Here is a 57,671-nt window from a genome sequence, read left to right as displayed (position 1 = left end):
TTCGAAAAAGAACCAATAACGTTTTGATATTCATCAACGAGTGCCCACACAGATTGATAGGTTTAAATTGTTAAAGAGCGCTAGCGTTTTGTGATTCACATCTCAGTCGCTAGGGGTGCGTACTATACCTGCACCACTTTGAGAGTCAAGGGTTATTTTCAAACTCTTTTTCTCTACCGATTTCGCTGTGTGACTTTCGTCTCACTCCGTGTCGGTGAGGCGGCATTATAGAGAGATTGAGATGGAGCACAAGAGCTTTTTGAAATAAAAGTTTTGTTCGCCTAAAAAGCCACCAGATCCGCATTTTTCGAATAAAAACTAAACATTTGAGACGTATCACAGCAATACATTGGAAAAATGGAAGCCATGAACGTAAGATTCATGTGTCTATTTTGTTAATGGTAGATGCGTCTATTTCGTTTATTAATATGTAGTATTCCGATATGAACTCAAAAAAATCGATGTTGTTAATTGTCGCACTGGCTGTATTAGGCGGCATTGTTTTCTCTCAGGTAGATATATCGCCTGCAATTACCTTTATCCTTGGTGTCTTGGCTTCCGCTTTTGTTGTTAACTTTTCAAGCACCGACTCAAAATCAGATTCAGAACCTAAGGCTTCAACCAAAACACTTTATGTAGGTAATCTTCCATACAAAGCGAACGAATCACATGTACGTGAATTATTCTCAGAGCATGGTGAAGTATTCGCAGTACGTTTAATGAAAGACAAACGTACTGGAAAAAGAAGAGGCTTTGGATTTGTTGTTATGGCAAGTAATGATGTGAATCATGCAATCTCTGCACTTAATGATAAAGATTACATGCAACGAACTTTAAAAGTACGTGTTGCAAATGATCCTAAACATCCTGAAGCGGACGAATCTGAACTGAGCTAAACCCTAACTGCTTTAACATACTATTTAGTGCACTTTCTTTTTTAGGAAGTGCACTACAAAAAACTTCACGCACTCCCCCTTCTTTATTAACACTTTCCAAACCCAACAAATCTTGAACCCGCTTAGCTATCGCTTTACCAGAATCTATCAGCACTACACTTTCACCTAGTACTTGTTGAATCTCTGATTTGATCAGTGGGAAATGGGTGCATCCCAATACAGCTACATCAATTGTGTTTATCATCGGTTGAAGGATTTGCTGTAACTCTTCAAGGCTAATCTCCTCACCTCTGAGTTTATCTTCAGCCATATCCACTAGCCGAGTCGAACCCAACAGCTCTACTCTTTTATTACTCGAGAAATTTTTGATGAGATCGTGTGTGTATTCACGAGTAATCGTCGCGGGAGTTGCAATAAGACCAACCGCTTTATTAGCCAGTAACGAGGCAGGCTTGATTGCCGGGACAACACCGACAATTGGGATAAGGTTATTAGCGCGAAGTGTAGGAAGGACTATCGTACTGGCCGTATTACAAGCTATCACTACAATATCAATAGCGTGACTCACCACAAAACTGGCCACGATACTTTGGACTCGCTGAATGAGAATTTGCTGATCGAGCTCACCATATGGATAAGCCTCGTTATCGAATACATAGATATAGTTGTGATTTGGTAGTAACTGGCTTATCTCTTTATATACAGACAGACCGCCAACCCCAGAATCAAAGACTAATATGTTTTTTTGTATGCTTTCCGACACAACCATTACCTGTAATAAGTTCCGCAGCAATGATACCCCTTCACTTAGTTTTCGCCAATCATCACTCTACATAATGCAAGCTCGGTAGCGTTGATGCACAAAGCGCTCACCTTGATCTACATTTTCTAGTTCTATCTTGAGCTTACCTTTAAAGCATGGCGCTGACGTTACTAAGGTATGGAACTCACCATCTTCTCCACATGGGTCTACGTGACTTGGCAGACTGTCTATTAGTTCAGGCGTGTATTCTTTCCCGCAATAGCTCATGTCTAATGCATCGCTATCAACTGTGACGAGAAAGGTTTCGATTCCTCTATCTATTATTTCTTGAGCCAGCGCTTGGCTACTCTGTCCCAGTAGAGGAAATACACACTCCCAACCCTCAGGTTCTATATAACTTCTTCGGTAATCAGCAATACCATTGCAAAACATGTCGCCGAATGCGACCGCATCAATTGATAAGCCAGACCCTTCCAATGCTGAGACAATCGTACTTTGGTAAATCTCATTGCTCGGGAAAACTTCAGGAAGCTCTATGGTGATAAGTGGCAAACCGATTAATTGCGCCTGCATGGCAACCACATCAATAGGAGTTACCTGGAAAGGGACTTCATCTCCAACATAGGTAGTATAGAGAGCAACAACTTCATACTCGGCACTCTCAAGTAAACGCTCTAGGATTAAGGTAGAGTCTTTGCCTGATGACCAGCTTATGACGACTTTCTTTTTCATTGATATACCCAATAAGAAAAAACCGCCCGAGGGCGGTTTAGGTGTTAAAACTGGTAGGCAACGCTCACGTAATAATTACGCTCTGGTGTTTTATAACCTTTAGCAGTTTCGTACTCTTCATCAAATAAGTTAGCAACTTTACCAGCAACGGTTACATCATTGTCAAAGTGGTAAGACGTTGCAAAGTCAAATAGCGAGTACGCATCAAGCTCTGTCGTATTCGCTAGATCATCATAACGCTTACCTTGATATAGGTAACTCAAGTCGAATCGCCAGTTATTCCATTCATAAGTAGTGTTCCATTTACCACTATGTTTAGCTCTACGAGCAAGTTCGTTACCTGTAGATTTGTCTTCGGTATCAAGATAATCGTAAGATGCTGAGTGATATAATGGTCCAGTATAAAAAGAGCCGACCACTTCGTACCCTTTAATTTCTGCTTCTCCGATGTTTACTTGAGTAAGACCATTGCTTGTGATCATCTTCTCTACATCACTCTTATGAGCAGCTATTCGCAATTCAAGAACTTCAAAGCTAGCTTCTAGTGCTACTTCTGCCGTTTTTGATTCTTCTGGCTGTAGATTTGGATTGCCTGAGTAACATCCCCATGAACTACACTCTAAAGGCCAATATAGCTCATTAAATGTTGGAGCTTTAAATGCAGTACCATACATACCCACTAGACGAACAAACTCAGTAACGTTATATCCAGCACCTAGTTGGTAGGTCGTAAAGTTGCCAAATGAACTGTTATCATCCCAGCGCAGGTTCGCTTCCGCAGACAATTTGCCTACAGATATATCACCACCAGCATAGAACGCGGTATTATCACGACTATCTTTAGTCATTGATGTAGAGTCGTTTTTGACCTTATCTCGATACCAATCAACACCACCAATAACCGCTGAACTATCACTTAGCTTGTACTGGTTATTCCAAGAAACAGAGTTGCGATTTGTTGTAATTGCGCTTGGTGTTGTTCCTTGTCCTGAAGATTCCGCTTCATCTTGGTTACTTCCAAGTGTTATTACACTATTTAGGGAATCGCGCTTGTAATCTCCTACTAGACCCAATGCGTATAACTCACTGTCTGTTTCGTCTACCCCTCCCCAAGGGTTATCAAATTCAACATCGTGTTTTTGATAATAGCCATTCGCTTTCAAGGTCAAGTTTGGCGAAACAAAAATACCGCCATCGATAGTTAAGTATTGAGTGCTATGACCATCTTTATCAGTATCAATAGGGTTAGTACTTGTCGGTTGAATATTATAACCTTCACTCTGCTGATGAGTGGCGGCGATGTTCACCCAACCATTATCATTAGCAACTGACCCTACTGCATTGATATCATATAAACCAAAGCTACCCACACCCGCTTTAACTGAGCCTGTATTATCAGCACTACGTGTAGTTATAATGTTTACCACACCGCTAACAGCATCTGACCCATACACTGCCGCACGAGCACCTCTCAACACTTCAATTCGTTCCACACCATTCAATGGAACTGCAGCTAAGTTGGCGTACCCCAAAGTTGCACTACCAATTCGGATACCATTAACTAAGACAAGAGTATTTTTGGTAGAACGCCCACGTATATATAACTCCTGCCCCTGAGCAAGACCACCTTGGTTAGTAACTTGAACACCGGGTAATCGACGTAATACGTCAGACAACGAAGTCGCTTGAATAGCGTCTATTTCTTGTTTGGTTATAACTTCAACTGGAGCAATTGTGTCGCTGACTTGCTGCTCAAAACGGTTAGCCGTAACCACCATAGTTTCGTCGGCAGATGCTTGTTGGGCGTGTAAATTGGAGATAGGTGAAAGCAGCGATACTACAGCAACCGCTAAAAGGGATTTGTTCATGTTGTGATCCTAAATCGCGTAAAGTCCTACCAAACCACATCTTATGGCTTGGCCGCTGGCAGGTATTCGGACTCAAGAGCACAACCCTTATGGTTACCTAATATTCGACTTCCCACAAAAAGCTATTTGCAGTGTCTTATGAATACTCGTTCTCTTTTACCGCTGCGCGTCAGTTCTGGATTTACACCAGATTCCCTCTTCAGCCATCTATACATCTAAATGACACCAGCTTGCCGAAGATAGTATTGACCTATGAATCATTTGTCTAGTCTAAGATAGTTATAAGCTATAGTTTTCATGGTCGATTTACATTGAATGGCTCTCAACACTGGACAAGCGCCTGTGATTGAATAAAATCTGCGCTCTTGATTTAAAAGCACGACAGCAAAAGGCATAACAATGGCGAATTTAGATGTAAACCCGCAACGCTACCAAGAACAACTGGCAGACAAGACAGAGCGTCTTACTGAAATGTTCTCAGAATATAATGTGCCTGAGCTGGAAGTGTATGAATCTCCAGAACAACACTACCGCATGCGTGCTGAGTTCCGTGTGTGGCATGAAGGTGACGATATGTATTACGTCATGTTCAATCAAGAGACCAAAGAAAAATACCGCGTAGACCAGTTCCCTGCTGCTAGTCGTCTAATCAATGACTTGATGCCTCTATTAACAGATGCAATGAAGGACAACCACTCTCTACGTCACAAGCTATTTCAAGTAGATTTCCTTTCTACGTTGAGTGGTGAGATTTTGGTGTCACTGCTTTACCACCGTCAATTGGGTGAACAGTGGATTCAAGATGCTAAAGCACTTAAGCAGCAATTAAACGATGAAGGTTTTAACCTAAACCTGATTGGTCGTGCGCGTAAGATGAAAATCGTACTGGATCGCGACTATGTAATTGAAAAGCTAGACGTGAATGGTGATAGCTACATCTACCAGCAAGTAGAGAACAGCTTTACTCAACCAAACGGCAAAGTAGCAGAGAAAATGTTGGAATGGGCTGTCGACTGTACTCAAGACAGCAAAGGCGACTTGCTTGAGCTTTACTGTGGCAACGGTAACTTTTCATTAGCACTAGCACAAAACTTCGAGCGTGTACTGGCAACCGAGCTGGCAAAGCCGTCAGTGGAATCTGCACAATACAACATCGCGGCGAACAACATTGAAAATGTTCAGATCATCCGCATGTCTGCAGAAGACTTTACCGTAGCAATGGAAGGTAAGCGTGAATTCCGCCGTCTACAACAAGCAAACATCGATCTTAAGAGCTACAACTGCAACACTATCTTTGTTGATCCACCACGCTCAGGCATGGATGTTGATACTTGTAAGATGGTTCAAGGCTACGAGCGTATCATGTACATCTCTTGTAACCCTGAAACGTTGAAAGAGAACCTAGAGATCTTAAGCGAAACACACGATATCACTCGTTTTGCTCTGTTTGACCAGTTCCCTTACACCCACCACATGGAAGCAGGTGTATTCTTAGAGCGTAAAGCATAAATCTCGCTTTCTCAGCCTAAGACAAACAGCAGATACAAAAAAACGAGCCAATTGGCTCGTTTTTTATTTGTAGATTGGTTTAAGCGGTCTTACCGATAAAGCCTAGCTTCTTACCTACCCAGGCTAAAAGCAGCATCGCGACAATAATCGCAAAGAAGTTTGAACCTGCATCAGGGTGTTGTGCTTTCACGAAAGCCGAGTGGCCAAATGCACCCACGAAGAAACAAGCTAGACCTACTAATGGGATATCTTCAGATACTGGGTTAGTTAAGTATTCTTGGTAAAGCGCTTGTACTGCCAAAACTAAAGCGATAAGCGGGAAAATAGAGAAGCCCACTTCGCTCATTGTTACCCAAGATAACAATGCATCACCACACACACCGGCTACAACAGCAAGTACGAGTGTCTTTCTTTCAGAACCACGGTTTACAGTATTATTTTCATTCGACATTATTCAATCCCGCCTTTTAATCGGTTACGTTCACGTTCTTTACGATACCAAAAAGCTCCTTTGGCCATCATTCGCAATTGCATGATCAAGCGTTCAGCCAATTCATCTCGCTGACGTCGATCTAAATCTAATGCTTCTGCCCCTGAGTTAAAGACTAAGATGACCGAGGCTTCCGCTTGAGTGAAAGCTTCGTCCCTTGTCATGCCAGTCGTTATCAAATATTCGGTTAACTCAGCAGAGAAGTGCTGTATCTCACGAGCTACCGCTGCACGAAACTCAAATGAAGTTCCTGAGCGCTCTCGCAATAACAGTCTGAATACGTTAGGGCTGCTTTCAATGAATTCCATAAAGGTTTCAACCGATGTGCGAATCACACTGCCTTCTTTTACTATGCGCTGCCTAGCTTGACGCATTAACTGGCGCAACAGTAAGCCACCTTCGTCAACCATGGTTAAGCCAAGCTCATCCATGTCTTTAAAGTGACGATAAAAGGAAGTCGGTGCTATTCCAGCCTCACGAGCGACTTCTCTCAAGCTTAGATTGGAAAAACTACGATCAGCGCTGAGTTGGCTAAATGCTGCATCGATTAAGCTGCGACGAGTTTTTTCTTTTTGCTGTGCGCGAATGCCCATTGGTTTCATACTTTATCAATTTCTTCTTTTACAGCCTAAACAGGCATGTCTAATACTCTGTTCAATATAACGCGAATCACTTATTTATATAAGGCACTCTGGTTATATAAGACACTAAACATACCTCTTTGTTCACGTACCGAAGTAAATACGTTCGAAGAAAAAATTTCAATATCCACACTGTCATTTGGAGACATACGACATACCAAATATTATTTTTTCGATAACACTGCGTGATCCCACCGACTCTCTGATGCCCTTTTCATGTACCCAAGAACAGAATCAGTTAAAATCTCGCTAAAGCAATGTTAATCAAATATAACAAGGAAGATATCTATGCCGCACTCCAACCACTTTGATGTAATCGTAATTGGTAGTGGCCCCGGAGGAGAAGGGGCAGCGATGGGATTAACCAAAGCCGGGTTGAACGTTGCAATCATTGAGAAAGAGAGCAGCGTTGGTGGTGGTTGTACTCACTGGGGAACCATTCCTTCCAAAGCACTGCGCCATGCCGTAAGTCGTATTATCGAATTCAACAGCAATCCACTGTTTTGTCAGAACAACAAAAGCATTCACTCTACGTTTTCCAACATTCTGGGTCATGCTAAATCGGTTATCGATAAACAGACTCGATTACGCCAAGGCTTCTACGACCGCAACCAGTGCACGTTGGTATTTGGTACTGCACGTTTTATCGATACCAACACTGTCTCGGTAATGCAAAGCGATGGCACTGAAGAACATTACAGTGCAGACAAATTTGTTATCGCGACAGGCTCTCGCCCTTACCAACCAGATAACGTCGACTTCCTGCATGAACGTATCTACGACAGTGACTCGATTCTTTCTCTTAAACACGACCCGCAACACATCATCATCTATGGTGCTGGCGTTATTGGTTGTGAATATGCGTCGATTTTCCGTGGTTTGGGTGTAAAAACCGATCTTATCAATACTCGTGACCGCCTGTTGTCATTCCTAGACAATGAAACCTCAGATGCGCTTTCTTACCACTTCTGGAACAGCGGCGTCGTGATTCGTAATGATGAGACCTTTGAGAAAATTGAAGGGACTGATGATGGCGTGATCATTCACTTAGAGTCAGGCAAGAAGATGCGTGCTGACTGCTTGCTGTATGCCAATGGTCGAACCGGTAACACTGACAAACTGAACTTAGGTGCGGTTGGCCTAGAAGCGGACTCTCGAGGTCAGGTATCAGTGAATACCAACTACCAAACTAGCGTTGATCACGTTTACGCGGTAGGTGATGTCATTGGCTACCCTAGCCTAGCAAGTGCTGCTTATGACCAAGGTCGATTTGTTGCCCAAGCGATTGTCAAAGGCGAAGCAGAAGGTCACCTAATTGAAGACATTCCAACAGGTATCTACACCATCCCTGAGATTAGCTCTGTAGGTAAAACAGAACAAGAACTTACCGCTGCAAAAGTACCGTATGAAGTAGGACGTTCTTCATTCAAGCACCTAGCTCGCGCTCAAATTGCGGGGAAAGATATTGGTAGCTTGAAGATTCTGTTCCATCGCGAAACCAAAGAGATTTTAGGTATCCACGTGTTTGGTGAGCGTGCAGCTGAAATCATTCATATCGGACAAGCGATTATGGAACAAAAAGGTGAAGCAAATACCATCGAGTACTTTGTAAATACGACCTTTAACTACCCAACCATGGCAGAAGCTTATCGTGTTGCAGCACTCAACGGCCTTAACCGTTTGTTCTAAATAAAGAACCAACGGGAGCATTTGACCACCTATAGGCCAAATACATAAACAGCAAGCCGCGCGCTTGCTGTTTTTATTTAAAGCATTGAATAGTAGGGCATTAATAGTAATTGGATCATGATATTCTAAATACCCCTTTACCTGTGCAGCCTCTATTTTCTGTTCCCTGAACTGAGCTACTTTAGCTAGGCGAGGAATTCTCCCTTCTTCCACTGAGAAACAAACAACACACCCAAGCCAACCCCACGCATCGCCATAAAGCTCAGCATCGCTAGCCACAGTGCATGGTTCTCTAAACCTGATGCTAAGTAGAAAATCGCGAAGAAACTGCAGGTCGCAACAAACATACTATTGCGCATATCCTTGCCCTTGGTTGCTCCAACAAAAATACCATCCAACAAGAAGCACCACATAGACACCAATGGCATTGCGATTAACCAGGGTAAATACACCTCAGCTTGGCTCTTAACGTCAGGAATTGTGGTGATCATATTGATTAAGCTAGAGCCTGCGATTGCGAACGCTATGGTCAGTACTAAACAAATATTGAAGCTCCAGAAGAAAGTACCAATCAATGACTGGTTCAGTTCATCTTTGTCTTTCGCGCCTATCGCCTTACCGACCATCGCTTCCATCGCATAGGCAAAGCCATCCATCCCATAAGAGATGATCATCAAGAAACTCATCAACACTGCATTGGCAGCAACAACATCATCGCCAAAGCTTGCGCCTTGGAAGGTCATAAAAGTGAAAGTCGCTTGTAGACACAATGAACGAAGAAAGATATCGCGATTCAATTTCACGAAACGACTCAAACCTTGGCTGGTTTTCTTAAGCAGAGCCCATGGCGATGGTAACTGTTTCTTCGCCCAGATTCGGTAAACACAAATCAAGCCAAATGTTAGACCGGCATAATCAGCCATTACAGATGCCAATGCTGCACCTTCCACTTGCCACTCTAAACCGATAACAAAAACGATATCCAAAACAATATTGGTGATATTGGTGATGATCACCATCCACATTGGCGCTTTGGCATTTTGAGTCCCGAGCAGCCAACCTAGAATCACAAAATTAGTCAGCGCAGCAGGCGCACTCCAAGCTCGGATTGAGAAGTATTGCTGACCATAGTGCTTAACTTGATCACTGGCGCTACTCAATGAGAAAACTAAATCGGCGACTAGACTGTGTAAAAGTAAAAAGACACCAGCAAACCCTAAAGCCATGGTCACACCTTGCACAAAGACTAGGCCAAGTTGCTTGCCATCATTCGCACCATAAGATTGTGCGGCTAGCCCTGTTGTCGACATACGCAGGAAACCGAGCAACCAAAAGGTCACGCTGATCATTGTGCCGCCCAGCGCCACACCACCTAAATACCAAGAGTACTCTAAGTGGCCGATAACCGCCGCATCGACCAAGCCCAGCAGTGGAACGGTAATATTAGAGAGAACCATCGGGATCGCGAGCAGCAGCACTTTTTTGTGCATCGCCTGATTGGATAGCGTTTGAAAAATAGTTTGGGGATTAAATAGCTTCACGATCACCTCTTAGTTTAGAGGCGATAGTTTAACCTAGTGGGTGGGCTTTCACTATGTTGTGGAATGTTACTTATACCGATTGTGTACTCAGTTACTCGAAATGCAGAATCGCTAAGATTACCACTTAACGAGTACTAACTGCGGCGTTAAGCGCTTTTTGACCTGAGAGATTTTACAAAGAAGTCGCTGCCACAACTTCCAACGATTACATTGCTGTTCTAATGGTGAAAATGACTTAACCCATTGAGCCCATGGTAACCAATTGAGAACACTGTCTATTGGTGAAGACAACCCGTGAGCATACCTTCCTGAACCGAGCTTTTGCCCAAGAGCACTAGAGCTTTTATCTCCAGCTAACACTAAACACGCGTGTGCATGAGTAAAATAACGACTGAGAGACTGAATAAAGTGTGCGGTCTGTTGTTCAGTGCAATCCAGCAGAGCATGTTCACACACCACCATCACTGAGGCTTGTTCTGGAATGTTAAGTTCATCCAACCAAGTTAGGTCATCAACAGAGCCACACTCCAAACGATAGCGTTCATTTTTGTGGAACAGACGTTGGCGCCACACTAGGTTTTCCGTCACATCCAGCTCAACCCAATGGCAGCGTCCATTATCCAAACGGTAGAAACGGGTGTCGAGCCCTGCCCCAACATTGATGATCCAGGCATCTGGGTTGTGAGACAGAAATTGTTGAACTTGAGAGTCGCAAAGTTGAGTCAGTGTTGCGTAGAGAAGTTGTTGCTGATCGAGCTCGCCAGTAAGACATTCAGGTGCGAGTTGGCAACGCTTGCAGGCTTGTGCTGCGATAGGGTCATAAACGAGACCATCATCAGCTAGGCTTTCACGACTACGAAACCAAAGGTGTTGAACGAGATTCGTCGGAACTTGGAATTCTTGATGTGCAGCCCCTTGAACAGAAGAAGCCTTTTGCACAGAGGAGCGCGGCTTAGCTATAAGCGGCTTTATTTGAAGCTTGGTTGGGTTTGGCATCATCATCTTCCTTGTATCTCGACAAAGAAGATGATAATGAATATCAATTACAATAACAAGTTATTGAGAATAAATATCAATAAACTGTTTGTACTTATTACATCCAGTCGGTGTTACGAATAATACCAACCGCAAGTCCTTCAATAGACAAGTGTTGAGATTCTAGATCGACATGGATTGGAGAAAATTCTTCATTTTCAGCGTGTAACAGAACCGTTGAACCTTTACGTTCTAGGCGTTTTACCGTTACATCATCATCGACACGAGCCACGACAACCTGACCATCGCGTACATCTTGTGTTTTATGAACAGCTAATAAATCACCATCCATAATACCGATGTCTTTCATACTTTCGCCATTTACACGAAGTAAGAAGTCAGCTTGTGGTTTAAACATGCCTGGGTCAACTTGGTAATGCATTTCTACATGCTCTTGAGCCAAGATAGGCTCACCAGCGGCAACCTGACCGATTAATGGTAAACCTTGCTCTTCGTTTGCAGCATCTTCAAGCAAAATACGAATACCGCGAGACGCACCCGGGATAATCTCAATCGCTTCTTTACGAGCAAGAGCTTTCAAATGTTCTTCTGCAGCATTAGCAGAACGGAAGCCTAGTTCACGTGCGATTTCTGCACGTGTCGGTGGCATACCGGAATCTTCGATCTTACCTTTGATAAGGTCAAAGACTTGTTGCTGGCGGGGCGTTAACGGCTTCATGATTCACCTGTCTTTTTATACAGTTGACTGTGAGTATATCCAGTAACTGAACAAAAGCAAAGCAATTGGTTGTTTTTAGTTCATTTTTAACGAATTACAAAAACAAGATATCAAGCCACACATAACCGGCTAGTGCTAAACAGATGAAAACCGCCGCTGAACCGACATCTTTTGCCATCCCAGAAAGCTCATGATGTTCACTTCCAATTCGGTCGACTACCGCTTCAATAGCGGTATTGATTAGCTCAACAACCATCACCAGCACAATCACTGAGATCATCAAGATTCGCTCAACTTGGCTTACCTCTAAGTAAAACGCCAACGGAATAAGCACGGCCGCCATGAACACTTCTTGTCGAAATGCCGCCTCGTTTTTAAACGAACTGGTAATGCCTTGCCATGAAAAGCCTGCAGCTTTCACTATACGTTTGAATCCGGTGTTTGATTTTTTGGTCATTTTTAACCCTATACTCAATCAGTCGATGAATGATTTTCCACAAACTTAACGGCAATATGACTATTTCCATTAAAAGGTTAGACCAGTTTCTGGTATTCTTGCATCGATTAAATTTACGCCTAGGCTTATCCCTATTTCACTCATAGGATTTATCCTTTTTATCATAGAAATAGAGATACGCTTCAGCACATTGAAATAACTATTGAGGCAGTGAACCTATATGTCTTCTGGACAATCTTTTTCACGTTCATTAATGAAGCTACCTTTATCCGTATTGGTAAAGGGCACATCAATTCCTTCAAACCCTGTTGAGGATTTGAACATTGATTTGAGCAAACCGATTGTATACGCCTTACCATTTCGCTCAAGTGTAGACATTCTTACATTGCAAAAACATGCACTTGAATTAGGCCTACCTGATCCGTTGAGCAAGCTTGAAATCAACGGCAAATCACTGCAACGCTACGTTTTTATCTCTTCTCGCAAAACTCTGCTGCAAGACGATGATTATGTACCAAGCTCTTCAATTGAAGTTTTCTCTGAATTGCTTTCATTGCACGCTGACGACTCTGAACTCGATGTTCAAGTTATCCCTGCAACCGTGCTATGGGGACGCAAACCTGGTAAAGAGAATAATCAGAAGCCTTATCTACAGGCAATGAACGGCTTAGAGAAATCGAAAGCAGTATTGCTAGCAGGCCGCGACTGTTTGGTTCGTTTCAGCCCAGTGGTTTCTCTACGCTACATGGCTAACTCACATGGCACCGACAGCACCATCGCGCACAAACTGGCACGCGTGGCACGTATTCACTTCTCTCGCCAAAAGCTTGCTGCATCAGGCCCTAACCTGCCAAGCCGCCAAGCTCTGTTTGATCGCCTACTAAAATCAGAAGCGATCAAGAAAGCGATTGAAGACGAAGCACAAGCAAAAAATATCTCGCTCGAGAAAGCGAGCAAAGAAGCTCAAGACATCATGGACGAGATTGCTGCGAACTTCTCGTACTCGCTGATCAAACGTGGTGAGAAGATTCTTGGCTGGCTGTGGAATAAGCTGTACCAAGGCCTACATATCAGTAACGCTTCAACGGTTCGTAAGCTGGCTCAAGATGGTCACGAGATCGTTTATGTCCCTTGTCACCGTAGCCACATGGACTACTTGCTGCTGTCTTATGTGCTTTACCACGAAGGCATGGTGCCTCCGCATATCGCTGCGGGTATCAACCTGAACTTCTTCCCTGCCGGCCCTATTTTCCGTCATGGCGGTGCGTTCTTTATTCGTCGTAGCTTCAAAGGCAACAAGCTGTACTCAACTATTTTCCGTGAATACCTAGCGGAATTGTTCGCTAAAGGTTACTCAGTAGAATACTTCAGTGAAGGTGGTCGTTCTCGTACAGGTCGTCTACTGCAAGCGAAAACGGGCATGCTAGCGATGACAATCCAAGCAATGTTGCGCGGCATGAACCGTCCAGTGACTTTGGTTCCTGTGTACATCGGCTACGAGCACGTGATGGAAGTGGCGACTTATGCGAAAGAACTTCGTGGCAAGCGTAAAGAGAAAGAAAACGCGAGCCTAGTGATTCGTACCATTCGTAAACTGCGTAACTTTGGTAAAGGCTACGTCAACTTCGGTGAGCCGATTCAGCTGAACCAATACCTGAATGAGCACTCACCAGAGTGGACGAAAGACATCGATCCTATGGGAACCAGCAAACCACAATGGATGAACCCGGTGGTTAATGACTTGGCGACCAAAATGATGACGCACATTAACGATGCGGCAGCGACCAATGCCCTGACTCTTTGTGCAACGGCGCTATTAGCTTCAAGACAGCGTGCATTGTCTCGTGATTCTTTGGTTTCACAACTCAATTGCTACCTGTCTCTGCTTAAGAATGTTCCATATTCTGCAACGTTCACTGTGCCAAAAGACAGCGCTGAAGATTTGGTAAAACATGCTGAGTCACTGAACAAGTTCTTGATTGAATCAGACTCAATGGGCGACATTATTTCGCTAGACCGTCACCAGTCAATTCTGATGACCTACTACCGTAATAACATCATTCACTTGTTTGCTCTGCCATCATTAATTGCTCAGATGACTATTCGTCAGCACGGCTTAACGATTGATGCGATTCAAAAGAATGTTGCAGCAATTTACCCTTTCTTGAAGAAAGAGTTGTTCCTAAGCTACGACGAAGATCAGCTTGAAGATGTGGTTTCAAAGATCATTGAAGAACTAGTCGGCCAAGGCATGCTTGTAGTTTCTGATAACGAAGTCACCATCAACCAATCAAACAGCCAAGCACTGATGCTACTAGGTCGTACGATTTCAGAGACACTACAACGTTATTCAATTGCTCTGAACCTATTGGCTGAGAATCCTGATTTGGATAAATCAGACCTTGAGCAGAAGAGCCAAGACATTGCACAGCGACTTGGCCGCCTGCAAGGCATCAATGCACCAGAGTTTTTCGATAAAGGTGTGTTCGCTTCAATGTTCGCAACTCTGAAACAGCAGCAATATCTGGATAACGATGGTAACTGTGATCTAGAAAAGACTCAGCAATTCGCTAAGCTTCTCTACTCAATGCTTTACCCAGAAGTGCGTTTGACAATTCAAGAGAGTATCCACCAAGCGGAGTAACAATCCGTTTTGCGTCGCTTTCATTGCAAGGCGAAACACGATCAAAAAAGGCACCCAATGGGTGCCTTTTTCTTTAGCATTCGTTAACTCGAAAAGCTGATGCTTACCAGAAGGTAATGAACAAACCCACGGTCACTGCCATTCCAACATAGTTGTTGTTGAGAAAAGCTTGAAAGCATAGATCTCGGTCTCGGTGGCGCATCAGATGTTGTTGATACACAAATAAGCTTCCAGCTACCAACAGTGCCCAATAGAAGGTGTCACCTAATTGGTAATGCATGCCTAACGCAATCAGCATCGCTAAGGTGACGAGTTGCAAAGAACCAATAATCAGTTTATCGAAGCGACCAAATAAAATAGCCGTCGATTTAATGCCAATCTTCAGGTCGTCATCTCGGTCAACCATCGCATATTGCGTGTCGTAGGCAATAGTCCACAATGCATTAATCACGAAGATGAACCAGACAACGCTTGGTAGCTCATTGGTTTGCGCAGCCCAAGCCATTGGTATTGCCCAGCTGAACGCCAACCCCAGAAATAGCTGAGGAAGGTGTGTAAACCGCTTCATGAAAGGATAAATAAAAGCTAAACCAACACCGATAAAAGAGAGCTTTATGGTCAGTGGATTCATGGTGAGTACCAACAAAAATGAAACCACGGCTAGCACTAAAAAGAGCAAAATAGCTTCCTTACTGGAAACCAAACCTGAAGGTAATGGACGCTGCTTGGTGCGTTTAACATGACCATCTACTTTACGGTCAGCAAAGTCATTGATCACACAACCAGCTGAACGCATCAACACCACGCCGAGTACGAAAACAACCAAGACATCAAAATCAGGCATACCTTGCGCGGCGATAATCAGAGACCACAAGGTAGGCCAAAGGAGTAACAGAGTACCAATCGGGCGATTCATTCGCGTTAATTGCCAATACGCCTTCGCTTTGGTGGCAAGCATTTACACACTCTCCTTAGAGTAAATGGGTGATGTTGGTAAAAACAGTTCAGCTACAAGCATCGGTTTATGGTTCATCCATAATCGAGAACGACGCGCGAGTAATCGCTCATCACCTGCGATAACCCAACCGACTTGCAGCGCATCTCGCTCCACGTTCTCAGCACTGAAAACGGTCAATCCAAGCGGGACATTACCTTGTTGAGAAAGGTCAGAGTGTTGATGGTCTTCTAATGTGACTCGGGGGATCAAGGTTCGACCTAACACCCACGGTTCATCATCACCCTTTAAAATCACTTTACGCAGTAAGCAATCAAACGATGATAAAAGATGTTCCTCGTCCTGTTGTAGCATTGAGCGTTCTACAACTTGATTATGAAGCAACTCAACAGACAGGTGCTGACAGCACTTACCCAACTTGCGGGAAAGAGAACCTTGCTCCATCAGCCACTCTTTGGTGGTTTCATTAGGAAAATCAAATGTTTCTGTACTTTGCCAATCTACATTCATTAACGAATTAAGATACAGCGATATTGGCTGATTCATACTAGTATTCAATAGGTGACTTTACACGTACAATAAAGCTTCAACTTTCGAACAAAATTAAAGCGTTCTTCGAATTGTAAACGTATTTAGATTTAGACCGCTCATTGTAACAAGACTAATGCGTTTCGAATATCGCGAATAAACTAAAGAAAAGTCACAAATATGCACAAACGTTATGTAGCCCAAATATTTCTTGCGATTACCCTACTCTTTTCAGCATCAAGTTTCGCTGAAGAGGAGTCGGCAGCTAAACTCGCCTACTTCACACTAGAGCCAGACCTGACCACCAATTTTTACACTAAAGGTAAAAAACTGGGCTACATTCAGGTTCGCCTCGACATCATGGTGGCAAATAGTAACGACTTAGCCGCTATTGAGCATCACCAACCACTGATTCGCGATGCAGTGATCGAATTGCTTGGCAAACAAAACGAAGAAACCATAAAGTCTCTATCCGGCCGTGAAGACTTAAGAAAATCCTTAGTTGAGCACCTCAACAAGATTTTGCTTCCAGAGACAGGTAAAACCCTCATTGCTGACTTACTGTTTACCAAATACCTTTATCAGTAATGATGTAAAACGAACCCTAATAAAAAAGCGGCTCATCTGGCCGCTTTTTTGTCTCTATCGTTTGCCTACTCACTAGAAGAGATGAGTTAGCTTCTTGCCGAGCTTGGTGCTTTCATCGCATCGATAAAGCCAATAATCACACCAGCGGCTAGGCCAGCTAAATGCGCAGTATTGGCGATAGCCATAAATGGCTGCATGTATCCAAGTACCAACCACACCAGCATAAAGCCGACAATCTGTCTTGGGATACCTAAACCAAGCTGTGGCGCCTTCGCACCGACAACCCATAAGTAACCAACCAAGGCATACACAACACCAGACAAACCACCGAAGTTCGCCCCCTCAACCCAATACTGCCCAGCACCTGAAAGCGCAGAAGAGACAGCAAAGATCTGAAGTAGCTTGAGGCTGCCTAGTTTCTTCTCAATGTCTCCACCTAGCTGCCACCACCACAAAATATTAAATGCGATGTGCATAACAGAGAAGTGCAGAACGGCATGACTCAGCCAACGCCACAATTGCCATTGCTGTCCATCAACCGCTGGAAAATGCAGGGCATTGAAAATAGCTTGGCCAAAACCGATCTGTTGCAGCGCAAAAATCACCACACACACCAACATCAGGCTTAGTGTCACAGGGCCTGCTTTGGCTTTGATCATGCCCATGAAGCTTGGGGTGTGATAATGAAAGTTGCTCTTTCTGGTCTCTGCCATGTCCCAAGACGCCGCTTGATAGCGCTTATGATTGGGTTCCGACAAGAAACGATTGAGCTCAGCTTCGGTTTCAACCTGAAATTGATCATCAAGAAGCCAAAGAGCAAAACGCCCTTCTCCCTCTGGAGACATCTGAATAGGGATCTGGCGAGAGGCCATATAATCAATAAATGCTTGAGCAAGACGTGGATTGTCTAACACCATCAATCTAATCATTGTTACTTCCTATTCATTCTATGAGGGATGCTTGAAGCGGTTCAGGTAATGAAAGTGATTAACCCGCGATCACTGGAAGTTCAGCACGATGCCAAGCTTCGAAACCACCATCAACACTATATACCTCTTCAAAGCCTTGGTTCACTAAATATTGTGCCGCACCTTGGCTACTGATGCCGTGGTAGCACATCACTAAGATAGGTTGTTCGAACTCAACCTCATCCATAAACGACACCATCGTATCGTTAGTCAGGTGGTAAGCTGTTTTTGAGTGGGCAACCGCAAAAGACTGCGGGTCACGTATATCGACAAGTCGAGCTTCGCCTTGTTCAATGAGGGCTTGAGCGCCTTTGACATCGATATGTTTAAACTGGTCCATGACTTTCTCTTTTTATACTGATTTACTTTGCTGCCATTGTAACCTATCCCAAGGCCAACATTCACATCCACTTAATAAGGTTATCCACTAGCGATCACTTTTACACCATTTGTGGATAAATCTGTGAATTGCGTGAATAAAGTGCCTTTTCAAAAATAGATCCACAACATGTAGTAATGATCCTGATCTAGCTGTGGGTTAACTAAAACATATCCCCACTCAAAAAACCCGCTCAAAGCCTTACTACACCCTGCTTTTAGACAGCTGACGAATAAACTTCTCACAGAGTTATCCACAAAATCACTTTGCAAATTTCGATCGCAAAAGTTGAGAAATCGATCCAAAACAAAAAGGCCGAGATCTCTCGATCTCGGCCTTTTCAAAATTTAGCTATTTGTTAGCTCTACTATTAGAAGGTAGAAACTAGATGCTATTAGAAATCACCAACGGCTTGTTTCAATTTCTTCATCGCATTCTTCTCTAACTGGCGAACACGCTCTGCAGAAATACTGTAGGTATCTGCTAAGTCTTGCAGGGTTGCCTTGTTGTCGTCTAACCAACGTGAGCGAACAATGTGTTGGCTACGCTCGTCTAAGCTTGCTAGTGCTAACCCTAGGCGATTATTAGTATGTGACTCCCAGTTAGCCGCTTCAACCGTTTCAGCAACGTCTGATGCTTTGTCTTCTAGGTAGTAAACTGGAGCAGTATAAGCAGAACCGCCATCGTCATCGTCCATAGGCGCTTCAAACGTCGCATCTTGTGCTGCTAAGCGAGATTCCATCTCACGAACTTCTGAAGGCTCAACACCCAGTTCACGAGCAACCGTCTCAACTTCACCGTTATTAAACCAACCCAAACGCTTTTTAGACTTACGAAGGTTAAAGAACAGTTTACGCTGTGCCTTAGTGGTCGCAATTTTAACGATACGCCAGTTACGTAGAACGTATTCATGGATTTCAGCTTTGATCCAGTGAACAGCAAAAGAGACGAGACGAACACCAACTTCTGGATTGAAGCGCTTAACAGCCTTCATCAAGCCGATGTTACCTTCCTGGACGAGATCAGCCATTGGCAACCCGTAGCCAGAGTAGCCTCTTGCAACGTGCACCACGAATCGTAGGTGGGAAAGGATCAAACCTTTCGCAGCATCGATCTCACCTTTGTAATGTAATCGCTCTGCAAGTCCACGTTCCTCTTCAGGTGTCAGCATTGGGTAGCTGTTCGCTGAGCGGATATAGCTATCTAAACTATCTTGTGTGACTAAAGCCATTTGATACGCTTGGTTTGCCATTCGGTTCCTCATCAATCTCTGATCTGGAGTAATACATCTATTAAAATCCGACAATCTTGAACCTAAAATGAACAGGTTTCAAGGAGGGGGAAGTAATTATGCATAATCAATTCGTCTATACAAGGCAAAAACTGGTTAAGAAGTGCCTATTTTTTGTCTAAATATGACTCTATTCACCTAAACTGGTTCAATTTCTTTTAGGTGACGCTGTGCAGAAAGCTTCGCAGCCACACTACCAAGCAGGGTTCCTACGATCAAAAGCAGTAAAGATTCATCCCAACTCAGGCCAATTAAACGGAAGTGGCTGTCGTATAGCTGAGCCAAGTCATCCACTGCGCTGTTCAGTAATACGGTAATCAATGCCGTCATTACCCAAGCGCTAATCGACCCTAAAACGCCAAACCACATCCCTGCATAAAGGTATGGTCGAAGAATGTAGCTGTCGGTCGCACCAATCAGCTTCATGGTTTGAATCTCTTCTTTATGCGCCAACACATTAAATCGTAGTGTATTGCCGATAATCAGAAATACCGCGCCCAACATCAATACCGTTAAGGTAATCACGATGACAGCCGCTAATGCTTTGATCGCATCTAATCGAGCTAACCAATCTTCGTCTAAGCGAACATCGGTGACTAATTCTTGTTGTTTAACTGTGCCTGCCAGTTCTTTAATTAGGGTATCGCTGTGTACGCTTGGTGTAATCACCAGCACACCTGGCAGTGAATAATCATCTAGGATGGTTAGGGCATCTTCAAAACCAGAATACTGGCTGAGGTCTGCAAGCCCTTGCTGTGGAGAGATGTACTCCACCAGCTCGACTTGATCCCAACTTTCGATTTCATCCTTAAGCACCATTACTCGTGGCTCAGGAACACCATCCTCTACATAAGCACTTATTTGTGACGGGCTAGTGACATCTTGCGCCACTTCACCCACATTTTTACCTAGTAGGTACAAACAAGCTGGCATCGCTAAAGCCATTGAGATCACCGCAAGGGTCAGCAAGTTGCCTAACGGGCGCTGCCACATTTGCGAGAACGATGACTTGGCTTGTTTCCAGTGAACAATAAAGAAGCCGTCGCTTGAGGCGCGGTTCGCTGCTCGATTAGATTGAGGTTTCTTGATGCGCTTATTCGCGGCCATAGTCTTCAACCTCACTCAAAAATCCTTGGTTTAATTCAAGATGGCGGTATTGAGGGCGAGTGTTCACTAACCCGATATCGTGCGTTGCTAGGATGATCGTCACGCCTGCGCGGTTGAACTCTTCAAATAATCGCAACACACGGTTGGATAATTCAGGATCTAGGTTACCGGTAGGCTCATCTGCTAAAAGCAGAGTTGGGCGGTTCACCACGGCGCGAGCAATACCCACACGTTGTTGTTCACCACCAGAAAGTTGACTTGGCAAACAACGGGCTTTATCTAATAAACCGGTTTTGTCCAACGCAGCACTGACTCGGCGTTTTATTTCGTTTTCAGAAATAGATTCAATGCGCATAGGCAGAGCAACGTTATCGAAGATCGAGCGATCCATCAGCAGGCGATGGTCTTGAAAAACAATCCCAATATTACGACGTAAGAAAGGAATGTCTTTGGCTGGGATACGAGTGATATCGTGATCGTTGAACCAGACTCGTCCATCGGTTGGACGCTCTATAGCGCAGATCAACTTCAGCAAGGTACTTTTACCAGCCCCAGAGTGCCCACCCAAAAAAGCCATCTCTCCACGTTTCAGGTGAAAGTCCACTTTTTGGAGCGCTTGTCTTCCACCTCGGTAAGCTTTACTCACTTGCTGAAATTTGATCACCGAAAATTCCTCTTACGATCACTAATATCAAATTTAAAAACGGTAGCAAATTAAGGATAAACCACTTTGCTACTCGCGTTACTCTTCGCGGCTAAATAGTGCTTCAATGAAGTCTTTAGATTCAAATGGGCGCAGGTCATCAATACCTTCACCTACACCAATGTAGCGGATTGGAATCTGGAACTGGTCAGCAATTGAGAAAATCACACCACCTTTCGCCGTACCATCTAACTTAGTCAGTGTAATACCGGTTACTGGAGCCACTTCACTGAATAGTTTCGCTTGGCTGATAGCATTCTGACCCGTACCTGCATCTAGCGTTAGCATGATTTCGTGTGGTGCAGAGTCATCAATCTTCTTCATTACACGAACGATCTTGCGTAGCTCTTCCATCAGGTTGCTCTTATTCTGCAAACGACCCGCTGTATCGGCAATCACAACATCAACGCCACGCGCTTTCGCTGCTTCAATCGCATCGTAGATAACAGACGCACTGTCCGCACCCGTGTGCTGAGCGATAACTGGCACATCGTTACGCTGACCCCAAACCTGAAGCTGTTCAACCGCTGCAGCACGGAAGGTATCACCCGCCGCTAGCATCACTTTCTTGCCTTCATTTTGGAATTGTTTCGCCAACTTACCGATCGTAGTTGTCTTACCCACACCGTTCACACCCACCATTAAGATAACGTAAGGTGTTTTAGTGGTATCCACAACCAGTGGCTGTTCCACTTGGCTTAAGATGTCTGCCATCTCTTCTTTGAGCAGACCATAAAGCGCTTCACCGTCTTTTAGGTCATTGCGAGATGCTTTTTCTGTCAGGTTTTCAATGATCTTAACGGTAGTATTCATACCCACGTCAGCAATCAGAAGTTGCTCTTCTAGCTCTTCAAACAGATCTTCATCGATTTGCTTACCTTTGAATAGACCAAAGAAACCCGCACCGATGTTGGCTTTAGTACGACTTAGGCTGCGCTTAAGGCGAGCAAAGAAGCTTTCTGTCGGCTTCTCTTGTACTTCTTCAACCTTAGCTTGAGGAACAGCCACTTCTTCCTGTTCTGCTTCTGCTTCTGCTTCTGCTTCTGCTTCTGCTTCGACAGGTTGCTGCTCCTGTTGAGTCTCTTCAAGCGCTTGCTTAGATTCTGTTTGCTTAGCAACTTCAGCTTCAGGTGCGACCTGTTCAGCCTCAACTTGTGATTCAACTTCAGTTTGATCTTCAACGTTTTCTACGTTCGCTTCATTCTGAGTTTTTGGGCTTTGTTCTTCTTCACCAAAACCAAGCCACGATAATAATCCGCGCTTCTTTTTTTCCGTCATCAGAGGAGTTTCCTAGATCTACTAATTAGCTGTATTGACTTAATACACGTCGACTCTTTGCTATTGTTATACAATACAAGCTTGTACAAACGAATAGTAAAGAAAAATGACAAAGCAGTGATAAGTTTGCTTTTAGCTTGATACACTTTGTCATTGCAAATTTATTTAATACACAAACCCACTTAAATTGGGCTCGGTATAGTATCACTTTATTAGCGGTCAAAAAATCTATGGTAAGACGTCGCCAGCAAAACACATCACAAAAAAAGCCATCCGGAGGCTTTGTTCGAATTATTAGTGGCTCATGGAGAGGTAGAAAGCTACCAGTTCATGATTTAGAAGGATTACGCCCAACCATTGACCGAGTAAAAGAGACACTCTTTAACTGGGTGGCTCAAGATATCCCACATTCAACTTGCTTGGATGTATTTGCCGGTTCTGGCGGTCTAGGTTTTGAAGCAGCTTCTCGCCAAGCAAAAATGGTGACACTACTCGAAATGAATCAAAAGGCAGCCAAACAGCTTTCTGATAACGCGAAAGAGCTCAAAGCAGACAACATCAATGTCGTGAATACTGATGCTATCTCTTTCCTTAAGAAACCGGGCACTCCTTACGATATGGTTTTCCTTGATCCACCATTTCGTAAAGGCTTATTGGCAGAAACAGTACAACTGCTTGAGAGTAACGGTTGGCTTGCAGACGATGCCATCATTTACGTCGAGACAGAGAAAGAGCTGAAACTCGAAGCTATGCCAGAGAACTGGGAATTGCATCGCGATAAGACTACCGGACAGTCAAGTTACCGACTGTTCAATCGAATCACTGAAGAATAGGAGTTATTGAATGAAGTTCTTGCTTCCACTAGCAAAAGCAGCCATCGCCTTTGTTTGGTTTATCTTAATCGTAAATATTTTCTACCCGTTCCCGGGTAATGCGGCGATTGCGCTTTATATCATGACAGCGTTCTTGTTCTTCATGCACGGCCTGCAGATGCTGATTTTTATCGGTGCTTTCGGCGATAAGATCGAGATGTCACGTTGGGAGAAGTGGTCAATATTGATTTTCGGTGTCTTCGCCTTACTCGATATCCGACGCAAACACATGATGTAATCGAGCTTAAGCTCAGATATAAAACGCTTAGCTACAGAAAACATCATGACAGAAACAGTAAAGACAAAAACGCCGCTCATTTGAGCGGCGTTTTTTTATTCAGCAATGATATTTGTGTTAGCCCATGTAGCCTTTCACACCATCGAGGAACATTTGAGTCGACAGCATAACCAACAACAAGCCCATCAAGCGTTCGATGGCTTTAAGGCCCCTCTCACCTAGCACTCGCAGGAAGAAGCCATTAAACATCAGAATAAAGAAGGTAGCACCCCAAGCCAGCATCACAGCACCTGAAAGCTCTAACATATTGTCAGGGTGCTGTGTCGACAACAGAATCAATGCCGCAATCACTGAAGGGCCAGCAATCATTGGAATCGCCATCGGCACGATAAACGGTTCTTCACCCGCCGCAAGGCCGGTAATACTGCCCGCACTTGGGAAAATCATCTTAATCGCGATGATAAACAGAATAATACCGCCAGAGATACTCAAGGTTTCAGGCTGCACGTGCAGGAAGTTCATGATGCTTTGACCAGCAAACAAGAACAACAGAAGGATAACCAGCGCAAACATCAGTTCACGAACAAGAACAATACGGCGACGCTTCGGATCAATATGCTTAAGGATAGAGAGCACGATTGGTAGATTGCCAAGCGGGTCCATAATAAGAAACAGCATGGTTGCTGCAGATAAAATTTCCATAAGTTTGTCTCGAAAAGCGTAAGTGCGCGGAGTATAGCAGCCTCAACATTGATTTTCGAACGCAGTAATAAAAGGATTAACTTATCTAATTAGAAGGGGATTTTGCGAGAGCAAATAGAAAGGTAGAAAGATAATTTAAAGAGTGAAGCCGAAACGTCGCATCCACTCTTCTTATCTATAAAAGCCAAAAGGCTCTAAAAACCAAGTCACTGGGAATCAGTGGTTACACACACGTTCGCGATTAGTGCAAAGCTTGTCATCAATAACCACGACCTTTTCCATCTTCAGGAAAAACTTCAGCAATCCATCTAAATCCAGGCCGTTCAGCTTACACGTATGAAAACGCGCTTCTGCGCCATAAGTTTGAGCAAGCTCTTGCGTCAACTCTTCACGAGTCAGTGGTTTTTCACTCAGTAGGTTTAAAACGTTGTGTGCATGAATTTCGGTAGTCATAACTCTATCTCATGTTTAATGAACTAGACATAGAGTACCTACTTTCATCTGAGCTGCCTTGATGTAGCTCAGAGTTAAGCGAGCTCTACCCTAAATGGTAAGGGAGGCAACAATGAGAGCGTGCGCCAGAAAGTAACTGCCCGTCACCCAAAAGTAGGCACCCTTAATTGGGCTACGATAAAAATTTAGCGCGTACGCTAATGCTGAAAGCAGCAACACGGCACAACCCGCAAAACCCACCGCATGCGACAGTTGAGGATCAAGCAACCAGAGCTCACCAGAAGCCCATGCAAGCTGAATAAGCACGATACCCATGATAACTACAGGAAAGACGAGTTTGTCTAAACGAGGCAGAAGTAAGAAGAAAGCAACGACACAAGCCGCCAACAGGAGCGCGAACAACCACCAGACCATTTCTCCTGATAGCTGTAGCCAAAATGCTTTGCTGTAACAGAGCTGAGCCAGCAAGAAGCAAACAAAATGCAGTGGACGTTTTTGAGTAACAGTATGCAAGACATCTGCGATCGCAGAGACCGCCAACCCAGCAACGACCCAATAGGTAAAATCAGCAACGACAGATTGAGTTAAAGCAATGGTCGCCAATAATACATAGGTAAAAACCTTATACGATAAGGCCTGACCGATATGTCCATGTTTCGTTCCTGCTATTGCTCCGATACCAGACAAGGAAACTGCCAACCAACTCCACATACCATTTGCCCTATTGCTTTAAATCGTCGCCAGTCTAGGCACACGAGTGTTGATGTAAAGCCTCAGCCCCTCAAAATTGGATCTTGATTACGCTTCCACTAAAAAGAGCCCCTTTAGATTGAAGTCGTAACAATTACCACAGTGACAATGGCTATTCGTTTAAAACTAGAGCAAATCATCATAAAACCCATTCAAACTGGCATTAGAGTCGCCATACTTGAATTTTGGTCAATTCTAACCTATCGGCGCCACAAAAATTGGCCATATTCCGCAAAATCTCACACTTAAAAAATTAAAACCACCACATTTAAAACAAATAATAACAACAACTTAAAAAATAAATTTAATCTTAAGAGGAAAATAAAAACACCTTCTAAGCCTAGACTTATAAAGTAGTCAGTTTTCTTTTTTAAAGCCCAGCTTTGTCAGTTTTTTTTCAAGCCCCGGTAAAGATCACCACAAAAACCAAGCCTAAAACTTAAAAAACCAACCAAAACAAACCTGACCACCACCAACCCTCATTAATACAGTTTAACAACCTTTAACAATATAAATCACACAAAACAACCATTACAAAACAACAACTTAAATCAAATTAGAACAAACATAAATCACAACGAACAAAATAAGAACACACCATAAAACACAATTAAATACAGCCAAACAAGCCAAAAACTCATAGTTTTCTACTACTTTTAAAGCTTTCGAAAGTAATTCTTGATCTAAAGCCATAAGTAGTGCTATTCTTTAAAACATAGCGAGAGACAACCAAATTTAGGAGTAGTGTTATGATTTCATCTTCGCAAAGACAAGGACTTGTAATGATCGCGGTAGTTGTAGGTCTAATGACACTACCGATGATGTACTAAGCAAGTTACAGATAAAAAAAGGGACGCCATGAGCGTCCCTTTTTTTGTTCAATTTTTTCACTTCGAAAACAGATGCAGTGTTAGCACATCCCAGTTCGCATAATAGAAACCTGCTGCAGCTAAAGTCATTGCCATCATCAGTAAGATCGCAACTCGCCAGATAAAACGACCACTACGTGGAGTCAGCTCCTTCTCACAGTCGTTACACATCATGATGAATTTATGTTGGTCTTCCAACTTAGCTTCATGTTCATTGACGACCTTGTTACGACACGTTGCGATATAACGCAGCTTGCTCACCATATCGTGCGGTAGCCTTTCTTCACAGCTTGTTACAAGCTCATGCAATCCTTCGCCTTCGGCATGATATTGAAGCCTCAATAATTTCTCTATATTGCGAGTTCTTGTCACCACTTTTTCAATATCGGTCATCTTGGCCCTCCCACTCCACACTATAATTCTAGTCGAGCATTTCCTTATTTTTATACAAAATCACTGTTATTTACGAGAGAAAGAGACAATAAATAACAATGCTTTATCCCAAACGGGCTATTAAATGTGATGTCTGCCGAAAAATAATCAGCTTGGCTTACAACAGTTCACGAATAACGGCTTTAAACACATATCCCTATTGCTTGAAAGACTAGAATAACCATCACGACTACATGGAGGTTATATGCCTAATTCACTCTTTTTTGCCATCTTTGCACTCGCTGCTCTAGCGGCTTGGGTATTTATTGGTTTCTATCGAAAACACTCGCAAGGTGAAAATGCGCCAGAAAAGAAAGTGAATGTCACGGTGTTAGACAAGCAATCCATCGACCTTCCTGACGCAGAACCTGGCCAAGAAGATCAAGAGTACTGGATTTACGTTCAACGTGGTGTGGTTGGTCCGAAGCGAGAATTCCAAGTCGGCATCCACTACTTTCACGCCCTTAACCCCGGCGACAAAGGAACCTTGACCTACCAAGGCGATAAGTTCTTACACTTTGCGTTGAAGCGCTAAACGTCAGCCACTTCAACTAGCTCCCCTAAGCAATCCATCATAAAGCCTTAGCACTCACCGCTAAGGCAATAACCAACGTGTTTTCTCTGACTTAGACACCAACCAGCTCATCCATAACGCGCCAGCTCCGCTGATCACAATCCATAGTGGAATAACCCAAGCTGGATGTCCTTGGTACCAACCGAACTCTTTCATTGGCCACAAGACAATAGGGTGCAGCAGGTAAATACCTAAGCTGTGCTTACTGATAAAGCCAACCACTTGGTTACTCTTCTCAGACAAGCCTTCACCATAGTAACGGCATACCATGAACACCATGCTCGCTGCTAATACCGTATTCAACGTCTTGTAAGATAACCAACGCCCTACCGTGTATTCTTCTGCCACCAAGCTTGCATCAACCACCATATAAACAGTGGTTAGTAACGCTAATCCACCAAGTAACACACTCACGCCAACTGTCACCTTGTTAAGTGGCACAATCTTATACAGCAGGTAACCCAGCGGTAAGTACCCTGTATACAACCACAATTCGTGACTCCAAGGACCATCGATTTTCAATAAGAACAATAACGTTGTGAACAACCATACCGCCGTAAAGGCATAGACCGATCTATCACCGTACTTCCTCACCATGATCTGTAAAAAAGGAATCACGAAGTAGAGTGGGATGAAGTAATAGAAGAAACCAAGGTGGTAATAGGTGTAATGATGATAGCTATTGAGCAACACGTCCCAACTGACGTCGGCATCAAAGCCCATTGCAGACCAACCGGACAGGTAGGTATAGAAAAGCGACCAGACAATAAAAGGAATCAACACCTTACCCAGACGGCGCTTAAGGTAATACTTGGCATCAAACGGGCGTTGGTCACTGAGCATCAATGCGCCAGTTATCAATATAAATACAGGTACAGCCCAGCGACTGAAGCCATTGACGGTGATTGCTGTTAACCATTCGCTGAAAGGAATGGTTCCTAGCTCGTTGCGATAAGGCGCCAAAACATGAATCGCGATAACCGCTATGGCCGCGACACATCGTGCTAAATCAAAAAAGAGAATTCGCTGCTTCATGTAAATGCCTGATTAATATTCAATCATTCTACTATAGCAATAAAAAAGCTGACCGGAATAAATACCAAGTCAGCTTAGTGTTAAAGGAGATGCTTATCGCGAATTTAGCTCATGCGGCTGAATCTTATGCCGCTGAAATTTGCGGCACTTTCGGTAAACGCAAAGAGATCACCGTCGTTATCGCTAAGAATGCGAAAGAGACCCACAGACACGCAGACAAACCAGCCATTTGGAATACCAAGCCCGACAATATCGTGCCAATCAAACGGCCCATCGCGTTTGCCATGTAGTAGAAACCGACATCAAGCGACACGCCATCACCTTTCGCATAACTCACAATCAAATATGAGTGAAGCGATGAATTGACCGCAAAGATGGCACCAAATACCATCAAGCCACCAACGATAACTAGCTCAGGTTGCCAACCAATCTGTACCGCATAAGCAATAGCAGCGGTCACGATAGCCAGTGCACCTGCCCATAACAGCGCGGCATGGCCATCAGGCCCCTTGCCTTGGGCTTTACCCGTAATCTTCGGCGCTATGCCCTGTACAAAGCCATAAGCGATTGCCCAAGCCGCTAAGAAACCGCCAACCCATGAGTGATCCCAACCAAACACACTGCCTAGGTAAATCGGTAAAGCAACCACAAACCACACGTCACGGGCACCGAACAGGAACATACGCGCTGCCGATAGGATGTTGATCGATTCAGACTTAGAGAAGATTTGTTTGAACTTAGGCTTGGTTTTCGCTTTACCCATGTCTGCCTCTAAGCTCACTACACTGCCAATGAACACCAATGTCAGCACTGCAGCCATCGCAAGCACAGCGTATTGGAAGCCAATCGTTGAAAGCAGCAAGCCACCAATAAAGAAACCTGCACCTTTCAGCGCATTCTTAGACCCCGTTAGGATAGCAATCCACTTATACAACGCACCTTGCTGTTCATCTGGTACCAAGGTTTTGATAGAGCTCTTGGCACTCATCTTATTGAGATCTTTGGCGATACCCGACAGCGCCTGCGCCGACATTACCCAAGGAATGGTCAACATCGCCGATGGCAGGGCAAGCATACCCAAGGCGACAACTTGCATCCCTAAGCCGATGTTCATGGTCTTATTGAGACCAAGACGCGCCCCTAACCAGCCACCGATTAGGTTAGTCACCACACCAAAAAATTCATAGAAAAGGAACAGTGAGGCAATTTCTAACGAACTGTAGCCAAGGTCGTAAAAATACAGAACCACCAGCATGCGAAGTGCACCATCAGTAATGGTGAAGTTCCAGTAGTTGAAAGTCACCAACATGTATTGGCGAACGCTCTTACTTAGATTTGAAAACATAACGCTATCTCTGCAATCAAAACAAAAAGAGCTTTTGGATCACGATAAGCTTAACACTCCAGATACCAAAAGCTCCTTGTCTAACACCGATGACTATTAGCTATTCGCTACACCATGAATGTATTCAACTTGGCTCGGTTTAGTGAAAGCGCCTGGACGCAGTGCTTGAATTTCTTCAACGATCTTGTCGAGGTCCCAGCCTTTTTCTAACAGCAGGTGAGCCGCGAATAAACCGGTACGGCCTGAACCGCCCATGCAGTGCATTGCCACCTTAGCGCCACTATCAACGATTTTGTGTAGCTCTGGACTTGCTGCAGACCATTTCGCCGCAAACTCAGTGTCTGGAGCACAATCGTCTTCGATTTCGATTTGGAACCACTGCATGCCTAGCGCACGTGTTTTTTCGCCAAGTGCTGCCACGTCTTTGCTCGCAAGCTCTGCATCATCAAGCGCAGTCACGATAGCTTCAACGCCCTGCTCTTTCAGTTGTGCCAGAGATGCGTCAAGGTCAGCGTCTTTAGTGCCTGGGCATGGAGTCAGGATTAGTGCGCCTTGCTCAAGGTCTAGTTGCCATGTTGGGTGTGTCATTATGTTTTCTCCGGATTCTACTATTTCTTAAGTACGCAGGCTTATGCTAAACCGACTGTACGAACTAACTCAGCCGTACGTGTCGCGTAGCCCATTTCGTTATCGTACCAAGCGTAGATCTTAACCATGCGCTTACCGACCAACATAGTTGATAGTGCATCTACGATGGTTGAACGTTGGTCACCTTTGTAATCAATAGAAACCAGTGGGCGCTCTTCAAAGCCAAGAATGCCTTTTAGCTCGTTCTCAGACGCTTCTTTCAGCATCGCGTTAACTTCTTCAGCTGTCGTGTCTTGCTTCACTTCGAAAATGATGTCGGTCAGAGACGCGTTCGCTAGCGGTACACGCACTGCGTGGCCGTTAATTCGGTTTTCTAGCTCAGGGAAAATCTCAACAATTGCTTTAGCGCTGCCCGTCGTTGTTGGGATAAGGCTCATGCCACATGCTCGTGCACGGCGTAAGTCCTTATGGGGCGCATCAAGAATAGTTTGCGTGTTGGTTAGATCGTGAATCGTCGTGAAAGAGGCATTCTCGATACCAAGCTTCTCGTTGATCACTTTCACTACTGGCGCAATACAGTTAGTGGTACAAGACGCTGCCGTCACAATTTTGTGTACTGCTGGGTCAAAAATGTTGTCGTTCACACCAACAACGATGTTTGCGATGCCTTCTTCTTTCACTGGCGCTGATACCACAACACGCTTCACGCCTTGCTCTAGGTATTTGTTTAGGAAAGAAGTCTTACGGTGAACACCGGTCGCTTCGATAACCACATCACAGCCAGACCAATCGATCGCTTCGATGTCGCGCTCTTGTGTGGTCTTGATGCGCTGACCATTAATGATCATCTCATCGCCTTCTACAGTTACTTCGTGGTGAAAGCGACCTTGAACTGAATCGAACTCAAGAAGATGTGCTAGCGTTGCAGTATCACCCGCTACATCATTAATTTGTACAAATTCTAGCTCTGCCCAATCGAATGCTGCGCGAAGTGCTAGACGGCCGATACGACCAAAACCATTAATACCTACTTTCACTGTCATCGTATTTTCTCTCATTTAATTGCCTTCATATTTGAAGCCGCAGCGTTGTTGACTACGTTCACTTACCGGATCGCCGGCCGCCCTAATCACATAGAACCACTATGCTCATAGGGATAAGTTCACTTGTCGCCTAGCTGCAACTCCAACTATTTCAGCAATAAGTTTTAATGTATTTAAACGCAACATTGAGGGCGTGAAGTCATCGCTTCTAAGCGCTCGATATCTTGCTGGTATTCCGTTTTCAAACAGTTCGATGCGATAAGATCATCAATTAACTTTAGCATCCAACCTGGTAAATCTTTGGCAAGGCGATAGAACACCCACTGCCCTTGGCGAACGTCAGTCAAAATGCCGCTTGAGCGCAGCTGCGCAAGGTGGCGTGAAATTTTCGGCTGACTTTCTTTTAGTGCCTGAGTCAACTCACCAACAGAAAGGCACTCTTGGCGCACAATCAACATTAAGCAACGCACTCGCGTTTCATCAGACAGTAATTTAAAAAATTGGTGAGGAAGCATAGTTATATACTCATATATGGATATGCGTATATCCTAGCTATAAAAAAACGCACGTCAAGGCGTGCGCTTCAATTGTCATAAAAGTTTAACGAAGAAACATCAGAGCTTGTTGGTCACGGTATGACTCCAACGGCGAGCTTCGGTAAGCTCCGTTTTGACCTGATCCACGCTTAATCCTAAATCAGCGCAGTGCTCATCAATCTGTTGCCAATCGGCATGTTCAAAACTCTCTTCAAGCGCGAGCAAGGTACCATATGGCCCTTCTCTACGCAGCAGAGCCACCTTGATACTTTTACATAAAGGCAGTTGCTCAACTAAATTCTCTAACGATAGGTCGAGTAATGCATCCAGCAACGAGAACAGACCAATCATAAAGGCTTGCTCGGTATATCCTTCAAATGCCTGATAACGAGACATACGCTGGCAAAACTGTGCACGCTGCAAAGACAAGCCATACAACTCTTTCGGTTTTTTATCCGAGACGTAAGACGCCACCGCCAGCGAGACAAACATTTTCAGTTTTTCTTGCCCTAGATACACCAAGGCCTGACGGAATGAAGAGATGGTCACTTCTAGACGGGGCGACATGGTGTTCACAAAGCGCAGTAGCTTATAAGACAAGGCGACATCTTTCGCGACGATGCTCTCGACACGCTGAAAGTCCACGTCGGGCTTACACACTTCTTGGAACAACTCCATGGCAATCACTTGCTCAGGGCTAATGTACTTAGTCTTAATGATTTCCGGCTTGCTAAAGAAATAGCCTTGGAAGAACTTAAAGCCCGCGTCTTTGGCTTGCTGGAATTCTTGTTCGGTTTCAACTCGTTCAGCAAGAAAGCTAAACTTTTTCCCTTGATGAGCTTTTACCAAATCACACGCCTCATCCAAGCCCATCTGCATAATATCGAGCTTAACAATGTGCGTGTATTTGAGGAAACGTTCCCATTCTGGCGTCGAAGTAAAGTCATCCAAGGCAATCATGTACCCCGCTTGATAAAGCTCTTTAACGGCTTCTAATAATTCGTCGGTCGGTTGGCAGGTTTCAAGGATCTCGACCACCACCTTGTCTTTCGGCAAGCTCAAAGGCAACCGACGAATCAAGCTTTGGTACGGGAAATTAATAAAGCAGCGTGAAGATGGGATCGACGGGTTAAGCCCTACCGACAAGAAGTTCTCAACAATCAGACGATACGTTGCTCGATTAGACTCTATATGCGCTGGATAGGCATTCCTTTCTCCGTCACGAAAAAGTAGCTCATAACCAAGCGTGTTCTTCTTACGGTTTAAGATAGGTTGTCGAGCAACGTAGGTAGCGGTCATTTCTTGATAACTCTAATTGGTTGACTATAACTCTATTGCTTTGATTAGGCTTTGGTGGCAGCCAGCAATGCGCCACAGCCCATGAACATACCACCAAAGATTTTATTAATCTTACCCATTATGCGATCTGAACGAATAAAGCGTCCCATTTGTGAAGCTAATGAGGTATAGCCCAACATAACAACGCTATCAATGAATACCGTTGTAACACCTAGCACTAATAATTGCGGTGCTTGCGGTTGTGTAGGGTCGATAAACTGAGGGAACAGAGCCACCAAAAACACGATAGATTTTGGGTTGGTAAGGTTAATCAGCACCGCATTTCTAAGCAGCTTGCCACTCGATAGCGTCGAGTTTTCTTGTGAAGCCACTAAGCTAGAGTTGTCACGCCACTTTTGAATACCCAACCAAAGAAGGTAAACCACGCCCACCCATTTGATGATGGTGAATGCCAACGCAGATTGAGCGACTAATGCACCAATGCCCGCCCCCACCAGCATGATATGGAATGCAAGACCGAGCTGTAAGCCTGCAATCGACGCGAGTGACTTCTTGGTGCCATAACTTAGCCCATTGCTGATTGAGTTAACGGTACCTGAGCCCGGAGCCAAACTAAACAGTATCGCCGTGACGACATAAGCAAGCCAAACATGAGTATCCATTTGCATTTCCTTACTAGTTCTTTAATCTAACAACATTATTAGCAATAAAGCTCTCACACGCATCAGTTCAGGTGATTTCCCATGGAAAACCACAGCGGCGCCCCGATTTCGTACACGCAAGAACCTCAATTCGAGCAAGCGATTAAACACCCGATCCCCACCCTTTGGCAACAACGAAAAGATGGGTATGTAACATCATCCGGTAAAAAAAAACTGTACTGGTGTAGCCTGACTTCAGAGACACACACAAAGGCGATTGTTATTTCAAATGGCCGTATTGAGTGCTGCCAAAAATACCAAGAACTCTTTTATGATTTCTATCAACAAGGCTATGACGTTTATTCATTTGACCACCAAGGTCAAGGCCAGTCTGAACGTATGGTAACAGACTCTGACATTGGTCACATTCATGAGTTTGATGATTATGCATCTGATATGTCTGACGTCATTGCCAGTTTTGATCTCAGTAAGTATTCCAATCGCTACCTGCTCGCGCATTCAATGGGCAGCACCATAGCCACTCGCTACCTACAAACTCATCCAGACCACCCATTTGATAAGGTGACTCTGTGCGCTCCAATGTTTGGTATCAATACCGAGTGGTACCTGAAACCTATCGCAATGGTCGTTGGACAAGTACTCACTGCTTTTCATGCCAAGCCAACTTACGCGCCGGGGCAGCAAGCGTATTATTCGAAGCCTTTTGAAAACAACTTACTGAGCCACAGCAAGGTTCGTTATCAGTGGTTCCGTCGCTTATATGATGAGTCACCATCTTTGCAGGTGGGTGGACCAAGCACGCGCTGGGTATGGCAAGGGTTAATGGCCGCCAAGCAAGCGATTCAACAAACTCGTCAAATCAAGATCCCTCTGCTATTGATTCAAGCTGGGGAAGAGAAGATTGTCAGTAACAGTGCCCAATTGAGGTTTATATCTAAACTGAAGAAAACGAACTCAGATTGCCAGTTTAAGTTGGTTGAAGGTTCTAGGCATGAAGTGTTGTTTGAGCAAGATGAATATCGCAATCAAACACTGGATGCGATCAATCAGTTTTTCGCCTAGAGCTAATAAGCTAAGCAACCTGCCAAAAAAATAAGCGCTAAAGAGGAAGAGAAGTAAGTGAGCTTTGCCCTCTTTTCTTGCATGAATTTGGCATACAATTTCTACCTAGAGATATTGTAGTTAAAACGATTCTAGCGCTGGCTAGCGTCAATACTGGTTAAGCATTTTGCAATGAGGGTTAAATGAGTATTCCTGCACTAAAAGATTCCGTGAAAATTGTTGCTTCTGATTTAGATGGTACGCTTTTGGCTCCCAACCATCAGCTAAGCGACTTTACCAAGCTAACGCTTAAGAAATTACACGACCAAGGTTATACCTTCATCTTCGCTACGGGTCGTCACCACGTCGATGTGGCGGGCATTCGTCAGATCGCAGGCATTCCGGCGTACATGATCACTTCAAACGGTGCACGCGTGCATGACCAGAATGATCAGCTGATGTATAGCCAGAACGTGCCTCAGGAACTCGTTCAGCCTGTTATTGATATTGTGCGCCAAGATCCAAACCTCTTTATTCACATGTACCAGAATGAAGATTGGCTACTAGACCGTGAAGATGAAATGTTGGCTAAATTCCACAGCGAGTCTGGCTTTAGCTACAAGCGCTTTGAAGCTGAAAACGCACCAAGCGAAGGCATCGCGAAAGTCTTCTTCACACATCCAGAACAAGACCATGAATATCTCGTCACGTTTGAACAAAAGCTAAGAGATGCTTTTGGCGACAAACTGAACATCGCCTTCTCTACACCTTGGTGTTTAGAAGTGATGGCCGCTGAAGTCTCTAAAGGCCATGCTTTAGACGCTGTTGCGAAATCACTGAACCTGACACTGGATAACTGTGTTGCCTTTGGTGATGGCATGAACGACGCTGAGATGCTGGCTATGGCGGGTAAAGGTCTAATCATGGGCACATCACATGAGAAAGTGATGAAAGCTTTACCAGACAATGAAGTGATTGGCAGCAACGCAGACGATGCAGTTGCTCACTACCTAGAAAAGCACCTGCTCTAATCTCGCTCGTTGAAGAGATCAGAATAAATAAAAAGGCAGCCAACTGGCTGCCTTTTTTGAACCTTACGTAAAAAGCTCTCTCTAACGCTATCGAGAACCCAGTACTTCTTTGCTTAAGATTGCCAGCCACTCTTGTTCGGTAACTGGCATGATGGATAAGCGATTACCGCGCTTCACCAATGGCATCTCTGATAATTCAGGCATGGCTTTAAGCGTTGCCAAAGGAATTAAGCGTTCAGTCACTCGCACAAACTCGATATCCACCATAATCCAACGTGGGTTATCGGGTGAAGACTTAGGATCGTAGTAATCACTCTCAGGGTCGAACTGAAAGTGGTCTGGGTAGGCTTCTCTGGTTACTTTAGCGATCCCCGCTACGCCAACTTTTTTACATGATGAGTGGTATATCATCACCAGATCGCCAAGTTTGACGTCATCACGCATCATATTTCGAGCCTGATAGTTGCGAACACCCTCCCAACAAGAGGTTTTTTGCACTCTCAGGGTATGAATAGAAAAGGTGTCGGGTTCTGTTTTAAATAACCAATATGCCATAATAAATCCAATTAACGGTTGCTCCGAGGAAGATATAACATGAAGGTAATGAAAAACCCAGTGACATGGCTAGTCGCGTTCGCTCTACAAGGCTGTGTTACAGCACCTGATACGCCGCAACAACCTGAACAGCCCCCTGCAACCTTGGATGAGCCACTGAGCATTCAACCACAAACCTTCATCATGCGTGGTCAGGTGGTGGTTGGTCATGAAAGTCGAACCTTCACTCCTTGCGGCAGCCAGCAACAATACTGGTTAGACTTATCTCCAGAATTAGCGCTAGAAGCACAAGGGCTCTCAACGAGACCTTACCAAGCCTTATATGGCGAGCTGATTGGTCACCTAACTGTACCGAGCCAAACGGGTTATAACGCAGACTTCACAGCACGCTTTGTGGTTGATCAAGTGAATATCCTAACCGCAGAGAACCCGGAGCGCTGCGACCAACCACTGCGTTCAACACGAGTATTTGGTAATGAACCCTTCTGGTCAGCAACCTTCGACAAAGACCAGCTCAAATACACCAAGATGGGCGAACAGCCACAGGCCCTCGATATTGAATCAAGCCGTACCACACCAAGCAGTCGTGATTACCAATTAGAAGGTAAAGCAGCGCAAGGCAAACTCAACCTTACGAAAGAGAGCTGTAGCGACGGCATGAGCGATTCTATCTATGGATGGCATGCCAAGCTTAACCTCAATGACAGTAACTATAATGGCTGTGCGACGGTCTCTAACCAAGATCCAACGCTGGACTGGAGCGGACTCTATTTCGCTAGCTCAACGCAAAACTCAGGGTTCTCTATCAACCTAGAGCTCAATGATGACCACAGCGCAATCACGACTTATTCATACAGCAATGGAGATCCTTCGATTGTTGAACAGGGTTTCTGGCAGCAACTGAACCAAAATCAGGTACAAGTGGTCATGACTCGCCACCAGCAACAGTATTTGATCTCCGAACGCATCTTCACACTCGATAACGGCAAGCTAATCGCTGAAAAAGAGAAAGTGGGCAACGTTGTCTATCCGATTGCCAATGGCGGTCTGGTGCTATTCGAAGCTAAAAGTGCGCAAGCACAAGTAAACACCACCGCTAACGTTGATCTAACCGCAAAGCAGGTCAACTCCAGCGATCAACTTGATCCAAAAGTAGACCAAGCGATCCGCGAGTATTTTAAGATCAACAACAGCTCGCCTGATGATACCAAATACCGCTGGCTAACTTACGACCTCAACGGTGACGGTAAAGAAGAGCTGTTTGCTCAGCTCGATTGGTGTGGCTCAGGTGGTTGCACACTGCTGATTTTCGAGAACCACCAAGACACATGGCGCTTCAATAGCCGAGTTACACTGGTTAAGGGCGACATACGCTTAGGTAAATCGCAAAACCACGGCTGGCAGGATCTGATCTTCAACGTCAGTGGTGGCGGTGCAACAGCTGCGAAACACACACTGTCATACTCTGGTGTCAGCTACCCGCTAAACCCAAGTGTCGCTCCAGTTGCAAATGATGCTGATATCAGCGATGTGGTTTTGTTTGCTGATGGTGTCTCACCTGCACAAAGTGGGGTTAAGCTGTAAACATGAGTAACCAACAAGCTTGCCCTGGTTGTGGCTTCACTCACCAATGTATTTGTCATCTGATACCGAGTGTTGAAAGCCAAATCGATCTTGTACTGCTCACTCATGAGAATGAACTGTCGCGCGATACCAATACCGGAAAGCTGCTTCAGAAATCCCTTCAACAGTGTCAGCCCGTTGTATGGCAAAGGAAAACACCACCAGCAGAGCTAATGGCACTGCTTGAAGATGAAACACGACAACCTTTTCTGTTGTTCCCAAGTGATAAAAGCATCGAGTGTCAGCAAGCTGTGACAACCAAAGCCCAGAGTCGAAAACCACTATTCATTATCTTAGATGGCACATGGCAAGAAGCGAAGAAGATGCTTAACAAAAGCTCGTGGTTACAAGCCGTTCCACAAGTCCACCTCGACATAACCTGTGAATCTTCATACACCTTGCGCCGAAATCAAGACAGCGGCCACTTGTGTACTTGTGAGGTAGGCATTGAGTTACTCAAGTCTTTAGGTGAGGGTGAACCTGCCAAACTCATTGATGACTACTACCAACATTATCTAAAAGTCTTCCACGCCGATAAGTGTGGGCACGCTCTCAAATAGACCAAGCAAGAGCGCGGGAAGATAATAAATAGATACTGAAAACAAAAAGGGTGAGCCATAAGCTCACCCTTTTTACATCGTACTTTCGTTATTGAACCAACCAGTGTTTCACGTGAAACGCTGCTCCATCAAAACAAACGCTGAGGTTGACCAAAGTAATACCCTTGCAGGTAATCGACCCCCATGTCTTCAGCAATACGACACACCTGCTCGTTATGAACGAACTCAGCCACCGTCTTAGCATTCAGAATCTGGCATAAGCTCACTAACTGCTGAGCGATCTTGCGTTGCTTTTTATCTTTATCAATATTGCGAATCAAACTGCCATCAAGCTTGATCACCTGTGGCTCTAGCTTCAATATCTCATCAATATTCGAATAACCCGAACCAAAGTCATCGACAATAATATTCACACCAAGATCGCGGAAGTGATTACACACCTCAATCAAACGACCGTAATCCTGAATTTGTTCCGTCTCTAACACCTCCAAGCCAATACGCTGTGGGTGACTGATTTTCTTGATGGCTTGCTCAAGGTGAAGAATGGTTTTCTCATTGCTGAAATCTTGTGGCGCTAAATTAATTGAGAACGAATCGGTTCGCTGACTCATAAAATCGAAGGTGCGCGTTATCATCTGACGACTGAGGCGTGTATAGAGATGGGTTCCTTCAATGATTGGCAAGAACTTACCCGGTGCAATCAACTGACCGTCCTCTTCAATTCGAACCAAACACTCGTAGCTCTCTACCTGATGGCTATGCGCCGAAACAATCGGTTGAGAACACGCCACAATATTCTGATTAAGCACAGCGCGACTCACGCACGACAGCCAACCAAGTTGTTCTTGGCGATGCTTCTCCAGTTGAATTAACGTCTTAGCACTCACTAGGTGTTTGTTCTGGCTGACGGCGCTGCGCCTCGCATCAATCGCCTTCAATAATAAGTCATCAATAGAGGTCGTTGGGAAATCTCGACGGCTGGCAATACCCGCACAGATAGACACCGACAAGTAATCAATATCGGGTAAACCGGTAGGTTCGAAATTTACATGCTCGGTTTGATCGGCAAACTCCGAGAATCGCTGATGAATATGTTCTTGGTTCGCCCAGCTATCAAACACCACTGCCCACTCACCAATACCGATACTGTAGAGCTGACATCCCTCATCAAAGAACTGCCACAATGCCTTTTGAAAATACTCACTCAAGTCATGCAGAAGCTTGTCACCCACTCGATACCCGTACTTTTCATTGATCTGACCAAAGGTCGTGACCTTCAAAGCTAACAAGTGGCTATCACTGCTCATCTTCGACAGCTTCTCACGCAACACACTTCGATTAGGCAAGCCAGTACGGTGATCTATTCGGTAGCTCGCCGTTAATGCGGTGGCTTGTTGCTGAATCTTACTCGCCATGCTGTTGCTCATGTCATCGACATCAAGCAGTGCATTTCGGATCAATGAAAACAGAGGGGATATATTGGTCGCGGGTTGTGTATCTAATGGCAATACCACCTTACCCTCGCCTTCTCTCAATGCGAGGTAAGTGAGGCTATGGTGCAAGATTCGCTGTTGGCCATTCTCTTGATAGAGTTCTCCCATGCAGTACACGCCATGGCTGTCGGCCAGCTTCTGGAAAACCTCAACCTCTTGGTTGCCATCAATAAAGTCGATGCGAGAGATACAGTTATAGATAAAAAACTGTTCCGGCTTATGAGAGGCAAGCTGTTGAACCCCTAGTCGGACCTGCTCAAGGGTCAATGAGGGGTGGTCATAACAAAACCGGACCTCATCACCCACTTGGAATTGGCCACTGAACTCTATCTCTCCACATTCAGTCACCTTGAGCGGTAAGTGAATCCTTTGCTCTTTCGGATCACCAACCATCAAAGGAAAATTATGCAGTTGCTCAAAAGGCAACTCAAGGCCATCAGCGAGGTAACGATTGTAGAGCTCACGAACAGGTATACCATCCAAATCAACCAACCGGTTATCTTGAGCACCTGTTACTCGGAAAGTCCGGCCAATCGGATTCCATTCAGTGTAGTAACCCTTAGCGATGGAGAGCTCTACACTGTGCAGCGCCAACATCACATAAGCATTCTCATAGCAAATGCCATCTAGCATCACCCACCGTCCATTATCTGTGATGGTCGATGCACCGCCACAGATAGGTAATAAATGTCTCGACTGCTCAAACGCTGAAAATAGATCTCGGTTATTTATCTGCAAGCGGTCTGCAAAACAGAGGATGCTTTTAGTTTTGGTATTACACTCAAGCTGCTGCCACATCACGTGGCTATCGACCAATGGTTGTTCGCTATATTCGACAACACCACAAGAGTAAGACGTCGCGTCAAAGCGGGTAACAATCAGATAAAGACCTTGGTGCAGGATGACGCCTTGGCTGATGTAGTGGTTAGCACTGCAACCAATCAGTTTGGCATTGGGGAAAGTCGATTGAATCACTTGGCAGGCAGCCACAACAGAACCTTTCTCGAAAGACGAAAACACCTGAATTAGTAGGCTTTCATGTTGATGAAAATCTATCTTTTCCAATTCACGTTGGGTTTGCTCAATGTCTTGTATCAGGAGAGAAGTCGACTGCATATTCACATTAATCGCTAGGTTAATGATTTGTTATTGTGCTTATTATAGATAAGGCTTGCACGGAATACTTACAATCATCTTATAAATAATGTGACGTTAGTTAGACATCACTCATTCCACCACAAAGCAGACATCAATGATGATTGAGCATTTTCGAAGCCAGCCGGCATGAGGACTCATAAGTTTTAAGCACTAAAACAATCGCTTAGGCTCACCAAAGTAATAACCCTGCAGATAATCGACACCCATTTGTTCTGCTATCTCACAAACCTGTTGGTTATGGACAAATTCAGCAACCGTCTTAGCATTGAACACTTGGCATAAGCGAACCAACTGAGAAGCGATATTTCTTTGTTTTTGGTCTTTGTCGATATTACGAATCAAGCTACCGTCGAGCTTAATAATCTGTGGCTCAAGCTTAATGATCTCATCAATATTGGAGTAACCAGAGCCAAAATCATCAACAATGATTCTCGCCCCGAGTGCACGGAAGTGATCGCACACCTCTATCATGCGGCCATAATCCTTGATTTGCTCAGATTCCAAAACCTCTAAGCCAAGTCGAGTGGGATCGTTCATACCACTGATCGCAGCCTCGAGCACCTCAAGCGTCTTGTCACTCAACAAATCTTGCGGGGATAGATTGATAGAGAACGAACTCTGTTTATCCGCCATATAACCGATAGTGCTCTTAATCATATGTCGGCTAAGGCGTGTGTAGAGGTGCGTGTCGGCAATGATAGGTAAGAACTTTCCTGGTGCCACAATGGTACCGTCCGACTCCATGATTCTGACTAAACACTCTTGGCCAATCATTTCGTGAGTGCCCGATTCCACAATCGGTTGAGAGTAGGTAATGATGTTCTGATCTAAAATCGCACGGCTCACACAGCTCAACCAACCGAGCTGCTCTTTGCGGTCCTCTTCGCTCACCTGAATGTCTTTGGCATTGGTGATGTGGGTATTGTTCCGCACCCCATAACGTCGAGCTTCGATCGCTTTCAATAAGATCTCGTCACCGCTGTCGGTTAAGAAATCACAACGACTAGCAAAGCCGCCACACAGAGAAACTGACAGGTAATCAATATCAGCCAAACCATATGGCTCAAAATTTATGTGTTCGATGTCATCGGCGAACTCAACGAAACCTTCTTTTATTTTTGTACTACCAACACTGGCGTTAAAGATAATCGCCCACTCTCCGACCCCAATACTGAACAGCTCAACCTTCACGCGAGGCTCTTTCACGACACGAAGCTGCAATCGCTCAATAAAGTGATTAGACAGGTCAAGCAGTAACTGATCACCCACCTGATAGCCGTATTTTTCGTTAACTTGATGGAAATTCGTGAGCTTTAACGTGAGTAAGTGTTCACTAAATAGAATCGTATTGAGGCGCTCCTTCAGTACAATACGGTTCGGTAAGCCAGTGCGTGAGTCAATGCGATAGCTCTCGGTTAAGCGACGCGCTTGTTGATGGAGTTTTTTCTCCATCTGGGTATTCATACTGTCGAGATCAGCGACTGCATTTCTGACAAGGTTAAGCAATGGCGACACTGTTGAGCCACACTGAAAATCTTCACAACGAAACTCTTTAACCTCGTCAGACTCGCGCATAGCGATATAAGTCAGGCTGTGGTGCAGTATCTCTTGGCGGTCTTCATTGCGGTATAGCTCACCCATGCAGTAGGCACCACATGTATTCACTATCCCTTCAAATGGCTTGAGCTCAAGTTTACTATCGATAAACTCAAGTCGAGATACACAGTTATAGATGATCACCGATTCAGGCTGATGCATGGCTAGCATCTCGGCACCGTGACGCACCTTTTCCGCGGTCAAAGAGGGGTGGTTATAACAAAACTGCGCCTCTTCACCGACATGCCAAGGGCTATCAAACTCGATACTGCCATCATCATTAATACGTAGAGGTGTTGAAATACCCTTCTTTCTGCCAAGTTCTCGATAAAGTGGAAAGCTCATCAGTTGGCTAAAAGGAAGGTCTTTGCCATCCGCAAGGTAATGTTTGAATACTTCAATCGCCGGCTTGTCATTCAACGCGTATAAACGATTTCCGACCGCATGTGTGACTCGCAGTTTCATCCCAATTGGGTTCCACTCAGAGTACGCATCCGACCAAACCTTCAATCTTGGGTTAGCCAGAGCCACAGCAACACAGGCGTGCTGGTAGGTTTGCTCGTTATACATAACCCAACGGCCAAATTCATTCTCATGACACAGTCCACCAGCAATCGGCAATGCGTAAGGCAGGTTTTCAAAAGCGCTATAGATCGGGTAATCACGCCCTTCGACTTGATCGCACAAACTGATAACCGTTTTGGTGTCTTCGGTAAGGTGCAGTTGCAAAGCTAAGTCTTGGCTATCTTGATTTGGATTACCCGTAAAAGGCTGGACTGCTGAGGTTAGATGGGTTTCGTTGAACTCACTGATGATGACTAAGGTGCATGCACTTTCAAGGCAATTATCACAGATAACATGACGAGCACTCTGACCAATTAGCGTCGCATTGTTTAAACGATTGAGAGCGACACTCGCGATTTGACGAGCTAGATCTGAAGATTGAGCTGAGAAAATTTGAATAAGGTACTGTTTGCTGTCACACCATTCTCGCTGATCAAGTTGAGCTCTAAACAACGCCTCAGTATTTGCGAGAAATGTAAATGTTTGCATGCCAACCCTTGTTCAAATTCTAATGGAGTAGAGAACCCGCAACCACTGCTATGACTGAAATGAATCGATAAAAAGTAGCCGCCAATTATCCTAGCCTAATCAGGCTTTTATAGGCGACTAATGTAACAATTCACTATCATAAATGCGACACAATAAGCTTACCAAGCCATTAAATTAGTCGCATAAGATCGCTAAGTTGGTCTATTTCAACATCAGGGAGCACGCTCGCCTTCGAAGAGAGGTATAAATTGGAACCAGTGTCATTAAACCAGCACGCTTGGAAGCCATTTTGCTTGGCTCCATAGACATCCGTTTTAAGGTGATCACCAACATGAAGAATATTCTCAGCATCACAACCTAGGTGTTGCTGAGCTTTTTCAAACATATCTGGCCAGGGTTTAGCTCTTCCATCAGGACCGGATTTAAGGATTAATTGAAAGTACTGCCCTAAGCCAATTTTGTGTGGGTCGACATTACCATTAGTAATCGCAACTAGAGGAATACGTTGACTAACCTCAGTCATCACACGATGCGTTTCGTCAGGAACATTGACTTGATTACGTAGCCATAATGCATGCTCAATACCTTCTCGAGCCGCTTGTTCTGCTTGCTGCTGAGAATAACCCAATTGCAGCAAACCACTTTTTATCTGAGTTTCACGCCATACGGTGACATCATGTTTCAAAGCTGGGTTTTCAGAGGCGACTTGCTGCTTAATGCCCTGCCACTCTTCGAGCGATAAAGAAGCCGACACTGGGTGCTTTTGATAAAGCCACTGTGCCATCTCCTTCTCAACCTTCATGATCACAGGCCAGTTGTCATACAGGGTGTCATCTAAGTCAAAGGTCATGGCTTTGATGGGCTTTAACCCTCGATAAATTCGCATAGTAAACCCTTAAATCTAATCTTTGTTCTTCTTACGCGCTCTCGGGTGAGCCTGATCATAAGCTTGTGCTAAGTGTTGGAAATCTAAGTGGGTATAAACTTGGGTCGTAGAGATGTTTTCATGGCCAAGCAATTCTTGAACAGCACGAAGGTTTTGGCTCGACTCCAGCACATGCGTTGCAAAGGAGTGACGCAGTTTATGCGGGCTGATGTGGCTCGCGACAGATTGCTTCTTACCCCACTCTTCCATACGTTTTTGCACGCTTCGATGAGAAATACGAGTCCCTAACTTCGAGACAAACAGTGCGGTTTCACCCGGTGAAGCCAACTCACCACGAACTTTAAGCCATTTATCGACCCACTCTTTAGCTAAACCAGAAAAAGGCGCTTTGCGTTCTTTATCGCCTTTACCGATGACTCGGATTTCACCCTGGCGACCCAACACATCTTTGAGGTTAATACCGACCAGTTCTGCCAGTCGTAACCCAGCGCCATACATCACTTCCATCATAGCTCGGTCACGAATCGACAGTGGATCATCCTCGTTAACATCAAGCAACTGTCCGACCTCATCAACATCGAGGTTTTTAGGCAGAGGGCGCTGTTTACGTGGAGCAGAAACACCTTTGGCTGGATTAGCCGTCATTTCACCACGCAACACAAGAAAATCAAAGAAACTGCGCAGTGAAGATAAGCGTGTTGCAATACTGCTTGCTTTCATTCCCTCACGCATGCCTTTACTGGCAAGTTGTCTTACCCACGCAGCATCGACCTGGCCCCAATCCTTTAGCCCTAGCGTGACTAAATGAGCGGCCATAGTTTCAAGTTGTTGTTTGTAATTACGTTGAGTGTGTAGGCTGAGCCCCTTCTCGCTTCTGAGATACTCATAGAAGCGAGAAAGTGGCTTTTGAAGGCTGTTAGGAAGAGGTATTTTGGGCTCTAGGCTCATTATTTATCTGCCAAGGTAAGGTGTCCGCCAAATGAGCGACAACAAGTGCTAAATGACGTAAAAAGAGCGTATCCATATGGGGTTGGAAATGTCCGCCATCTTCACTAGAAAAGGCGAGCAACCCCAATGGAGACTGCTTAGCAAGCGGTAGTACTACATAAGAGCCTAGCTCTGGAACTGGATAATCACCAAACAAATCGTGTCTGTCGGCTTTTCTCAAACGCCCAAGATAAGCATCTTTGCCATTGAAATGGTTAAGCGAAAACTTAGAGTAACCCTCAGCACTTAAAGGATAAAAACCCGATTGTGAAAGAATTCGAACATGAGCCTTAAGCCCAAGGTCTAACGCTTTTTGTTCAACGGCCTTTATCACCTGCATGAAGTCACTGCATTTCAGCACTTGCGCTTGCAGATCCATAAACTCATAGAAGGTTTTATCGTTATTTGCCGCCAACGACATCAAGCCAGTGATCTCTTCTTCAAGCTCTTCGATTCGATGACGCTGGCGTTTAAGCTGAATCTCAACTAGAGAAACAGCGCCCTGCTCAACGTTATTGATAGCAAGGCGATCAACCAAATCTTTTCGGTCTTGGAAAAAATCTGGGTTATCACGTAAATATTCCGCGACCACTTCTGCGGTGAGTGCGTCAGCTTCAACGTAAGACAAAACCTATCCTTTATTTTTATGAATCTATTTGTTTTGGGTCGTTCTTAGCAAGAAAGTTGACCATCAAACACATGCGTTGCAGGGCCTGTCATAAACAGAGGTTTACCCGGGCCTTGCCAGCTAATGTGTAAGTCACCGCCTGGTAGACGAACCTTCACATTCTCAGCCAGTAAGCCTTGAGTGATACCAACGGCAACTGCGCCACACGCTCCGCTGCCACATGCCTGAGTTTCACCCGCGCCACGTTCGTAAACACGCAAACGAACTTCTTCACGGCTAACCACTTGCATAAAACCAGCATTAACACGCTCAGGGAAACGTTCGTGTGATTCAAGAAGCGGACCTAGGGTGTCCACATCAGCAGTATCGACATCATCAACGACAGTAACCACATGTGGGTTGCCCATGCTTACCGCACCACAGAACAAAGTATGTACATCCGTTCTCAGGATATACGTCTTCTCTGGCTGTTTTGCCTTGAATGGAATCTTACCTGGTTCGAACTCAGGAATACCCATGTTCACAGTGATCAGGTCATTCTCTTCAATTTTGAGAACCATTTTACCTTTCTTGGTGCTGACGTTGATACTGTACTTATTCGTTAAACCTTTCATGCGAACGAATCGTGCAAAACAACGAGCCCCATTACCACACTGCTCCACTTCACTGCCATCCGCATTGAATATGCGGTAATGGAAATCAGTTTCAGGATCATAAGGAGCCTCAACCACAAGTAGCTGATCGAAACCCACACCAGTGTGACGATCCGCCAAACGGCGGATCAAATCTGGAGAAAAGAAAATATTTTGAGTAATGCAGTCCACGACCATGAAATCATTGCCCAAACCATGCATTTTAGAAAAGTGGAAGTGCATAACGCTTAAAATTACTCCGGAAGAATGTTTTCAAGTTCCCACAGACTCGCAAGCTCTTCACGCTGACGAACCAAATGAGTTTTATCGCCATCAACCATCACTTCAGCCGCACGCGAACGAGTGTTGTAGTTAGATGACATCGCGAAGCCATAAGCGCCCGCAGAACGAACTGCTAGCAGATCACCTTCTTCAAGAACAAGGTCACGATCTTTACCTAGGAAGTCACCCGTCTCACAAATTGGGCCAACCAAATCGTAAGTCACGGCTTCACCCTGTCTCGGGCTAACTGGAACAATATCTTGCCAAGCTTGGTAAAGCGCTGGACGCATCAGGTCGTTCATTGCTGCATCGATAATGGCAAAGTTCTTGTGTTCGGTTGGCTTGAGGAACTCGACTTTTGTTAATAATACACCAGCGTTAGCAGCAATCGCTCTTCCAGGCTCGAAAATCAGCTCTAGATCAGAATGATTCTCTAGGCGAGCCAATAAGGCTTTCGCGTAATCTGAAGGCTGTGGTGGCAGTTCATCACGGTAAACCACACCCAATCCGCCACCGACATCAAGGTGTTTGATGTTGATACCATCAGCTCGTAGTTGGTCGATCAGTGCAAGCAGGCGATCGGTAGCATCGATGAAAGGTTCGATATCCGTTAGCTGAGAACCAATGTGGCAATCAATACCATGAATAGACAAGTTATCGAGTGTTTGTGCAAACGCATAAACGGCTGGAGCACGGTCGAAAGCAATACCAAACTTGTTATCACGCAGACCAGTAGAAATATAAGGGTGAGTGTTGGCATCAACATCTGGGTTGATACGTAATGAAATTGGCGCTTTAACACCAAGCTCACCAGCAACTTTATTCAGTCGCTCAAGTTCTGGCTCAGACTCTACGTTGAAACACTTAATGTTCAACTCAAGTGCGCGCTTCATTTCAGCGGCTGTTTTACCGACACCAGAGAACACAACTTTTGCCGGATCGCCACCAGCAGCTACTACACGCTCTAACTCACCGCCAGAAACAATGTCAAAACCTGAACCCAAACGAGCCAAAGTATTCAACACGCCAAGGTTCGAGTTAGCTTTAACGGCATAACACACCAAGTGCGGATGCTCACCAACCGATGAGTCAAACGCGTTCCAATGACGTTCTAATGTTGCACGAGAGTATACATATAGCGGCGTACCATATTGCTCTGCGAGTTGTGAAAGTGCGACGTCCTCAGCCCAAAGCTGGCCATCTTCCTGATAGTTGAAGTAATCCAAAGTTCTTATCCCTTATAAATAACGATTTCTGCGTGTTTCACTTATTGTGATTGTTCAGTCTGCTGAACTTCATCAGGATCGTATAACGGACCCGTTTGACCACAACCAGAAAGTCCAATAACGGACACCATAAACAGAGCGGTAATTAATTTTTTCATTTTGCATATCGTGATTATTAACTCAATGCCCCCTATAATCGCACCACACTCAAGAAAAGCAATAGGATAGAAAGGATGAACGAGACTGAATTTCATCAGCTGGTCGATATACAGATGCAAAACATCGAAGAAGCTATCGATGAATCAGAGGCAGATATCGATTACGAAGTGACTGGTAACGTAATGACGCTCGAGTTTGAGAACCGCAGCCAAATCATTATCAACCGCCAAGAACCAATGAAAGAAATCTGGTTAGCGTCTAAATCTGGTGGCTTTCACTTCAAGCTGATCGATAACAAATGGACATGTTCTAAGACGGGCATGGAGCTGTTTGAGATGGTTAAAGAAGAATGCGTGAAGCACGCAGGTGAAGAGATTGATTGGGTCTAATCATTTGTAAGCAAAACTAAAAAGGAGTGAATCAATCACTCCTTTTTTAGTATCAATCAGTCTAAATAACCTAAATATTGACTATCTTTGAGCTCCGAGAAGCTAAAGTTGCATCGTTACGATAAGGCACAACGTAAGAGTTGCCCTCTTCTGGGTGAACGATTTGGTAGTACTGAGGTAGATTAAAGTTAATCAACTTAGACGACATCTTCGACTCATCTTTTACCGATGTGTAGAAAGAATTCACGTTCGCGATCATCTCATCTTTTTCACCATTGTACTGGTGATACACCTCTACTTGATTCGACTCGTCCAGTACATAGATATTGAAACCTTTATCGGTATCTTCAAAGAAGAACTGAATTAAACCCTCACTCGCAAAACCATCCACCACTTCTGGCAGTTGATACTCCTGCTCTTTATCGAGCATCAGCAAAGGTGAACCCTTCAACTTATTGGTTGAGATACTACGGTAGAAATCAACCGAGTTTTCCAACATCTGTACCGATACACCACGACGCTCGAAGAACAGACCAAACATCTTATTAGCTAAACGAATAGCCTTAAAGCGGCGACGCTTCTCTGGTTCAATCGGTTTCAATCGTAAGTCGATACACTCAGCAAGCAGTTGATACACCATATTACGCATCACACCACGCAGGTTTTTGCTGTAACAGAACACATCAACCGACTCTGGCGGCAACGCATCTTGGTGCATTTTGCCAAGTACCGTCTTAAGCGCATCCAGCATCGCCGTATCACCTTGGAAATGCAGCGTACGAACTTCGTGCCAAGAGTTACGATAAACCAAATCAACACTGCCGACTAAGCTCTTACCTTCTTCACCAAAGCTGAAGATATCCGCATTCTTGAGATCCACTTTTAATGCACGACCACTTAACTCAGAAGTCGGATCATTTTCAAAGTTGATGAACATCGCCAACTGGCTAATCTCACATGGGCTCGCCAGGGCCTGCATACTTGGGCGACGCTTACGCAAAGAAAACGTATTGCGCAGGTCGCTCACCATTTGATAAAACTTATCGATATCAATGTGAGCGTCACGAACCACTGAGTGCAAACGCGTCGACTCAGTAATCAAGCCATTAAAGAATGACCAAGCAACCAACTTACTCAAGTACTCATGGTGCTCAAGAGAAGGCTGGCCAAGAATACGATGTGCTACCAGCGGCTGCTTATACAGGTACCAGCCGGCTTTATTCGACTGACCCTGACGAACTTCGATGAAGCTCAAGTCGGGTTCATGCAGATCCGGAGAGATTTGTGGGTTCAGTAGCGTCACTTTACCAGGCAATACCTCAAACGCAGCGTAAAGTTTACGTGCCAAGATACTGATATCTTGTGGGCTGATGGCTGAAGTGATGTCATTACGACGCGCAAATTGAATCAGGTTACGGTAGCTCAGCATCAAGGCATCAAGCAGTGCATGGTGCACCACTTTAACCTGCTCAACCTTCCAGTTACGGCGGTTATCGAGCTCAGCAATGGTTTCATGTCCCCAATTCCAAGACTTAGTCATCTCAGTCAAGGCTTCACGACGCCATGCAACAGAACCAATGCCAGCTTCGCGTGACAACTTCTCGTGAGTCTTTAGGTAGAAACAACGTCTTACCAAGTCCAATCGAGTGTGGTCGTTAATGCGTTCTAGATAACGAGTTACCTTCTCAAGCATCAGATAGTAACTATCCATGCCATACAGATCCGGTTCATCCGCAAAGAAGCGACGCTTGGTATCAATACTCAGCAGTTGGGTGTTTGGGTATTCCCATGAATAGGCTTCTAACAGGATCGCCTTTAACACCGATTTATACGGTGAGTCGATACTCTTATAGAGCTGCCATAGATTTGAACCAAAGTACTCTTCAGCGGGAATACGATTTAGCTTACCGAAATCGATCCACTGCGAGCAATCAAGATAGCCGTCCTGACATAAACCTTGAACATACTCGTCGTAGCACTCTTCCATTTCAGGCGGAATGATTTGCCACAACAGGCGCTGGCCCGCTAAGCGAACTGCAGAACGGTAGAACTCGTCAAGCAATAGTAAGTGCTGTGAAGAACCACAGTTATCACCGGTCATCTCTTCTGAATGGTTCGAACGGAAACGCTCTTCATCCATCAAGAAGAAGTTAGCTTCCACGCCTAAGGTTTCAGCCCAATCGGTAATCAGCAAACATTTGTTGGTAAGGCTATCACGAGATGCGCCATCCATATCTGGAGACACACATACCCAGATATCAAGATCACTTGAGGTACTTTGGCCAATAGAAGAGGTGCTGCCCATGGTATACAGGCCAAGAATTGCGGGCTCCGCAGACTCGGTTAGCTTGCCACCTAAAGTAAGTTCAGTATCAGAGACAAATTGCTTTTGGAATTCATTAAGCGTGAAGCTACGAATTCCAAAAGGAACTTGTTGGTCATAATAACCCGGCATCATCGGGTGGTTGAAGTGAAGCAGTGCGGGAATAAGGTTGAAAACTCGCTGGCCTTGCACATTCATCAACGCCAACGCACGATCAATGCGCTGCTGATTTAGATTGTCTAATCGTTGAATCAAAGTTTGAGTGTAAGCCTGCAAGGTAAGTCCTTGGTTTGAGGTTAAGTGCAGTTCTGTTTAGTTACTGAACGAAAGCAGCAACAAAACGTGATCAATTTAACACTTTTACCCTTAGTGGTAAAGCAAAGGAATCTGTCATACTGGTCAATTCCTTGATGACAGAAAGTTAAACTCACGGCGCCGTAGTGTCCTCTTTATTGACTATTTCTAATAATAGCCCATGTTTCAAATGAGATACCAATCACACTATTTTGGTGAACTAATGAAAATCTCTCAGCTATCAAAGTATCGAATGATCAAACAGTAAGAATTCTCGCCTCATAATGGTAGGATTAGGCTATTACAGAACCTATATCGGAACCACCATGACAAATTCAGCACCAATCCGTATCGCTACCAGAAAAAGCCCTCTTGCCCTTTGGCAGGCATACTTTGTAAGGGATGCACTGCAAGCTGCTCACCCTGGTTTAGAGGTTGAGTTGGTAACTATGGTGACCAAAGGTGACATCATCCTCGACACTCCGCTTGCTAAAGTGGGTGGTAAAGGCCTGTTCGTTAAAGAACTTGAAGTAGCAATGCTAGAAGGTCGTGCTGACCTAGCAGTTCATTCAATGAAAGATGTCCCAGTAGACTTTCCAGAAGGTCTAGGTCTGGTGACGATTTGTGAACGTGAAGATCCTCGTGATGCTTTCGTTTCAAATACCTACAACAATATCGACGAGCTACCACAAGGTGCTGTCGTGGGTACATGCAGCCTGCGTCGTCAGTGTCAATTACTTGAGTCTCGCCCGGACTTGGTCATCAAAGAGCTGCGCGGCAACGTTGGTACTCGTCTAGGTAAACTCGATGATGGTCAATACGATGCGATCGTACTGGCTGCTGCTGGCCTTAAGCGTTTAGAGCTAGAAGAGCGTATTCGCAGCTTCATCGAACCAGAACAGTCTCTACCTGCTGTAGGCCAAGGCGCTGTTGGTATTGAGTGCCGTCTAGATGATGAACGTCTAATCAAGCTTCTTGAGCCGCTGAATCATAAAGACACGGCTGATCGTGTACTTTGCGAGCGAGCAATGAACCTTACTCTAGAAGGTGGTTGCCAGGTGCCTATCGGTAGCTATTCACTATTAGATGGCGACAACATCTGGTTACGTGCATTAGTTGGTGAACCGGACGGTTCTAAGATGGTTCGTGGTGAGATCTCAGGCTCTCGTAAGGATGCTGAAGCGCTTGGCGTGACTCTGGCAAATCAATTGCTGGATGATGGTGCAAGAGAAATCTTAACCAAACTCTACGCTGACCAAGAATAACCATGACAGTGTTGGTGACTCGTCCCGGTTCAGAGGGACAATCGCTTTGCCAACAACTAGCGGATGAAGGGATTCAAGCAATCCATCATCCGCTGATTCGTATCGTGGATAATCCAAACTCTTCGGATTTAAACACCCAACTTAATAACAGCGATATCATTATTGCAGTCAGTCACCATGCCGTGACGGCTGCCCAAAACATCCTTTCGAAAACCTCATCCATTTGGCCCACTTCGCCGCTTTATCTTGGCGTTGGTCAAAAAACTGCACACGTTTTAAGCAAAGTCTGTAAACAAAAAGTAAACTACCCTCAAGTTAGTGATAGTGAACATCTTCTTAAACTTACTGAACTTAATGGCGTAGAAAATAAGTCCGTTTTGATACTACGTGGTAATGGTGGGCGTGAGCTCATTAGAGATTCCCTACTCAATCGAGGTGCACAAGTCTCTTATTGTGAGACCTACCGTAGAGAATATATTCCCATTAGCGACCACAATACCTATCAAACATGGATAAACAAAAAAGCGTCCAAAGTTGTCATCACTAGTCAGGAACAATTGGAGTATCTCTGCTCAATTACCCCTGATGAGTATTTGGCTTGGCTTTCAACAAGACATCTATTTGTCCCAAGCCAGCGCATTGTAGAACGAGCACAACAACTCGGTTTTTCGAACGTGACCAATACTCACAGTGCTACGAACCAAATATTACTGGCTGCTCTCCGGCCCTAGCTAGAAACAGGAAATAAGCATGACAAGCAAAAAAAATAATGAGCATATTGAACCTGAAAAGAAACAAGACACTCAGCCAGTAGTTATTGAAAACGAAAAAGCTGACTCTACAGAGACAAAACAATCTGAACAGAAGCTCGATGCCTCTGCCTCAAATACCGCTAATAATGAACAGCCTCAAGCTGAGCATAAAGAGCAAATAGAGAAAGCAGAAAAGCAAGGTAAGCGCGGTGTCAAGCTAGGTACTATTGCGATCGCTATTTCTATTATTTTCAGTGGCGGTATCGCATTTCAAATGCAGCAAAAGAGTGCTGAGTACTCAGCTCAAATCGCCGCTCTTCAAGCACAGCTTCAAAATACCCAATCTGCAGTAAATAAAGACCTACAAACCATCAAGCAAGAGACTATCCAAGAAGCGTCACACGCGGTGGAGAAAACTCAGGTCGTACAGTCTCAACAGCAGAAGAGTATTCAAAGCCTGCAGTTAGCAGTGGCTGACGTTAAAGGTCGCCGCCCGAATGACTGGTTACTTGCCGAAGCCGATTACCTTGTGAAACTAGCAGGACGTAAACTGTTCCTAGAGCATGATGCCGTTAGCGCAACCAAGTTAATGGAAAGTGCCGATCAACGTATCGCAGCACTAAACGACCCTAGCTTAGTGTCACTGCGTCAATCAATGACCAATGACATTACCAAGCTTCGCACTATTCCTCTGATCGACCGTGATGGCTTAGTTCTACGCATCACAAGTCTTCAGCAGCAAGTCGATTCGCTGCCACTTGCCAATGCTATTCTTCCAGAAGCCGCAGTTGTTGATAAAAAAGCAGTATCGCAAGATATTAATGATTGGCAAAACAACCTGATGACGTCGATGAAAGACTTCTCAGAAAACTTCATCACATTCCGCAGTCGTGATGGCGAAGTTATCCCTCTACTATCTCCTGAGCAACACTTCTACCTGCGTGAAAACATCAAAGGTAAATTAGAAACCGCGATTCGCGCCGTCTACAAAGAGCAAGGTGAACTGTATAGCGCAGCTCTTAATACCGCTAGCGAGTGGTCGAAAGCGTACCTAAACCAAGATAACAACTCAGTGATTGAATTTGAGAAAGCGATTAAACAGTTAAGTGAACAGAACATCTCTGTGAAATACCCTGTAAAGCTTGAGTCTCAGAATGAGTTATCAGATGTGATACGTGAGCGCCTACGACGTGAAGTCACAGTTATGACCACGGAGGAAAAATAATGATTCGTTGGATTTTTCTTTTTCTCGTTCTCGGTGCTGGGTTAATTGTTGGTACTCAGTTCTCTGGTCAACAAGGCTACGTTCTAATCTCAATTGCGAATAAGACCATTGAGATGAGCGTGACAACACTGGTTATCTTTGTTATTGCTCTTCTAGCTGCTCTGTTCGGCTTAGAGTACTTGTTTAAAAAGCTTATGTACGCAAGCTCGACAACTTGGAACTGGTTCAGTGTTCGTAAACTGAAACGTTCTCGTCGTTATACCAACGAAGGCATCATCAAGCTGCTTGAAGGTGACTGGAAAAACGCTGAGAAGAAGGTAACTCGTTGGGCTAACCATCACGACATGCCTCTACTTTGTTATTTAGTCGCTTCTCAAGCGGCGCACGAACAAGGTAATACACGTGAGCGTGATAAGTACATCGAGCTTGCTAGCCAACAGGACGACTCCTTACTGGCGGTAGAGCTAACTAAAGCAAAACAACAGATCAGTGAATCAAACTACGAAGCCGCATTCGATACACTTTCTACCTTAAAAGGCACATACCCTAATAACACTGCTGTACTTGGCCTGTTAAAAGCCACCTATATGCAACTTAAGTTATGGCAGCCATTGCTAGAATTAACGCCGAAGTTAGTAAAGAACAAACTTCTAACAGCTGATGAGCAACGTAAATTAGAACAGAAAGCACAATGTGGTTTACTTCATGATGTCGCGCAACAGCAAGGTAGCGAAGGTTTAATTAGCCATTGGAACAAGCTTTCAAGAAAGCAGAAACAAAGTTCACACCTTGTATCATGCTTTGTGAAACAACTGATCGCTCGTAAAGCTGACACAGAAGCGTTCACAGTGATCAAAGAGAACATTGCAAAGAGTGGTTCAAATGAGCTCTACATGTTGCTTCCAGAGCTGAACCTAGCCGATCACCACCCAGTAGTGGTCATGCTAGAACGTGCAATCAGTAAAGACAGTGGTAATGCCGAAGCACACAGCGCGTTGGCTCAGTTCTACCTAAGAGAGCAGAAGTGGGCAGAAGCACAAAGCCACTTTGAGAAAGCGCTAGCACTTCGTTCAAATGTTTCAGATTACGGATATCTATCCGACGCACTAGAGAAGCAAAACTTAACGAAAGCAGCTCACGAGGTTTCTCGTAAAGCGCTCGCTCTAGTTCAACCCGCTTAACTCGAAGCGACTCAAACTAAGCCGATGCCTAGCATCGGCTTTTTTATATCTGTTGTTTATCCCCAGATAACCTCAACAATACTTATAAACCATAATCTATCGAGCCCTTACCCTCCCAACGCCACCAAACCTAGTGCACAACAGTAACTATGAAATAGCGTAATAAAGCCTCCCAAACACACGGAGAACTACTTTAATTGTGTCTGTATGTTGTTTTGCGATTTTTATAAACAAGCTCTTAGAAGAGTTCGAGAGGAGTCAGAGAAAAGTGACACCTTGAAAGTTAAGAGTAAATGGAGATCCCCCTGAGAGAAGACGTTTAAAAATATTTATCCGCAGACAAATAGCCACTTTAAATAACGCTGAATTAACAATTAAATTGCCATCAATGTTCCAACTATAAACCGTTATAACCGGGGACTTCACGTAACTGCCCGTAGACTCACCTATTAAGTAGAAGAGATATAACAAGAGTTACTGACCAACAAAACCTTGTTATTAGAATCAAGGCATCTTTATCAGCCAGTTCAAGTTAATAGGAAGTAAAGCTTTCGGAGACGGATAATAAAACTCAGATATCGGAAACGACGAAAGCCTAGTCGTCAGACTAGGCTTTCTAATATGTGCCGAAATAGCGAGGGGACTTAATGCAGATTTGCCCACTAGGGACAAAACCCTAACGGAGCTCATTCTTCTGGGGTAACCACTTTTCTTCAAATGTAAAAAAGCCCTGCTATTGCTAGCAGGGCTTTTCTAATAAGTGGCGGAGTGGACGGGACTCGAACCCGCGACCCCCGGCGTGACAGGCCGGTATTCTAACCAACTGAACTACCACTCCGCAGTGGAATACTTGTCGTCGCTGACAAGTGTTCAAATTTAAAGCCTGGCGATGTCCTACTCTCACATGGGGAAGCCCCACACTACCATCGGCGCTATTGTGTTTCACTTCTGAGTTCGGCATGGAATCAGGTGGGTCCACAATGCTATGGTCGCCAAGCAAATTTTAAAATTCGGAAAGCTTATCTAAAAGTCTATCTCTTCAAACTCATTCAAGGTCTGTCTTTGAGTCCACAAAACCCCTTGGGTGTTGTATGGTTAAGCCTCACGGGCAATTAGTACAGGTTAGCTCAATGCCTCGCAGCACTTACACACCCTGCCTATCAACGTCGTAGTCTACGACAACCCTTTAGGAC

The 57,671-nt window shown here is 44.6% G+C and carries 55 protein-coding genes, 1 tRNA gene, 2 rRNA genes and 1 riboswitch; of the genes, 17 read left to right on the top strand and 41 right to left on the bottom strand.

All coding sequences use genetic code 11. The features are described from left to right. The first annotated feature begins 443 nt into the window (after nucleotides 1–443). Nucleotides 444–896, top strand: a complete 453-nt coding sequence (locus ATB74_RS22695; protein ID WP_017061054.1) for an RNA recognition motif domain-containing protein — start codon at nucleotides 444–446, stop codon at nucleotides 894–896. Here the strand turns inward: ATB74_RS22695 and murI are convergent. From murI to ATB74_RS22680, 3 genes are read right to left on the bottom strand one after another with little or no spacing between them, the layout of a single operon-like run. Continuing rightward, the gene (gene murI, locus ATB74_RS22690; RefSeq protein ID WP_061019805.1) at nucleotides 859–1,665 is read right to left on the bottom strand and encodes a glutamate racemase; all 807 of its coding nucleotides are present in this window, start codon (nucleotides 1,663–1,665) and stop codon (nucleotides 859–861) included. The two genes, ATB74_RS22695 and murI, sit on opposite strands and share 38 nt — an antisense overlap. 60 nt (nucleotides 1,666–1,725) lie before the next feature. Further along, nucleotides 1,726–2,391: an ATPase gene (locus ATB74_RS22685; RefSeq protein WP_061019804.1), complete on the bottom strand. Its 666-nt coding sequence runs from the start codon at nucleotides 2,389–2,391 to the stop codon at nucleotides 1,726–1,728. Between the two features lie 44 nt (nucleotides 2,392–2,435). Further along, nucleotides 2,436–4,259: a TonB-dependent receptor domain-containing protein gene (locus ATB74_RS22680; RefSeq protein WP_061019803.1), complete on the bottom strand. Its 1,824-nt coding sequence runs from the start codon at nucleotides 4,257–4,259 to the stop codon at nucleotides 2,436–2,438. A gap of 40 nt (nucleotides 4,260–4,299) precedes the next feature. After that, nucleotides 4,300–4,504, bottom strand: a riboswitch (cobalamin riboswitch). A 154-nt stretch (nucleotides 4,505–4,658) separates the two neighbouring features. Here ATB74_RS22680 and trmA point away from each other — a divergent pair. Then, the gene (trmA, locus tag ATB74_RS22675) at nucleotides 4,659–5,768 is read left to right on the top strand and encodes a tRNA (uridine(54)-C5)-methyltransferase TrmA (RefSeq protein WP_060983660.1); all 1,110 of its coding nucleotides are present in this window, start codon (nucleotides 4,659–4,661) and stop codon (nucleotides 5,766–5,768) included. A gap of 79 nt (nucleotides 5,769–5,847) precedes the next feature. Here trmA and ATB74_RS22670 read toward each other — a convergent pair whose 3' ends face one another. Beyond that, nucleotides 5,848–6,219, bottom strand: a complete 372-nt coding sequence (locus tag ATB74_RS22670) for a YijD family membrane protein (protein ID WP_004736696.1) — start codon at nucleotides 6,217–6,219, stop codon at nucleotides 5,848–5,850. Next, on the bottom strand, nucleotides 6,219–6,860 hold the full coding sequence (gene fabR, locus ATB74_RS22665) for an HTH-type transcriptional repressor FabR (RefSeq protein ID WP_010438693.1): 642 nt from the start codon (nucleotides 6,858–6,860) through the stop codon (nucleotides 6,219–6,221). The genes ATB74_RS22670 and fabR overlap by 1 nt, the downstream gene beginning before the upstream one ends. 327 nt (nucleotides 6,861–7,187) lie before the next feature. Between fabR and sthA the strand changes: the two genes are divergently transcribed. Further along, complete coding sequence (sthA, locus tag ATB74_RS22660; protein WP_061019802.1) at nucleotides 7,188–8,588, top strand: Si-specific NAD(P)(+) transhydrogenase; 1,401 nt, start codon at nucleotides 7,188–7,190, stop codon at nucleotides 8,586–8,588. A 185-nt stretch (nucleotides 8,589–8,773) separates the two neighbouring features. Here the strand turns inward: sthA and dinF are convergent, their stop codons facing one another. The 4 genes from dinF to ATB74_RS22640 form a co-directional block, all read right to left on the bottom strand. Continuing rightward, on the bottom strand, nucleotides 8,774–10,129 hold the full coding sequence (gene dinF / locus ATB74_RS22655; RefSeq protein ID WP_179946938.1) for an MATE family efflux transporter DinF: 1,356 nt from the start codon (nucleotides 10,127–10,129) through the stop codon (nucleotides 8,774–8,776). 117 nt (nucleotides 10,130–10,246) lie between these two features. Beyond that, complete coding sequence (locus ATB74_RS22650; protein WP_061019801.1) at nucleotides 10,247–11,125, bottom strand: class I SAM-dependent methyltransferase; 879 nt, start codon at nucleotides 11,123–11,125, stop codon at nucleotides 10,247–10,249. A 97-nt stretch (nucleotides 11,126–11,222) separates the two neighbouring features. After that, nucleotides 11,223–11,843, bottom strand: coding sequence for a transcriptional repressor LexA (gene lexA, locus ATB74_RS22645; RefSeq protein WP_019820514.1), 621 nt, complete (start codon nucleotides 11,841–11,843; stop codon nucleotides 11,223–11,225). Between the two features lie 94 nt (nucleotides 11,844–11,937). Continuing rightward, on the bottom strand, nucleotides 11,938–12,300 hold the full coding sequence (locus ATB74_RS22640) for a diacylglycerol kinase (RefSeq protein ID WP_061019800.1): 363 nt from the start codon (nucleotides 12,298–12,300) through the stop codon (nucleotides 11,938–11,940). Nucleotides 12,301–12,520: 220 nt separating this feature from the next. Between ATB74_RS22640 and plsB the strand changes: the two genes are divergently transcribed. Continuing rightward, nucleotides 12,521–14,944 carry a glycerol-3-phosphate 1-O-acyltransferase PlsB gene (gene plsB, locus ATB74_RS22635; protein ID WP_061019799.1) on the top strand — a complete coding sequence of 808 codons (2,424 nt, stop codon included), beginning with the start codon at nucleotides 12,521–12,523 and terminating at the stop codon, nucleotides 14,942–14,944. Between the two features lie 103 nt (nucleotides 14,945–15,047). Here plsB and ubiA read toward each other — a convergent pair whose 3' ends face one another. Both ubiA and ATB74_RS22625 read right to left on the bottom strand, forming a co-directional pair. Further along, nucleotides 15,048–15,902, bottom strand: coding sequence for a 4-hydroxybenzoate octaprenyltransferase (ubiA, locus tag ATB74_RS22630; protein WP_061019798.1), 855 nt, complete (start codon nucleotides 15,900–15,902; stop codon nucleotides 15,048–15,050). Then, a complete protein-coding gene (locus ATB74_RS22625; RefSeq protein ID WP_164091128.1) occupies nucleotides 15,903–16,445 on the bottom strand; it encodes a chorismate lyase in 543 nt (180 codons plus the stop codon). 162 nt (nucleotides 16,446–16,607) lie between these two features. Between ATB74_RS22625 and ATB74_RS22620 the strand changes: the two genes are divergently transcribed. After that, nucleotides 16,608–17,015, top strand: a complete 408-nt coding sequence (locus ATB74_RS22620) for a flagellar basal body-associated protein FliL (RefSeq protein ID WP_048610748.1) — start codon at nucleotides 16,608–16,610, stop codon at nucleotides 17,013–17,015. 86 nt (nucleotides 17,016–17,101) lie between these two features. On the opposite strand, the gene glpG is transcribed toward ATB74_RS22620, so the two are convergent. From glpG to ftsY, 6 genes are all read right to left on the bottom strand, one after another. After that, a complete protein-coding gene (glpG, locus tag ATB74_RS22615; protein WP_061019797.1) occupies nucleotides 17,102–17,944 on the bottom strand; it encodes a rhomboid family intramembrane serine protease GlpG in 843 nt (280 codons plus the stop codon). 58 nt (nucleotides 17,945–18,002) lie between these two features. Beyond that, a complete protein-coding gene (gene glpE / locus ATB74_RS22610) occupies nucleotides 18,003–18,323 on the bottom strand; it encodes a thiosulfate sulfurtransferase GlpE (protein WP_004736711.1) in 321 nt (106 codons plus the stop codon). A gap of 433 nt (nucleotides 18,324–18,756) precedes the next feature. Beyond that, the gene (gene rpoH / locus ATB74_RS22605) at nucleotides 18,757–19,614 is read right to left on the bottom strand and encodes an RNA polymerase sigma factor RpoH (protein WP_017055518.1); all 858 of its coding nucleotides are present in this window, start codon (nucleotides 19,612–19,614) and stop codon (nucleotides 18,757–18,759) included. Between the two features lie 177 nt (nucleotides 19,615–19,791). Next, nucleotides 19,792–20,760 (bottom strand): permease-like cell division protein FtsX, encoded by a 969-nt coding sequence (gene ftsX, locus ATB74_RS22600; protein ID WP_060983650.1) that lies wholly within the window; start codon nucleotides 20,758–20,760, stop codon nucleotides 19,792–19,794. Then, a complete protein-coding gene (gene ftsE, locus ATB74_RS22595) occupies nucleotides 20,747–21,424 on the bottom strand; it encodes a cell division ATP-binding protein FtsE (RefSeq protein WP_004736585.1) in 678 nt (225 codons plus the stop codon). Before ftsE ends, ftsX begins: the two co-directional genes overlap by 14 nt. Nucleotides 21,425–21,502: 78 nt before the next feature. After that, a complete protein-coding gene (ftsY, locus tag ATB74_RS22590; RefSeq protein ID WP_060983649.1) occupies nucleotides 21,503–22,741 on the bottom strand; it encodes a signal recognition particle-docking protein FtsY in 1,239 nt (412 codons plus the stop codon). 230 nt (nucleotides 22,742–22,971) lie between these two features. Here ftsY and rsmD point away from each other — a divergent pair, with 230 nt between their 5' ends. Continuing rightward, entirely contained in the window at nucleotides 22,972–23,574 is a 603-nt protein-coding gene (rsmD, locus tag ATB74_RS22585; RefSeq protein ID WP_048658879.1) for a 16S rRNA (guanine(966)-N(2))-methyltransferase RsmD, read from the top strand. Nucleotides 23,575–23,584: 10 nt separating this feature from the next. Next, nucleotides 23,585–23,851: a DUF1145 domain-containing protein gene (locus ATB74_RS22580; RefSeq protein ID WP_016784000.1), complete on the top strand. Its 267-nt coding sequence runs from the start codon at nucleotides 23,585–23,587 to the stop codon at nucleotides 23,849–23,851. Nucleotides 23,852–23,968: 117 nt separating this feature from the next. Here ATB74_RS22580 and ATB74_RS22575 read toward each other — a convergent pair whose 3' ends face one another. The 4 genes from ATB74_RS22575 to ATB74_RS22560 form a co-directional block, all read right to left on the bottom strand. Continuing rightward, nucleotides 23,969–24,553 carry a YhgN family NAAT transporter gene (locus ATB74_RS22575; RefSeq protein ID WP_017063768.1) on the bottom strand — a complete coding sequence of 195 codons (585 nt, stop codon included), beginning with the start codon at nucleotides 24,551–24,553 and terminating at the stop codon, nucleotides 23,969–23,971. 216 nt (nucleotides 24,554–24,769) lie between these two features. Then, nucleotides 24,770–25,006 carry a YecH family metal-binding protein gene (locus ATB74_RS22570; protein ID WP_017061034.1) on the bottom strand — a complete coding sequence of 79 codons (237 nt, stop codon included), beginning with the start codon at nucleotides 25,004–25,006 and terminating at the stop codon, nucleotides 24,770–24,772. A gap of 90 nt (nucleotides 25,007–25,096) precedes the next feature. Beyond that, nucleotides 25,097–25,717 (bottom strand): lysoplasmalogenase, encoded by a 621-nt coding sequence (locus tag ATB74_RS22565; protein WP_048615031.1) that lies wholly within the window; start codon nucleotides 25,715–25,717, stop codon nucleotides 25,097–25,099. Between the two features lie 926 nt (nucleotides 25,718–26,643). Continuing rightward, nucleotides 26,644–27,018, bottom strand: a complete 375-nt coding sequence (locus tag ATB74_RS22560; RefSeq protein ID WP_004736595.1) for a hypothetical protein — start codon at nucleotides 27,016–27,018, stop codon at nucleotides 26,644–26,646. Nucleotides 27,019–27,262: 244 nt separating this feature from the next. On the opposite strand from ATB74_RS22560, the gene ATB74_RS22555 reads away from it, so the two are divergent. Further along, on the top strand, nucleotides 27,263–27,592 hold the full coding sequence (locus tag ATB74_RS22555) for a DUF2500 domain-containing protein (RefSeq protein WP_017061032.1): 330 nt from the start codon (nucleotides 27,263–27,265) through the stop codon (nucleotides 27,590–27,592). 60 nt (nucleotides 27,593–27,652) lie between these two features. Here ATB74_RS22555 and ATB74_RS22550 read toward each other — a convergent pair whose 3' ends face one another. The 7 genes from ATB74_RS22550 to rhtB all read right to left on the bottom strand — a co-directional run bounded on the left by ATB74_RS22550 (nucleotide 27,653) and on the right by rhtB (nucleotide 34,139). Beyond that, entirely contained in the window at nucleotides 27,653–28,666 is a 1,014-nt protein-coding gene (locus ATB74_RS22550) for an acyltransferase (RefSeq protein ID WP_061019796.1), read from the bottom strand. 124 nt (nucleotides 28,667–28,790) lie between these two features. Further along, on the bottom strand, nucleotides 28,791–30,011 hold the full coding sequence (gene arsJ / locus ATB74_RS22545) for an organoarsenical effux MFS transporter ArsJ (protein WP_061019795.1): 1,221 nt from the start codon (nucleotides 30,009–30,011) through the stop codon (nucleotides 28,791–28,793). Nucleotides 30,012–30,107: 96 nt separating this feature from the next. Further along, nucleotides 30,108–30,599 (bottom strand): cyclin-dependent kinase inhibitor 3 family protein, encoded by a 492-nt coding sequence (locus ATB74_RS22540; protein ID WP_061019794.1) that lies wholly within the window; start codon nucleotides 30,597–30,599, stop codon nucleotides 30,108–30,110. Nucleotides 30,600–30,640: 41 nt separating this feature from the next. Continuing rightward, nucleotides 30,641–31,642: an ArsJ-associated glyceraldehyde-3-phosphate dehydrogenase gene (locus tag ATB74_RS22535; protein WP_061019806.1), complete on the bottom strand. Its 1,002-nt coding sequence runs from the start codon at nucleotides 31,640–31,642 to the stop codon at nucleotides 30,641–30,643. Nucleotides 31,643–31,815: 173 nt separating this feature from the next. Next, nucleotides 31,816–32,157 (bottom strand): metalloregulator ArsR/SmtB family transcription factor, encoded by a 342-nt coding sequence (locus ATB74_RS22530; protein ID WP_061019793.1) that lies wholly within the window; start codon nucleotides 32,155–32,157, stop codon nucleotides 31,816–31,818. A 99-nt stretch (nucleotides 32,158–32,256) separates the two neighbouring features. Next, nucleotides 32,257–33,477 (bottom strand): EAL and HDOD domain-containing protein, encoded by a 1,221-nt coding sequence (locus ATB74_RS22525; RefSeq protein WP_061019792.1) that lies wholly within the window; start codon nucleotides 33,475–33,477, stop codon nucleotides 32,257–32,259. A 44-nt stretch (nucleotides 33,478–33,521) separates the two neighbouring features. Then, entirely contained in the window at nucleotides 33,522–34,139 is a 618-nt protein-coding gene (rhtB, locus tag ATB74_RS22520) for a homoserine/homoserine lactone efflux protein (protein WP_061019791.1), read from the bottom strand. 81 nt (nucleotides 34,140–34,220) lie between these two features. Between rhtB and ATB74_RS22515 the strand changes: the two genes are divergently transcribed. Continuing rightward, a complete protein-coding gene (locus ATB74_RS22515; RefSeq protein WP_060983641.1) occupies nucleotides 34,221–35,201 on the top strand; it encodes an alpha/beta fold hydrolase in 981 nt (326 codons plus the stop codon). A gap of 182 nt (nucleotides 35,202–35,383) precedes the next feature. Continuing rightward, nucleotides 35,384–36,211, top strand: a complete 828-nt coding sequence (locus ATB74_RS22510) for a Cof-type HAD-IIB family hydrolase (protein ID WP_017061022.1) — start codon at nucleotides 35,384–35,386, stop codon at nucleotides 36,209–36,211. A gap of 87 nt (nucleotides 36,212–36,298) precedes the next feature. On the opposite strand, the gene ATB74_RS22505 is transcribed toward ATB74_RS22510, so the two are convergent. Next, nucleotides 36,299–36,766, bottom strand: a complete 468-nt coding sequence (locus ATB74_RS22505; protein ID WP_061019790.1) for an EVE domain-containing protein — start codon at nucleotides 36,764–36,766, stop codon at nucleotides 36,299–36,301. 39 nt (nucleotides 36,767–36,805) lie between these two features. Here ATB74_RS22505 and ATB74_RS22500 point away from each other — a divergent pair, with 39 nt between their 5' ends. Then, nucleotides 36,806–38,350: a COG3650 family protein gene (locus tag ATB74_RS22500; RefSeq protein ID WP_061019789.1), complete on the top strand. Its 1,545-nt coding sequence runs from the start codon at nucleotides 36,806–36,808 to the stop codon at nucleotides 38,348–38,350. A gap of 2 nt (nucleotides 38,351–38,352) precedes the next feature. Further along, nucleotides 38,353–38,949 carry a tRNA-uridine aminocarboxypropyltransferase gene (locus ATB74_RS22495; RefSeq protein ID WP_061019788.1) on the top strand — a complete coding sequence of 199 codons (597 nt, stop codon included), beginning with the start codon at nucleotides 38,353–38,355 and terminating at the stop codon, nucleotides 38,947–38,949. Nucleotides 38,950–39,077: 128 nt separating this feature from the next. Here the strand turns inward: ATB74_RS22495 and ATB74_RS22490 are convergent, their stop codons facing one another. The 8 genes from ATB74_RS22490 to lptM all read right to left on the bottom strand — a co-directional run bounded on the left by ATB74_RS22490 (nucleotide 39,078) and on the right by lptM (nucleotide 49,048). Then, nucleotides 39,078–41,558 (bottom strand): bifunctional diguanylate cyclase/phosphodiesterase, encoded by a 2,481-nt coding sequence (locus ATB74_RS22490; protein WP_061019787.1) that lies wholly within the window; start codon nucleotides 41,556–41,558, stop codon nucleotides 39,078–39,080. Between the two features lie 192 nt (nucleotides 41,559–41,750). Next, nucleotides 41,751–44,249: a bifunctional diguanylate cyclase/phosphodiesterase gene (locus ATB74_RS22485; RefSeq protein ID WP_061019786.1), complete on the bottom strand. Its 2,499-nt coding sequence runs from the start codon at nucleotides 44,247–44,249 to the stop codon at nucleotides 41,751–41,753. 169 nt (nucleotides 44,250–44,418) lie between these two features. Further along, the gene (yigB, locus tag ATB74_RS22480) at nucleotides 44,419–45,135 is read right to left on the bottom strand and encodes a 5-amino-6-(5-phospho-D-ribitylamino)uracil phosphatase YigB (protein ID WP_061019785.1); all 717 of its coding nucleotides are present in this window, start codon (nucleotides 45,133–45,135) and stop codon (nucleotides 44,419–44,421) included. A gap of 15 nt (nucleotides 45,136–45,150) precedes the next feature. Continuing rightward, nucleotides 45,151–46,083: a tyrosine recombinase XerC gene (xerC, locus tag ATB74_RS22475; RefSeq protein WP_061019784.1), complete on the bottom strand. Its 933-nt coding sequence runs from the start codon at nucleotides 46,081–46,083 to the stop codon at nucleotides 45,151–45,153. Further along, nucleotides 46,052–46,750, bottom strand: coding sequence for a DUF484 family protein (locus ATB74_RS22470; RefSeq protein ID WP_061019783.1), 699 nt, complete (start codon nucleotides 46,748–46,750; stop codon nucleotides 46,052–46,054). Before ATB74_RS22470 ends, xerC begins: the two co-directional genes overlap by 32 nt. A 44-nt stretch (nucleotides 46,751–46,794) precedes the next feature. After that, entirely contained in the window at nucleotides 46,795–47,625 is an 831-nt protein-coding gene (gene dapF, locus ATB74_RS22465) for a diaminopimelate epimerase (RefSeq protein WP_060983632.1), read from the bottom strand. Between the two features lie 11 nt (nucleotides 47,626–47,636). Beyond that, nucleotides 47,637–48,890 (bottom strand): diaminopimelate decarboxylase, encoded by a 1,254-nt coding sequence (gene lysA / locus ATB74_RS22460; RefSeq protein ID WP_061019782.1) that lies wholly within the window; start codon nucleotides 48,888–48,890, stop codon nucleotides 47,637–47,639. Between the two features lie 41 nt (nucleotides 48,891–48,931). After that, nucleotides 48,932–49,048: an LPS translocon maturation chaperone LptM gene (lptM, locus tag ATB74_RS24575; protein WP_407829960.1), complete on the bottom strand. Its 117-nt coding sequence runs from the start codon at nucleotides 49,046–49,048 to the stop codon at nucleotides 48,932–48,934. A gap of 75 nt (nucleotides 49,049–49,123) precedes the next feature. Between lptM and cyaY the strand changes: the two genes are divergently transcribed. Beyond that, a complete protein-coding gene (cyaY, locus tag ATB74_RS22450) occupies nucleotides 49,124–49,438 on the top strand; it encodes an iron donor protein CyaY (protein WP_060983630.1) in 315 nt (104 codons plus the stop codon). Nucleotides 49,439–49,508: 70 nt separating this feature from the next. Here cyaY and ATB74_RS22445 read toward each other — a convergent pair whose 3' ends face one another. Further along, a complete protein-coding gene (locus tag ATB74_RS22445) occupies nucleotides 49,509–52,037 on the bottom strand; it encodes a class I adenylate cyclase (RefSeq protein ID WP_061019781.1) in 2,529 nt (842 codons plus the stop codon). Nucleotides 52,038–52,381: 344 nt separating this feature from the next. Between ATB74_RS22445 and hemC the strand changes: the two genes are divergently transcribed. From hemC to ATB74_RS22425, 4 genes are read left to right on the top strand one after another with little or no spacing between them, the layout of a single operon-like run. Beyond that, nucleotides 52,382–53,320, top strand: coding sequence for a hydroxymethylbilane synthase (hemC, locus tag ATB74_RS22440; protein WP_060983628.1), 939 nt, complete (start codon nucleotides 52,382–52,384; stop codon nucleotides 53,318–53,320). A gap of 2 nt (nucleotides 53,321–53,322) precedes the next feature. After that, nucleotides 53,323–54,051, top strand: coding sequence for a uroporphyrinogen-III synthase (locus ATB74_RS22435; protein WP_061019780.1), 729 nt, complete (start codon nucleotides 53,323–53,325; stop codon nucleotides 54,049–54,051). Between the two features lie 19 nt (nucleotides 54,052–54,070). Continuing rightward, a complete protein-coding gene (locus ATB74_RS22430) occupies nucleotides 54,071–55,297 on the top strand; it encodes a uroporphyrinogen-III C-methyltransferase (RefSeq protein WP_061019779.1) in 1,227 nt (408 codons plus the stop codon). Continuing rightward, the gene (locus tag ATB74_RS22425; RefSeq protein ID WP_061019778.1) at nucleotides 55,297–56,478 is read left to right on the top strand and encodes a heme biosynthesis protein HemY; all 1,182 of its coding nucleotides are present in this window, start codon (nucleotides 55,297–55,299) and stop codon (nucleotides 56,476–56,478) included. Before ATB74_RS22430 ends, ATB74_RS22425 begins: the two co-directional genes overlap by 1 nt. A 761-nt stretch (nucleotides 56,479–57,239) precedes the next feature. Here ATB74_RS22425 and ATB74_RS22420 read toward each other — a convergent pair. The 3 genes from ATB74_RS22420 to ATB74_RS22410 form a co-directional block, all read right to left on the bottom strand. Then, nucleotides 57,240–57,316, bottom strand: a tRNA-Asp gene (locus tag ATB74_RS22420). Between the two features lie 43 nt (nucleotides 57,317–57,359). Further along, nucleotides 57,360–57,475 (bottom strand): 5S ribosomal RNA (gene rrf, locus ATB74_RS22415). A 94-nt stretch (nucleotides 57,476–57,569) separates the two neighbouring features. Further along, nucleotides 57,570–57,671, bottom strand: a 23S ribosomal RNA gene (locus ATB74_RS22410); the annotation flags it as partial.

Origin of the sequence: Vibrio splendidus, from assembly GCF_001557875.1 — a bacterium.
Taxonomy (GTDB): domain Bacteria; phylum Pseudomonadota; class Gammaproteobacteria; order Enterobacterales; family Vibrionaceae; genus Vibrio; species Vibrio splendidus_F.
Note: the sequence above shows the minus strand (reverse complement) of the source record. Positions and strands in the feature narration are given on the sequence as shown.

What these genes read in the sequence shown, in the direction of transcription:
- ATB74_RS22695 (WP_017061054.1), top strand. Translation starts at nt 444, where the DNA reads ATGAACTCAAAAAAATCGATGTTGTTAATTGTCGCACTGGCTGTATTA.
- murI (WP_061019805.1), bottom strand. Translation starts at nt 1,665, where the DNA reads ATGGTTGTGTCGGAAAGCATACAAAAAAACATATTAGTCTTTGATTCT.
- ATB74_RS22685 (WP_061019804.1), bottom strand. Translation starts at nt 2,391, where the DNA reads ATGAAAAAGAAAGTCGTCATAAGCTGGTCATCAGGCAAAGACTCTACC.
- ATB74_RS22680 (WP_061019803.1), bottom strand. Translation starts at nt 4,259, where the DNA reads ATGAACAAATCCCTTTTAGCGGTTGCTGTAGTATCGCTGCTTTCACCT.
- trmA (WP_060983660.1), top strand. Translation starts at nt 4,659, where the DNA reads ATGGCGAATTTAGATGTAAACCCGCAACGCTACCAAGAACAACTGGCA.
- ATB74_RS22670 (WP_004736696.1), bottom strand. Translation starts at nt 6,219, where the DNA reads ATGTCGAATGAAAATAATACTGTAAACCGTGGTTCTGAAAGAAAGACA.
- fabR (WP_010438693.1), bottom strand. Translation starts at nt 6,860, where the DNA reads ATGAAACCAATGGGCATTCGCGCACAGCAAAAAGAAAAAACTCGTCGC.
- sthA (WP_061019802.1), top strand. Translation starts at nt 7,188, where the DNA reads ATGCCGCACTCCAACCACTTTGATGTAATCGTAATTGGTAGTGGCCCC.
- ATB74_RS22650 (WP_061019801.1), bottom strand. Translation starts at nt 11,125, where the DNA reads ATGCCAAACCCAACCAAGCTTCAAATAAAGCCGCTTATAGCTAAGCCG.
- lexA (WP_019820514.1), bottom strand. Translation starts at nt 11,843, where the DNA reads ATGAAGCCGTTAACGCCCCGCCAGCAACAAGTCTTTGACCTTATCAAA.
- ATB74_RS22640 (WP_061019800.1), bottom strand. Translation starts at nt 12,300, where the DNA reads ATGACCAAAAAATCAAACACCGGATTCAAACGTATAGTGAAAGCTGCA.
- plsB (WP_061019799.1), top strand. Translation starts at nt 12,521, where the DNA reads ATGTCTTCTGGACAATCTTTTTCACGTTCATTAATGAAGCTACCTTTA.
- ubiA (WP_061019798.1), bottom strand. Translation starts at nt 15,902, where the DNA reads ATGCTTGCCACCAAAGCGAAGGCGTATTGGCAATTAACGCGAATGAAT.
- ATB74_RS22625 (WP_164091128.1), bottom strand. Translation starts at nt 16,445, where the DNA reads ATGAATCAGCCAATATCGCTGTATCTTAATTCGTTAATGAATGTAGAT.
- ATB74_RS22620 (WP_048610748.1), top strand. Translation starts at nt 16,608, where the DNA reads ATGCACAAACGTTATGTAGCCCAAATATTTCTTGCGATTACCCTACTC.
- glpG (WP_061019797.1), bottom strand. Translation starts at nt 17,944, where the DNA reads ATGATTAGATTGATGGTGTTAGACAATCCACGTCTTGCTCAAGCATTT.
- glpE (WP_004736711.1), bottom strand. Translation starts at nt 18,323, where the DNA reads ATGGACCAGTTTAAACATATCGATGTCAAAGGCGCTCAAGCCCTCATT.
- rpoH (WP_017055518.1), bottom strand. Translation starts at nt 19,614, where the DNA reads ATGGCAAACCAAGCGTATCAAATGGCTTTAGTCACACAAGATAGTTTA.
- ftsX (WP_060983650.1), bottom strand. Translation starts at nt 20,760, where the DNA reads ATGGCCGCGAATAAGCGCATCAAGAAACCTCAATCTAATCGAGCAGCG.
- ftsY (WP_060983649.1), bottom strand. Translation starts at nt 22,741, where the DNA reads ATGACGGAAAAAAAGAAGCGCGGATTATTATCGTGGCTTGGTTTTGGT.
- rsmD (WP_048658879.1), top strand. Translation starts at nt 22,972, where the DNA reads ATGGTAAGACGTCGCCAGCAAAACACATCACAAAAAAAGCCATCCGGA.
- ATB74_RS22580 (WP_016784000.1), top strand. Translation starts at nt 23,585, where the DNA reads ATGAAGTTCTTGCTTCCACTAGCAAAAGCAGCCATCGCCTTTGTTTGG.
- ATB74_RS22575 (WP_017063768.1), bottom strand. Translation starts at nt 24,553, where the DNA reads ATGGAAATTTTATCTGCAGCAACCATGCTGTTTCTTATTATGGACCCG.
- ATB74_RS22570 (WP_017061034.1), bottom strand. Translation starts at nt 25,006, where the DNA reads ATGACTACCGAAATTCATGCACACAACGTTTTAAACCTACTGAGTGAA.
- ATB74_RS22565 (WP_048615031.1), bottom strand. Translation starts at nt 25,717, where the DNA reads ATGTGGAGTTGGTTGGCAGTTTCCTTGTCTGGTATCGGAGCAATAGCA.
- ATB74_RS22560 (WP_004736595.1), bottom strand. Translation starts at nt 27,018, where the DNA reads ATGACCGATATTGAAAAAGTGGTGACAAGAACTCGCAATATAGAGAAA.
- ATB74_RS22555 (WP_017061032.1), top strand. Translation starts at nt 27,263, where the DNA reads ATGCCTAATTCACTCTTTTTTGCCATCTTTGCACTCGCTGCTCTAGCG.
- ATB74_RS22550 (WP_061019796.1), bottom strand. Translation starts at nt 28,666, where the DNA reads ATGAAGCAGCGAATTCTCTTTTTTGATTTAGCACGATGTGTCGCGGCC.
- arsJ (WP_061019795.1), bottom strand. Translation starts at nt 30,011, where the DNA reads ATGTTTTCAAATCTAAGTAAGAGCGTTCGCCAATACATGTTGGTGACT.
- ATB74_RS22540 (WP_061019794.1), bottom strand. Translation starts at nt 30,599, where the DNA reads ATGACACACCCAACATGGCAACTAGACCTTGAGCAAGGCGCACTAATC.
- ATB74_RS22535 (WP_061019806.1), bottom strand. Translation starts at nt 31,642, where the DNA reads ATGACAGTGAAAGTAGGTATTAATGGTTTTGGTCGTATCGGCCGTCTA.
- ATB74_RS22530 (WP_061019793.1), bottom strand. Translation starts at nt 32,157, where the DNA reads ATGCTTCCTCACCAATTTTTTAAATTACTGTCTGATGAAACGCGAGTG.
- ATB74_RS22525 (WP_061019792.1), bottom strand. Translation starts at nt 33,477, where the DNA reads ATGACCGCTACCTACGTTGCTCGACAACCTATCTTAAACCGTAAGAAG.
- rhtB (WP_061019791.1), bottom strand. Translation starts at nt 34,139, where the DNA reads ATGGATACTCATGTTTGGCTTGCTTATGTCGTCACGGCGATACTGTTT.
- ATB74_RS22515 (WP_060983641.1), top strand. Translation starts at nt 34,221, where the DNA reads ATGGAAAACCACAGCGGCGCCCCGATTTCGTACACGCAAGAACCTCAA.
- ATB74_RS22510 (WP_017061022.1), top strand. Translation starts at nt 35,384, where the DNA reads ATGAGTATTCCTGCACTAAAAGATTCCGTGAAAATTGTTGCTTCTGAT.
- ATB74_RS22505 (WP_061019790.1), bottom strand. Translation starts at nt 36,766, where the DNA reads ATGGCATATTGGTTATTTAAAACAGAACCCGACACCTTTTCTATTCAT.
- ATB74_RS22500 (WP_061019789.1), top strand. Translation starts at nt 36,806, where the DNA reads ATGAAGGTAATGAAAAACCCAGTGACATGGCTAGTCGCGTTCGCTCTA.
- ATB74_RS22495 (WP_061019788.1), top strand. Translation starts at nt 38,353, where the DNA reads ATGAGTAACCAACAAGCTTGCCCTGGTTGTGGCTTCACTCACCAATGT.
- ATB74_RS22490 (WP_061019787.1), bottom strand. Translation starts at nt 41,558, where the DNA reads ATGCAGTCGACTTCTCTCCTGATACAAGACATTGAGCAAACCCAACGT.
- ATB74_RS22485 (WP_061019786.1), bottom strand. Translation starts at nt 44,249, where the DNA reads ATGCAAACATTTACATTTCTCGCAAATACTGAGGCGTTGTTTAGAGCT.
- yigB (WP_061019785.1), bottom strand. Translation starts at nt 45,135, where the DNA reads ATGCGAATTTATCGAGGGTTAAAGCCCATCAAAGCCATGACCTTTGAC.
- xerC (WP_061019784.1), bottom strand. Translation starts at nt 46,083, where the DNA reads ATGAGCCTAGAGCCCAAAATACCTCTTCCTAACAGCCTTCAAAAGCCA.
- dapF (WP_060983632.1), bottom strand. Translation starts at nt 47,625, where the DNA reads ATGCACTTCCACTTTTCTAAAATGCATGGTTTGGGCAATGATTTCATG.
- lptM (WP_407829960.1), bottom strand. Translation starts at nt 49,048, where the DNA reads ATGAAAAAATTAATTACCGCTCTGTTTATGGTGTCCGTTATTGGACTT.
- cyaY (WP_060983630.1), top strand. Translation starts at nt 49,124, where the DNA reads ATGAACGAGACTGAATTTCATCAGCTGGTCGATATACAGATGCAAAAC.
- hemC (WP_060983628.1), top strand. Translation starts at nt 52,382, where the DNA reads ATGACAAATTCAGCACCAATCCGTATCGCTACCAGAAAAAGCCCTCTT.
- ATB74_RS22435 (WP_061019780.1), top strand. Translation starts at nt 53,323, where the DNA reads ATGACAGTGTTGGTGACTCGTCCCGGTTCAGAGGGACAATCGCTTTGC.
- ATB74_RS22430 (WP_061019779.1), top strand. Translation starts at nt 54,071, where the DNA reads ATGACAAGCAAAAAAAATAATGAGCATATTGAACCTGAAAAGAAACAA.
- ATB74_RS22425 (WP_061019778.1), top strand. Translation starts at nt 55,297, where the DNA reads ATGATTCGTTGGATTTTTCTTTTTCTCGTTCTCGGTGCTGGGTTAATT.